At 72.0% G+C, this 57,671-nt stretch carries 48 protein-coding genes (1 of these 48 running past the window's edge); 20 read left to right on the top strand and 28 right to left on the bottom strand.

Going from position 1 to position 57,671, the window contains the following annotated elements:
- On the bottom strand, positions 1–575 hold a 575-nt coding region (locus BMW88_RS39215; RefSeq protein ID WP_143116486.1), incomplete at its 3' end, for a fasciclin domain-containing protein.
- Positions 576–761: 186 nt separating this feature from the next.
- Here BMW88_RS39215 and BMW88_RS39220 point away from each other — a divergent pair.
- Positions 762–2,255, top strand: a complete 1,494-nt coding sequence (locus BMW88_RS39220) for an amidohydrolase family protein (protein ID WP_089961935.1) — start codon at positions 762–764, stop codon at positions 2,253–2,255.
- 109 nt (positions 2,256–2,364) lie between these two features.
- On the opposite strand, the gene BMW88_RS39225 is transcribed toward BMW88_RS39220, so the two are convergent.
- Entirely contained in the window at positions 2,365–3,510 is a 1,146-nt protein-coding gene (locus BMW88_RS39225; protein ID WP_089961798.1) for a chymotrypsin family serine protease, read from the bottom strand.
- Positions 3,511–4,082: 572 nt separating this feature from the next.
- Between BMW88_RS39225 and BMW88_RS39230 the strand changes: the two genes are divergently transcribed.
- Together BMW88_RS39230 and BMW88_RS39235 are read left to right on the top strand one after the other, a co-directional pair.
- Positions 4,083–4,673 (top strand): TetR/AcrR family transcriptional regulator, encoded by a 591-nt coding sequence (locus tag BMW88_RS39230; protein WP_089961800.1) that lies wholly within the window; start codon positions 4,083–4,085, stop codon positions 4,671–4,673.
- Entirely contained in the window at positions 4,670–6,631 is a 1,962-nt protein-coding gene (locus tag BMW88_RS39235) for an ABC transporter ATP-binding protein (RefSeq protein WP_089961801.1), read from the top strand. Before BMW88_RS39230 ends, BMW88_RS39235 begins: the two co-directional genes overlap by 4 nt.
- Before the next feature lie 87 nt (positions 6,632–6,718).
- Here the strand turns inward: BMW88_RS39235 and BMW88_RS39240 are convergent, their stop codons facing one another.
- Positions 6,719–6,982: a UBP-type zinc finger domain-containing protein gene (locus BMW88_RS39240; protein ID WP_177221652.1), complete on the bottom strand. Its 264-nt coding sequence runs from the start codon at positions 6,980–6,982 to the stop codon at positions 6,719–6,721.
- A gap of 56 nt (positions 6,983–7,038) precedes the next feature.
- Here BMW88_RS39240 and BMW88_RS39245 point away from each other — a divergent pair, with 56 nt between their 5' ends.
- From BMW88_RS39245 to BMW88_RS39255, 3 genes are all read left to right on the top strand, one after another.
- Positions 7,039–8,706 carry an NAD(P)/FAD-dependent oxidoreductase gene (locus BMW88_RS39245; RefSeq protein WP_089961808.1) on the top strand — a complete coding sequence of 556 codons (1,668 nt, stop codon included), beginning with the start codon at positions 7,039–7,041 and terminating at the stop codon, positions 8,704–8,706.
- On the top strand, positions 8,706–10,118 hold the full coding sequence (locus tag BMW88_RS39250) for an ATP-binding protein (RefSeq protein WP_089961812.1): 1,413 nt from the start codon (positions 8,706–8,708) through the stop codon (positions 10,116–10,118). Before BMW88_RS39245 ends, BMW88_RS39250 begins: the two co-directional genes overlap by 1 nt.
- Before the next feature lie 111 nt (positions 10,119–10,229).
- Positions 10,230–10,706 carry a GNAT family N-acetyltransferase gene (locus BMW88_RS39255; protein WP_245778371.1) on the top strand — a complete coding sequence of 159 codons (477 nt, stop codon included), beginning with the start codon at positions 10,230–10,232 and terminating at the stop codon, positions 10,704–10,706.
- Here BMW88_RS39255 and BMW88_RS39260 read toward each other — a convergent pair.
- Positions 10,699–11,538, bottom strand: a complete 840-nt coding sequence (locus tag BMW88_RS39260) for a helix-turn-helix transcriptional regulator (protein WP_089961815.1) — start codon at positions 11,536–11,538, stop codon at positions 10,699–10,701. The two genes, BMW88_RS39255 and BMW88_RS39260, sit on opposite strands and share 8 nt — an antisense overlap.
- Positions 11,539–11,637: 99 nt before the next feature.
- On the opposite strand from BMW88_RS39260, the gene BMW88_RS39265 reads away from it, so the two are divergent.
- The gene (locus tag BMW88_RS39265; RefSeq protein ID WP_089961819.1) at positions 11,638–12,393 is read left to right on the top strand and encodes an SDR family oxidoreductase; all 756 of its coding nucleotides are present in this window, start codon (positions 11,638–11,640) and stop codon (positions 12,391–12,393) included.
- Here the strand turns inward: BMW88_RS39265 and BMW88_RS39270 are convergent.
- The gene (locus tag BMW88_RS39270) at positions 12,371–13,546 is read right to left on the bottom strand and encodes a PP2C family protein-serine/threonine phosphatase (RefSeq protein WP_089961822.1); all 1,176 of its coding nucleotides are present in this window, start codon (positions 13,544–13,546) and stop codon (positions 12,371–12,373) included. The two genes, BMW88_RS39265 and BMW88_RS39270, sit on opposite strands and share 23 nt — an antisense overlap.
- Positions 13,543–14,352: an alpha/beta fold hydrolase gene (locus BMW88_RS39275; RefSeq protein ID WP_089961826.1), complete on the bottom strand. Its 810-nt coding sequence runs from the start codon at positions 14,350–14,352 to the stop codon at positions 13,543–13,545. The genes BMW88_RS39270 and BMW88_RS39275 overlap by 4 nt, the downstream gene beginning before the upstream one ends.
- Before the next feature lie 75 nt (positions 14,353–14,427).
- Here BMW88_RS39275 and BMW88_RS39280 point away from each other — a divergent pair, with 75 nt between their 5' ends.
- The 3 genes from BMW88_RS39280 to BMW88_RS39290 all read left to right on the top strand — a co-directional run bounded on the left by BMW88_RS39280 (position 14,428) and on the right by BMW88_RS39290 (position 18,028).
- Entirely contained in the window at positions 14,428–14,811 is a 384-nt protein-coding gene (locus BMW88_RS39280) for a hypothetical protein (RefSeq protein WP_089961828.1), read from the top strand.
- A gap of 78 nt (positions 14,812–14,889) precedes the next feature.
- Complete coding sequence (locus BMW88_RS39285; protein WP_089961831.1) at positions 14,890–15,561, top strand: GNAT family N-acetyltransferase; 672 nt, start codon at positions 14,890–14,892, stop codon at positions 15,559–15,561.
- Positions 15,562–15,637: 76 nt separating this feature from the next.
- Positions 15,638–18,028, top strand: a complete 2,391-nt coding sequence (locus BMW88_RS39290; RefSeq protein WP_089961844.1) for a type 2 lanthipeptide synthetase LanM family protein — start codon at positions 15,638–15,640, stop codon at positions 18,026–18,028.
- Positions 18,029–18,260: 232 nt separating this feature from the next.
- On the opposite strand, the gene BMW88_RS42570 is transcribed toward BMW88_RS39290, so the two are convergent.
- Both BMW88_RS42570 and BMW88_RS39295 read right to left on the bottom strand, forming a co-directional pair.
- Positions 18,261–18,404, bottom strand: coding sequence for a hypothetical protein (locus BMW88_RS42570; protein ID WP_177221653.1), 144 nt, complete (start codon positions 18,402–18,404; stop codon positions 18,261–18,263).
- A gap of 207 nt (positions 18,405–18,611) precedes the next feature.
- Positions 18,612–21,560, bottom strand: coding sequence for an AfsR/SARP family transcriptional regulator (locus BMW88_RS39295; protein WP_143116487.1), 2,949 nt, complete (start codon positions 21,558–21,560; stop codon positions 18,612–18,614).
- Positions 21,561–21,829: 269 nt separating this feature from the next.
- On the opposite strand from BMW88_RS39295, the gene BMW88_RS39300 reads away from it, so the two are divergent.
- Both BMW88_RS39300 and BMW88_RS39305 read left to right on the top strand, forming a co-directional pair.
- Positions 21,830–23,062: a nucleotide sugar dehydrogenase gene (locus tag BMW88_RS39300; protein WP_177221654.1), complete on the top strand. Its 1,233-nt coding sequence runs from the start codon at positions 21,830–21,832 to the stop codon at positions 23,060–23,062.
- Entirely contained in the window at positions 23,062–24,156 is a 1,095-nt protein-coding gene (locus BMW88_RS39305; protein WP_089961854.1) for a hypothetical protein, read from the top strand. Before BMW88_RS39300 ends, BMW88_RS39305 begins: the two co-directional genes overlap by 1 nt.
- 100 nt (positions 24,157–24,256) lie before the next feature.
- On the opposite strand, the gene BMW88_RS39310 is transcribed toward BMW88_RS39305, so the two are convergent.
- Positions 24,257–26,278: an ATP-binding protein gene (locus BMW88_RS39310; RefSeq protein ID WP_089961857.1), complete on the bottom strand. Its 2,022-nt coding sequence runs from the start codon at positions 26,276–26,278 to the stop codon at positions 24,257–24,259.
- A gap of 162 nt (positions 26,279–26,440) precedes the next feature.
- Between BMW88_RS39310 and BMW88_RS39315 the strand changes: the two genes are divergently transcribed.
- On the top strand, positions 26,441–26,980 hold the full coding sequence (locus tag BMW88_RS39315; protein WP_218148392.1) for an SMI1/KNR4 family protein: 540 nt from the start codon (positions 26,441–26,443) through the stop codon (positions 26,978–26,980).
- A gap of 178 nt (positions 26,981–27,158) precedes the next feature.
- Here the strand turns inward: BMW88_RS39315 and BMW88_RS39320 are convergent, their stop codons facing one another.
- Positions 27,159–29,687 (bottom strand): CHAT domain-containing protein, encoded by a 2,529-nt coding sequence (locus BMW88_RS39320; protein WP_143116488.1) that lies wholly within the window; start codon positions 29,685–29,687, stop codon positions 27,159–27,161.
- Between the two features lie 93 nt (positions 29,688–29,780).
- On the opposite strand from BMW88_RS39320, the gene BMW88_RS39325 reads away from it, so the two are divergent.
- Positions 29,781–30,959 (top strand): S8/S53 family peptidase, encoded by a 1,179-nt coding sequence (locus BMW88_RS39325; protein WP_089961866.1) that lies wholly within the window; start codon positions 29,781–29,783, stop codon positions 30,957–30,959.
- On the opposite strand, the gene BMW88_RS39330 is transcribed toward BMW88_RS39325, so the two are convergent.
- The 4 genes from BMW88_RS39330 to BMW88_RS39345 all read right to left on the bottom strand — a co-directional run bounded on the left by BMW88_RS39330 (position 30,940) and on the right by BMW88_RS39345 (position 35,413).
- The gene (locus tag BMW88_RS39330) at positions 30,940–32,052 is read right to left on the bottom strand and encodes a glycosyltransferase 87 family protein (protein WP_177221655.1); all 1,113 of its coding nucleotides are present in this window, start codon (positions 32,050–32,052) and stop codon (positions 30,940–30,942) included. The two genes, BMW88_RS39325 and BMW88_RS39330, sit on opposite strands and share 20 nt — an antisense overlap.
- 410 nt (positions 32,053–32,462) lie before the next feature.
- The gene (locus BMW88_RS39335) at positions 32,463–33,089 is read right to left on the bottom strand and encodes a response regulator (protein ID WP_089961873.1); all 627 of its coding nucleotides are present in this window, start codon (positions 33,087–33,089) and stop codon (positions 32,463–32,465) included.
- On the bottom strand, positions 33,086–34,114 hold the full coding sequence (locus BMW88_RS39340) for a sensor histidine kinase (protein WP_089961876.1): 1,029 nt from the start codon (positions 34,112–34,114) through the stop codon (positions 33,086–33,088). The genes BMW88_RS39335 and BMW88_RS39340 overlap by 4 nt, the downstream gene beginning before the upstream one ends.
- A gap of 69 nt (positions 34,115–34,183) precedes the next feature.
- Positions 34,184–35,413, bottom strand: coding sequence for an aspartate aminotransferase family protein (locus BMW88_RS39345; protein WP_089961878.1), 1,230 nt, complete (start codon positions 35,411–35,413; stop codon positions 34,184–34,186).
- 76 nt (positions 35,414–35,489) lie between these two features.
- On the opposite strand from BMW88_RS39345, the gene BMW88_RS39350 reads away from it, so the two are divergent.
- Genes BMW88_RS39350 through BMW88_RS39365 form a run of 4 tightly spaced genes read left to right on the top strand, consistent with a single transcriptional unit; the run spans position 35,490 to position 41,384 of the window.
- Positions 35,490–36,401, top strand: a complete 912-nt coding sequence (locus tag BMW88_RS39350; RefSeq protein WP_425434734.1) for a LysR family transcriptional regulator — start codon at positions 35,490–35,492, stop codon at positions 36,399–36,401.
- A gap of 41 nt (positions 36,402–36,442) precedes the next feature.
- The gene (locus BMW88_RS39355; protein ID WP_089961881.1) at positions 36,443–37,447 is read left to right on the top strand and encodes an LLM class flavin-dependent oxidoreductase; all 1,005 of its coding nucleotides are present in this window, start codon (positions 36,443–36,445) and stop codon (positions 37,445–37,447) included.
- Between the two features lie 16 nt (positions 37,448–37,463).
- On the top strand, positions 37,464–38,318 hold the full coding sequence (locus tag BMW88_RS39360) for an aminoglycoside phosphotransferase family protein (protein ID WP_089961883.1): 855 nt from the start codon (positions 37,464–37,466) through the stop codon (positions 38,316–38,318).
- Positions 38,319–38,348: 30 nt separating this feature from the next.
- A complete protein-coding gene (locus tag BMW88_RS39365; RefSeq protein ID WP_089961886.1) occupies positions 38,349–41,384 on the top strand; it encodes an AfsR/SARP family transcriptional regulator in 3,036 nt (1,011 codons plus the stop codon).
- A gap of 62 nt (positions 41,385–41,446) precedes the next feature.
- Here the strand turns inward: BMW88_RS39365 and BMW88_RS39370 are convergent, their stop codons facing one another.
- The 11 genes from BMW88_RS39370 to BMW88_RS39420 form a co-directional block, all read right to left on the bottom strand.
- The gene (locus tag BMW88_RS39370; protein ID WP_089961890.1) at positions 41,447–42,220 is read right to left on the bottom strand and encodes an ABC transporter permease; all 774 of its coding nucleotides are present in this window, start codon (positions 42,218–42,220) and stop codon (positions 41,447–41,449) included.
- A complete protein-coding gene (locus tag BMW88_RS39375) occupies positions 42,217–43,167 on the bottom strand; it encodes an ATP-binding cassette domain-containing protein (protein ID WP_089961894.1) in 951 nt (316 codons plus the stop codon). The genes BMW88_RS39370 and BMW88_RS39375 overlap by 4 nt, the downstream gene beginning before the upstream one ends.
- A 106-nt stretch (positions 43,168–43,273) precedes the next feature.
- The gene (locus tag BMW88_RS39380) at positions 43,274–43,726 is read right to left on the bottom strand and encodes a winged helix-turn-helix transcriptional regulator (protein WP_089961897.1); all 453 of its coding nucleotides are present in this window, start codon (positions 43,724–43,726) and stop codon (positions 43,274–43,276) included.
- Positions 43,723–44,649: an LLM class F420-dependent oxidoreductase gene (locus BMW88_RS39385; RefSeq protein WP_089961901.1), complete on the bottom strand. Its 927-nt coding sequence runs from the start codon at positions 44,647–44,649 to the stop codon at positions 43,723–43,725. The genes BMW88_RS39380 and BMW88_RS39385 overlap by 4 nt, the downstream gene beginning before the upstream one ends.
- Positions 44,646–45,752, bottom strand: coding sequence for an acyl-CoA dehydrogenase family protein (locus tag BMW88_RS39390; protein WP_089961903.1), 1,107 nt, complete (start codon positions 45,750–45,752; stop codon positions 44,646–44,648). Before BMW88_RS39390 ends, BMW88_RS39385 begins: the two co-directional genes overlap by 4 nt.
- 132 nt (positions 45,753–45,884) lie before the next feature.
- Positions 45,885–47,366 (bottom strand): alpha/beta hydrolase, encoded by a 1,482-nt coding sequence (locus BMW88_RS39395; RefSeq protein ID WP_089961906.1) that lies wholly within the window; start codon positions 47,364–47,366, stop codon positions 45,885–45,887.
- A 79-nt stretch (positions 47,367–47,445) separates the two neighbouring features.
- The gene (locus BMW88_RS39400; protein WP_089961909.1) at positions 47,446–48,195 is read right to left on the bottom strand and encodes a glucose 1-dehydrogenase; all 750 of its coding nucleotides are present in this window, start codon (positions 48,193–48,195) and stop codon (positions 47,446–47,448) included.
- Positions 48,196–49,701 (bottom strand): aldehyde dehydrogenase family protein, encoded by a 1,506-nt coding sequence (locus BMW88_RS39405; protein ID WP_089961912.1) that lies wholly within the window; start codon positions 49,699–49,701, stop codon positions 48,196–48,198.
- An 8-nt stretch (positions 49,702–49,709) separates the two neighbouring features.
- Positions 49,710–50,558 (bottom strand): SDR family NAD(P)-dependent oxidoreductase, encoded by an 849-nt coding sequence (locus BMW88_RS39410; RefSeq protein WP_089961914.1) that lies wholly within the window; start codon positions 50,556–50,558, stop codon positions 49,710–49,712.
- A gap of 23 nt (positions 50,559–50,581) precedes the next feature.
- On the bottom strand, positions 50,582–51,667 hold the full coding sequence (locus BMW88_RS39415; RefSeq protein WP_089961917.1) for an alcohol dehydrogenase catalytic domain-containing protein: 1,086 nt from the start codon (positions 51,665–51,667) through the stop codon (positions 50,582–50,584).
- Positions 51,668–51,745: 78 nt separating this feature from the next.
- Positions 51,746–51,937 (bottom strand): ferredoxin, encoded by a 192-nt coding sequence (locus BMW88_RS39420; protein ID WP_089961919.1) that lies wholly within the window; start codon positions 51,935–51,937, stop codon positions 51,746–51,748.
- Between the two features lie 45 nt (positions 51,938–51,982).
- Between BMW88_RS39420 and BMW88_RS39425 the strand changes: the two genes are divergently transcribed.
- Positions 51,983–53,143 (top strand): acyl-CoA dehydrogenase family protein, encoded by a 1,161-nt coding sequence (locus tag BMW88_RS39425; RefSeq protein WP_089961920.1) that lies wholly within the window; start codon positions 51,983–51,985, stop codon positions 53,141–53,143.
- 9 nt (positions 53,144–53,152) lie between these two features.
- Positions 53,153–54,064 carry an acyl-CoA dehydrogenase family protein gene (locus BMW88_RS39430; protein ID WP_089961923.1) on the top strand — a complete coding sequence of 304 codons (912 nt, stop codon included), beginning with the start codon at positions 53,153–53,155 and terminating at the stop codon, positions 54,062–54,064.
- Here the strand turns inward: BMW88_RS39430 and BMW88_RS39435 are convergent, their stop codons facing one another.
- The 3 genes in view from BMW88_RS39435 to BMW88_RS39445 are tightly spaced (at most 45 nt apart) and all read right to left on the bottom strand, a layout consistent with a single transcriptional unit that may run on beyond the window.
- Positions 54,065–55,033, bottom strand: coding sequence for a hypothetical protein (locus tag BMW88_RS39435; protein WP_143116489.1), 969 nt, complete (start codon positions 55,031–55,033; stop codon positions 54,065–54,067).
- A 45-nt stretch (positions 55,034–55,078) separates the two neighbouring features.
- Entirely contained in the window at positions 55,079–56,167 is a 1,089-nt protein-coding gene (locus BMW88_RS39440; RefSeq protein WP_089961928.1) for an NAD(P)H-dependent flavin oxidoreductase, read from the bottom strand.
- A protein-coding gene (locus BMW88_RS39445) for an acyl-CoA synthetase (RefSeq protein WP_089961945.1) crosses the window boundary here: on the bottom strand, positions 56,148–57,671 show its 3' portion. Its footprint extends 63 nt past the window's final position; 1,524 of the gene's 1,587 nt are visible here — the last part of the coding sequence; the start codon falls outside the window, past its right edge; its stop codon occupies positions 56,148–56,150. Before BMW88_RS39445 ends, BMW88_RS39440 begins: the two co-directional genes overlap by 20 nt.

A 57,671-nucleotide genomic window follows, 5' to 3' on the forward strand; every position in this document is an offset into this window, starting at 1 on the left:
AGCGCGTCGCCGGAGCCGGAGACCTTCACGGTGCCGGTCTGCACGGTCTTCTGGTCACCGGCGATCTTGTCCGGGGCGATCTGGCCGGGCACGACGTGGTAGGTCAGGATCTTGGTCAGCAGCGCGTCGTCGGTCTTGAGCTTCTCGATCGTCGCGGCGTCGATCTTCGCGAACGCCGAGTCGACCGGCGCGAAGACCGTGAACTCGGCACCGTTGAGGGTCGAGACCAGGTTCACCTTCGGGTTCAGCTTCCCGGACACGGCACTGACCAGCGTCGTGAGCAGCGGGTTGTTGCTCGCGGCCACGGCCACCGGGTCGGCGGCCATGCCCGACACCGACCCCGCACCGGACGGAACCTGCTTGGCGTAGTCGGCACAGCCGGGGCCGACGAGGGCACCGGCCGGACCGGCCATCGACGACGACGACGGCGCCATCGACGACGCCGACATGGGCGCGGCGGGCGCGGTGCTCGAACTGCCACTGCCGGCCATGTCACCCGAACCGCACGCCGCGCCGAACAGGGCGAGCGAGACGGCGCCGGTGGCGAGAACGGTGTTGCGGACGGTCTTGTTCATGACGAGACATCTCCCAGGAGTGGACGAGCAGTTGTTGCCCGTGATTCGTCACCCCCCGGGGAACGGACGGGTCTGGTTACCAACCCGTTACCCAAGACCCCGCGAACAGTCGGGTCAGCCCTACTGCTCCGGTCCTCGCGGATCTCTACGGTGGCTTCCAGGGGACTTCGAGGGAAGGGTGGCGTGGTGGGGGATGTGGCGCGCCGGGACGTGTTGTCCTGGCTGGGGAAAGGTGCGCTCGGGGCGGTCGCGCTGGGAGCCGCGGGACATCCCGCCGCTGCCGCGGGAGGTGGCGTGACGGTGCTGCGAGGGGCGACTCTCATCGACGGCACCGGTCGCCCGCCCGTGCGCGACGCGACCATCGTGCTGGCCGGAGACCGCGTCCTGGCCGCCGGCGGACATCGTGACGTGCCGCGCGGCGTGCGGGTGCTCGACCTCACCGGGAAGTACGTCATTCCGGGACTGTGGGACCTGCACACCCATTCGACGTTCTACGAGAACACGATCGCGCCGCTGCACGTCGTCCAGGGCGTCACCGGTGTCCGCGAGATGTGGGGCATGCCCGAGACGCACGCCACGCGCCGGCGCATCGAGTCCGGCGAGGTGCTCGGCCCGCGCATGGTCATCGCGAGCGCGATCGTCGACGGCCCCGGCTCCGTCTGGCCCGGCACGGACGTCGTGCGCACCCCGGCGGAGGCTCGTGCCGCGGTCCGCCGCGCGAAGGACGGTGGAGCGGACTTCGTGAAGGTCTACTCGTTCCTGTCCCCGGAGTGCCACGCCGCCATCGCCGACGAGGCACGCCGGTTGCGGATCCGGTTCGCGGGCCACGTGCCCGCCCGCGTACCGGTGCAGGACGCGCTCGCCCAGCACACGCACGAACACCTCTACAACCTGTTCACGTCCACTTCGGACAACGCCGACGCGCTCTACGCCCGGCTGCGCGCCCTGCCCGACGACCCGGCGGACCCGGACTGGTGGGCCCGGCAGGCCGGCAGGATCGAACGAGCCGCCGTCGCCACCCACTCCCCTGCTCGCGCTCAAGCGCTGTTCGCGGAGATGAAGCGGCACGGCACGTGGCAGTCCCCGACGCTGTTCGTCGAACGCAACATGTCCCGCTCTCCCGAGAGCATCGTGAGCGACCCGACGGCGCTGGAACGGTTGCGCTACATCCCGACGGGCCTGCACGCGCAATGGCAGACGATCATGTCCGGCCGTCCGAGCCGCACACCCGAGGAAGTGGCCGAGCTGCGCAGGTTCGGCGACGCGCGGATGCGGTTGCTCCGCACGATGCACGAGGCCGGTGTCGGTGTCGTCGCCGGCACGGACGCGGGCTTCGCCTACGTCTTCCCCGGTTTCTCGCTGCACGACGAGCTGGCATTGCTCGTGCAGGCCGGTCTCCCGCCGATGGCGGCGCTGCGGGCGGCGACCGGTGAAGCCGCCCGCTGCCTCGGGCTCGAGCGCGACACGGGCACGGTCACCCCCGGCAAGCAGGCGGACCTGGTGGTGCTGAACGGGAACCCGTTGGCGGACATCACGAACGTCGGCCGCATCCACGCCGTGGTGAGCCGTGGCCGCTACCTCGGTCCGGCGGAGCGGACGCGGGTGCTGGCGGAGATCGAGGCCGCCGCGCGAGAGCCGATGGAGGCACCGGTGACACCGCTGGGGTGCTGCGTGCACTGACGTGTGGAGGCCGCCACGGCCGCACGGGTGAGGTCTCCTGGTCGAGCCAGGCAGCCGACGGGGAGTGGGTCGGCACGAGTGCGCCGGCCCACTCCCTCGAACTCCGGCGTCAGGGAATGGTGACGCCGAAGTCGCGGCTGGCGGTGGCGAAGTCCTGGAAGCCCAGCCGTGCCCCACCGGCGCGCGTCACCGTGCCGTTCGCGACGACCCCGCCCGGCGCGCTGGAGTAGACCGAACCGCCGCTGTCGCCGCCGCGCGCGGCGGTCTGCCCCTGGACCTGCTCGGCCTCGACCAGGTCCTCGCGGTCCTGCCAGAAGAAGATGACCTTCAGGTTGCACACCGGACCGCCGGTCTCCGCGGCGCTGGTGACGCCGGACTGGCACAGGTACTGGCCGACGAACACGTGACCCCAGCCGACCACGGCGGCCCCGGTGTTGCTGTCCCCGCCGCCGGTGTACATCCGGTTCTCGCTGTTGGCCGGGATCAGGCCGATGTCGTGGTCGTCGTGGCCCGCGCTCACGGAGCCGATGAACTCGCCCTTGCCGTCGGCGATGCGGTGACCCACCTGCCCGCAGTGCTCGGCGGTGAGCAGGTACCGCCGGTTGGCCGCATCCCGCATGCCGAACCCCGAGGTGCACAGGGTGCTCGCGGTCTGGTTCCAGGTCCGCGCACCGCCCCACCACGGCGCGGAATCGTCCTGCCGCGACACCTCCCGCATCGGTTCCTCGTGGCGGACGCTGAGCTGGACGTCCACCTGGCCGGTCAGAGCGGTCAGCGACGCGCTCGCCCTGACCCCGGCAGTGGGATGCGCGGCGAGGACGAGACCGCTGCCGTCGCCAGGGCTCTTGACGCCGTGGAACCCGCTGTCCGGGTTGGCGTCCAGCCAAGCCTCGATCCTCGCCGCCGCGGCGGCGAGCTCGGCCTGCGAGTGCGCGGCGGCAGCCACCTCGACCGGCACCCGGCGGGACTGGCGGTCGACGACCGCGGCGACCGCCTTCGGCACGGCTCCCTTCCACCACACCGTCACCCGGTGTTCGCCCAGCACGATGCCGGCGTAGCCAGGGCTGGCGGTCTTCTCCACCTCGGCGCGGATCGCTTCCGCGGCCTCCACCAACGGCCGCTGGGCGCGGGACCGGTCGACCGCCGCCGACGCGCCGGACTCCGCGTGGGCCCCCGGCCCCACGGGTGCGATGACGACTGCCGCGGCGCACAGCACCGCAGCGGTCAATGACGTTGTTCGCCTGGTCTTCTTCACGGTGTCTCTCCTGCAGGGTGGGAGTCGGCTGCCGCGGCAGCACTGCGAAACCGGGAACCAGGTGCGGAGCGGGGTCAGGCCGCAGCCGCACCTGGCGTTGGCAACGTTGTCATCCGGCCATGCCGCCTCCTCGCGAACGTCGGGGACCGACCGCCGGGGCACGTCCGGTTCGGCGGATGAGAGCGCTCACACGGAAACGGGATGAGTACTGGTTCAGACCATCTCAACCGCGTTCGCGTGCGTCAACCGCGCTTCTGCCCAGCCGAGCCGCAGCCGAAAGGAGTAGCTACAACGTTGTCACGCCCGCGCCCGGTGGTCGTCCGTCACTTCGCCGCGGGCTTGTCGCCGGCTCGGCCGACAACGGCAGAGTCCACCGCCGTGAAGGAGATCTCGGTACCGGCGGGAAGGGCCTTGCCAGGCGTCCGTGCCGCGAACTGCGGTTGATCACGGTCATCACACACGTACTCAGCGCTGACACAGGTCACGTTCACGCCCGATTGACGGAGTGAGCACTCACTCCGCAGTATGGGCCCATGACACCGGCATCCGGAACACGGCGACGAGCGCCGGGCATGAGCGCCGAGGACCGGCGCGCCATGATCGTGCACGCGGTGCTGCCGCTCCTGGTGGAGCACGGCACCACCGTGACGAGCAGCCAGATCGCCCGCGCCGCCGGCATCGGCGAGGGCACCGTCTTCCGCGCGTTCAAGGACAAGGACGAGCTGTTCGACGCCTGCACGGCCGAGGCGCTGAAGCCCGATCACGTGCTGGACGCGATCGCCGGGATCCCCGCCGACCTGCCTCTGGCAGACCGGCTCGTCGAGGCCGCCGACGCGCTCGGCGCGCACCTCGAGCGGATGGGCGCCCTGATGAGCGCGCTGCACGCGTCCGGCCGGGCCGGGCACCACGACACCGGGCACCGCCTCCAGAACCAGAGCCGCACCCGGAAGGGCGGGCGCCGCGAGTCGATGGCCGCCATCCGAGCGGCAGTGGTCGAGCTGTTCAGGCCGGACGAGGATCGCCTGCGGCTGCCGCCCGAGCAGCTCGCCGCCCTCTTCGTGACCCTGTTGGTCGGCGGCCGCCGGCTGGCGCCGGATGTCGAGACGCCCACCACGCGCCAGGTGGTCGACTTCTTCCTGCACGGCGCCGTGGAGGCCGGATGATCCCGGGCGACGGGGAGTTCGTGCCGGGCCGGCGCGGCCGCCGGCGGCGCCCCACGACGGTGCCGGACAGCGGGCTCACCGGCCCCGTCGACATCCCCGAACCGGAGCAGGAAGACCAGCCGAAGGACCTGCGCTCCCGGCTGAGGCGGGCGAGGACGTCCGTGGCGGGCACCGTCCGCGGCCTGCCGAAGGTCGCGAAGCTGACGTGGCAGGCCAGCCCGGTGCTGACCGTCCTCCTGGTGCTGATCACGCTTCTGTCGGGTCTCCTGCCGACGGCGACCGCGTACATCGCGAAGCTGCTGCTGGACTCCGTCGTCGCGGCGATCCAGCGCACGGGCACCACGGCCGACATCGTGAACGTCGCGTTCCTCCAGTTCGGCGTGCTCGCCGCGACCGCGATCAGCAGCGCGCTGACGTCGATCGCGCAGTCGCTGCTGCAGGAACGCATGACGCTGACGATCCGCCACCGGGTGATGGCGCACGCCAGCGAACTGCACCTCGCGTACTTCGAGGGCTCGGCGTCGTACGACGTGCTGCGCCAGGCCGCGCAGGAAGCGCCGACGCGGCCGCTGTCGATGATGAGCTCCGCGCTGGGGCTCCTGCGGACGCTGATCACGTTCGGCAGCATGGTCGCGCTGCTCGTGTCGATCAGCCCGCTGCTGGCCCTCGTCGCCCTGGTGGCGCCGATCCCGGCGTTCATCTCGCAGTCGAGGTACGGCTCGCGCGCGTTCTGGCTGACCTTCATGATGTCGCCGATCAAGCGGCGGATGGACTACCTGTCCTCCCTGGTCACCACGGACACCTACGCCAAGGAGACGAAGCTGTTCGGGCTCGGCCCGTACTTCGTCGACCGGTTCCGCCGGCTCGGCACCGTCTCCTACGAGCGGCAGCGGAAGCTGACGATCAACCGCAACGTCAGCTCGACGTCCTGGGGGCTGTTCAGCACGCTCGCGGGGTCGGCGATCACGTTGTACATCGCGTTGGAAGCGGTCGGCGGCCGGCTCACGCTGGGCGACCTGGCGCTGTACACGGCCGCGGCGGCGTCCGTGCAGACGTCGGTGTCCGGGTTGTTCACGGCGTTCTCGGGGATGTACGAGAACAACCTCTACCTCGACACGCTCTACCGGTTCCTGGACACGAAGCCGGAGATCACGGCGCCGGCGTCCCCGCGGCCGATGCCGTCCACCGTGGAGGGGCACATCGAGTTCGACTCGGTGACCTTCCAGTACCCCGGCGCCGCGGAGCCCGCACTGGACGACGTGAGCTTCGAGATCCGGCCCGGCGAGACGGTGGCGGTGGTGGGCCGCAACGGCGCGGGCAAGTCCACGTTGTTCAAGCTGCTCTGCCGGCTCTACGACCCGACCGGCGGCCGCATCCTGCTCGACGGCGTCGACATCCGCGAGTACGACCCCGTCGCGCTGCGCACGCGGATCAGCGCGATGTTCCAGGACTACGTGACGTACCAGGGCACAGCCGCGGAGAACATCGGCCTCGGCGACCTGACGCGGCTCGAGGACCGGCCGCACGTCGAGGCGTCGGCACGCCGCGCCGGCGCGGACGAGCGGATCGAGCGGCTGCCCCGCGGTTACGACAGCCCGCTCGGCCGCTGGTTCGACCAGGGCGTCAGCCTCTCGGGCGGCGAGTGGCAGAAGATCGCGCTGGCCAGGGCGTTCCACCGGGAGGCACCGATCCTGGTGCTCGACGAACCGACGTCGGCACTGGACGCGCGGGCCGAGCACGACCTGTTCGCACGGCTGCGGGAGCTGTCGCAAGGCCGGACGACGCTCTACATCTCGCACCGGTTCTCGACCGTGCGGCAGGCGGAGCGGATCCTGCTGCTGGAGCACGGGAGGGTCGCCGAGTACGGGACGCACGAGGAGCTGATGGCGGCCAAGGCCGGGTACGCCGAACTGTTCACGCTGCAGGCTCAGGCGTACCTGGACGAGGTGCCCGGCTGAGCCGGTCAGCCTGACGTGGCGCCGGCCGGTGTCCGATGAGGACCGGTCCGCGGAGCTCCCGCCGGCACCGGCCCGCGCACTCGAAGATCACACGAGCGTGTTGTCCACGAAGCACCAGCGCCAGGTCTCCCCCGGCTCGAACGAGCGGACGATCGGGTGCCCCTCGTCGGCGAAGTGCTTCGAGGCGTGCCTGGCGGGCGACGAGTCGCAGCAGGCGACCTTGCCGCACCCCAGGCACAGGCGCAGGTGCACCCACCTGCTGCCGGTGGCGAGGCAGTCCTCGCACCCCTCGAGCGTGCTCGGCTGGGGTTCGGCGCCCAGTTCGGTGACATGTGCACAGGTGGTGGTCACGGCCAGACGGTACCTCGCTCGTCAGCGGTGAGAAGTCCGGGTGTTTGACTAGGCCCATGACGACTGGCGACCGCGTCGCGCGGCCTTCCATTCTCACGGTGGACGACGACCCCGCCGTGTCGCGGGCGGTGGCGCGCGACCTGCGCCGGATGTACGGCGAGCAGTACCGCATCGTGCGGGCGGAGTCCGGGGCGCAGGCGCTCGAAGCCCTGCACGAGATCAAGCTGCGCGGCGAGGAGGTCGCGGCACTGCTCGCCGACCACCGGATGCCGCAGATGAACGGCATCGAGTTCCTCGAACAGGCCATGGACGTGTTCCCCCAGGCGCGCCGGGTGCTGCTCACCGCCTACGCCGACACCGACGCCGCGATCCAGGCGATCAACGTCGTGGACCTCGACCACTACCTGCTCAAGCCGTGGGACCCGCCGGAGCAGAACCTCTACCCGGTGCTCGACGAGCAGCTGCGCGCCTGGGCCGTGAGCGACCGACAGCCGCCGCAACGGGTGCGGGTGGTCGGGCACCGCTGGTCGCCGCGGTCCTACGAGGTGCGCGACTTCCTGGCGCGCAACAGCGTTCCGTTCCGCTGGCACGCGCTCGACGAGCCGGAGGCGCGCTGCCTGCTCACCGCGGCGCACCAGGACGGGACGACCCTGCCCGTCGTGATCACGGCCGAGGGCAAGGCGCTCGTCGACCCGTCCGACACCGAGCTCGCCGCCGAGGTGGGCCTGAGCACGCAGCCGTCGGCCGACTTCTACGACCTGATCGTCGTGGGTGGCGGGCCCGCCGGACTCGGCGCCGCGGTGTACGGCGGCTCGGAGGGGCTGCGGACCGTCCTGGTCGAACGGATCGCGACGGGCGGCCAGGCGGGGACCAGCAGCCGCATCGAGAACTACCTGGGCTTCCCCGACGGGGTGTCCGGCGGGCAGCTGACCGAGCGCGCCAGGAGGCAGGCGGTCAAGTTCGGGGTGGAACTGCTCACCACCCGCGACGTCGTCGCCCTGGAACGCCGGGGTGCCGCGCGCGTCGTGCGGTTCGGCGACGGCACCGAGCTCGCCGCCCACACCGTCATCCTCGCCACCGGCGTGTCGTACCGGCTGCTCGACGCGCCAGGACTCAGCGAGCTGACCGGGCGGGGCGTGTACTACGGCGCTTCGACCACCGAGGGCCCGAACTGCGCCGGCCAGGACGTCTACGTGGTCGGCGGCGCGAACTCCGCCGGCCAGGCGGCGGTCTACTTCTCCGGGCACGCGCGCAGGGTGGTGGTCCTGGTGCGGGGTGACTCGCTGGAGCAGTCGATGTCCCGGTACCTCGTCGACCAGCTCGCGGCGATCCCGAACGTGGAGGTGCGCACGCGCACCGAGGTCCGCGGCGGCACGGGCGAGGACCACCTCGAGACCTTGACGTTGCTGAACAACGAGACCGGCGAGACGACGACCGTTCAGGCGAGCTGGTTGTTCGCGTTCATCGGCGCCGCCCCGCGCACGGACTGGCTGGACGGCACGCTGGAAAGGGACGGGCACGGGTTCCTCGTCACCGGGCCCGACCTCGGCGGCTCGCCTGCGGGGTGGGACCTCGAACGGGCGCCGTACCACCTGGAGACGAACGTGCCCGGGGTGTTCGTCGCGGGTGACGTCCGAGCGGAGTCGGTGAAGCGAGTCGCGTCCGCGGTCGGTGAGGGCGCGATGGCGGTCACGCTGGTCCACCGCTACCTGGCGAGGTCGTGATGCGCAGGCTCACCGCGGCCGAGCTGCGCGAGCTGTTCCTGTTCGAGAAGCTCGACCAGGAGCAGCTCGACTGGCTGGCCGAGCACGGCCACGTCGAGACCCGCGAGGCGGACACGGCCGTGCTCACCGAAGGCGAGCCGGCGACGTGCTTCTTCGTGCTGCTCGAAGGAACTGTCGCCCTGTGCCGCAACATCGGCGGCCGGCGCGTCGAGGTGAGCCGCAGCAGCCTGCGCGGCTCCTACTTCGGCGCCACCCAGGCCTACCTGGAGCTCGACCAGCCGACCTACCGGATGACCGTCGAGTCGATCACCGCCACGTCGATGCTGCAGTTCGACGCCGACGAGTTCGGCCCGATGGTCCGCGCGTGGTTCCCGATGGCGATGCACCTGCTGGAAGGCCTGTTCTGGGGCATGCACAACACCCAGGCGGCGGTGGGCCAGCACGAGCGGCTCACCGCGCTCGGCGCACTGTCCGCGGGTCTCACCCACGAGCTCAACAACCCCGCGGCGGCCGCCGTGCGGGCGACCGCGACGCTGCGCGAGCGGGTCGCGGGAATGCGGCACAAGCTCTCCCTGCTGGCGCAGGGGACGATCGACCCGGCCGTGCTGCCGGCTCTGGTCGAACTCCAGGAGAAGGCGGTCGACCGGGTCGCCAGGGCACCGAAGCTCAGCCCATTGGAGACCAGCGACGCGGAGGACGACGTCGCCGGCTGGCTCGACGACCACGGAGTCGAGGGCGGCTGGGACGTCGCACCCGTGCTGGTGGCGGCCGGGCTGGACGTCGAGTGGCTGGAGAGCTCGCTCGCGTCGTGCCCGGGAGCGGTCACGGGCCCCGCCGTGCACTGGCTCAGGTACTCGGTCGAGACCGAGATGCTGATGGACGAGATCGAGGACGCCGTCACCAGGGTGTCCGGCCTGGTCGGTGCGGCCAAGCAGTACTCGCAGATGGACCGCGCGCCGTTCCAGGTGGTCGACGTGCACGAGCTGCTCGACTCCACCTTGGTCATGCTCGGCGGGAAGCTCGCGGACGTGCGGGTGGTCAGGGACTACGACCGGATGCTGCCCGGCATCCCCGCCTACGCCGGTGAGCTCAACCAGGTGTGGATGAACATGATCGACAACGCGCTGGCCGCGATGGGCGGGTCGGGCACGTTGACCGTGCGGACCTCCAGGCAGGACAAGCACCTCGTGGTGGAGATCGGCGACACCGGCCACGGGATCCCGGCGGAGGTGCGGAGCCGGATCTTCGAGCCGTTCTTCACGACCAAGCCGGTGGGCGAGGGCACCGGGCTCGGGCTGGAGATCTCGTGGCGGATCGTGGTCAACAAGCACCACGGCGCCATCCGGGTGGAGTCGATGCCGGGTGACACGCGGTTCCAGGTCTTCCTGCCGTTGGAGCCAGCAGGACCGTGAGAGGCCTCGCGCTCGTGGTGCGGACGGATCTCGCTGTTCGGCGCCAGCGGTGAGGGAGGATCGGCTAGCGTTGGCGGTTCTCACCGGGCGGTGGGCGGAAGGGCTGGCGCGATGATCCGCGAAGTGGCTCTGCGAGGCGTCGAGGACGCCGACCTCGACACGGTGTTCGAGTTCATGCGCGACCCGGAGTCGGTGTGGATGGCCGCGTTCACCGCGGAGGACCCCGGCGACCGCGAGGCGTTCGACGCGCACATGCGCCGGGTGCGGTCCAACCCCGAGGTCATCAACCTGGTGATCCTCGGCGACGGCCGGGTGGTGGGCAGCATCGCGAGGTTCGTCGTGGACGGCGACACCGAGATCACCTACTGGGTCGACCGCGCGGTCTGGGGCCAGGGCGTGGCCGGGCGTGCGGTGGCGCTGCTGCTCGAGCTCGTTCCCGAACGGCCCGTGCACGCCCGCGTCGCCGCCGACAACGCGGCCTCGGCGCGCGTGCTGACCAGGGCGGGCTTCCAGGTTGTCGGGACCGAGGTCTCCTACGCCGCGGCGCGCGGCACCGAGATCGAGGAGACCGTCCTGCTGCTCAGCTGACGAACTTCTCGGTGCCCAGCACGCCGAGCAGCTGCAGCTTCTCGAACGCCTCCGTGCGCGGCGGTGCGGTCAGCACGAGCAGCGCCTGCGACTGGTCCTCGGTGAACAGCGCCTGGCAGTCGACCTCGATCTCGCCGAGCTGCGGGTGGACGAGCACCTTGTGGTCCTCGTACCGCTTCGCGACCTCGTGCCGTTCCCACAGCTCGGCGAACTCGGCGCTCTCCCGCCGCAGCACGCGGACCAGCTCCCCGGCCCGCGAACGCGGACCCATCGCGGCGTAGGCGGCGCGCAGGTTCGCCACCTGGGCGCGGCTTTGCCGTTCGCGGTCGCGCTCGCGGTAGACGAGCCGTTCGCCGGGGTCGGTGAACCAGCGGTAGATGCCGCTGCGCGCGAGGCCCGTGAAGTGCGAGCTGTCGCCGTAGAGGGCCTCGGCGTACCTGTTCTGCACGAGCACCTCGCCGAGGCTGGACAGGATCAGCGCGGGCGTGTCGGCGAGCCGGTCCAGCACCCGCTGCAACGCGGGCGCGACGTGCGTGCCGGTGGCCCGCGGCGACGGGGCGTTGCGGCCGGCCACGCGGAACAGGTAGTCCCGCTCGTCGTCGTTCAACCGCAACGCGCGGGCGAGCGAGGTCAGCATCTGCTCGCTGGGCTGCGGGCCGCGTCGCTGTTCCAGCCGCGTGTAGTAGTCCGTGGACATCGCCGCGAGCGACGCGACCTCCTCGCGCCGCAAGCCCGGCGCCCGCCGGCGCGCGCCCGCGGGCAGGCCGACGTCCTCCGGCCGCAGCTCCTCCCGGCGGCGGCGCAGGAAGGCCGCGAGCTCCACCCGATCCATGAGCCCAGTATGCGGCGCGGACCGGGGTGAACCAGGGATTGCCGATCCCCCGACAACGGCTCTCTGCCGCGGTTCGAGGCGCCGGTGGAAGCTGGGTGCATGGACATCACCGGAAACACCGTCTTCATCCCCGGCGCCACCAGCGGCATCGGCCTGGCGCTCGCCCTCGCTCTGCGGGAGCGCGGCAACACCGTGGTCATCGGCGGCCGGCGCACCGACCTGCTCGAGAAGATCGCCGCCGAGCACCCCGGTGTCGGGACCGTCCGGATCGACACCGCCGACGCCGGCAGCATCCAGGCCGCGGCCGCGGACGTGCTCGCCCGCTTCCCCGAGCTGAACGTGCTGATCACCATGGCCGGGATCATGCGCACGGAGGACTGGCACAGCCCCGCGTTCCTCGAGTCGGCCGAGGACACCATCACCACCAACGTCCTCGGCCCGATCCGGCTGATCGCCGCGTTCGTGGAGCACCTCAGGACCCGGCCGGACGCCACGATCATGACGGTCTCCTCCGGTCTGGCCTTCGCGCCGCTGAAGGTGACGCCGAGCTACAACGCCTCCAAGGCCGCCATCCACATGCTCAGCGAGACGCTGCGGCTGCAGCTCGCGGACACGTCCGTGCGGGTCGTCGAGCTGGAGCCGCCGTCGGTGCAGACCGATCTGCTGCCCGGCCAGGCCGACAACGAGCACGCCATGCCGCTCGACGAGTACGTCGCCGAGGTCATGGGCATCATCGAGGCCCGGCCCGACGTCGCCGAGATCCAGGTCGAGCGCGTGAAGTTCCTGCGCTACGCCGAGGCGCGCGGCGACTACGAGAAGGTGGTGGCGGTGCTCAACGCGAGCGACCCGCACTGACCGGGATGCCGAGCGCGAGCAGGGCGGTGTCGTCCTCGACCCCGGCGCCCAGCCTGGTCAGCAACCGCGTCACCGCCTCGATCACGGCCGGCGCGCCGGCCGGGGCCAAGCCGCTCAGCTCGTCGCACAGGGCCTCTTCGCTGTAGCGGGTGTTCCCGTCGATCCGCGCCTCCGTGACACCGTCGGTGTACAGCAGCAGCGTGTCCCCCGGTTCCAGGTGCACCTCGGCGGCGGAGAAGCGGGCGTTCGGCAGCATCCCGACCAGTTGCCCGTCCGGCAGGTGCAGCAGCGAGGCGGTGCCGTCGGCGCGGATCAGCACCGGCGGGGTGTGCCCGCCGTTGGCCAGCACGACCGAGGCGCCCTCGGCCGTGGGCCTGATGCGGCCGCACAGGACGGTGAGGAACCGGGGACTGGTGCCGGTCAGCACGGTGTTGAGGTGGTTCAGCACGCCGACCGGCTCCGTCTCGTGCACCGCCGCCGCGCGCAGGGTGTACCGGGCGAGCGACGTGACCACCGCCGCGTCCGCGCCCTTGCCCGAGACGTCGCCGAGGAAGAAGCCCCACGCCCCGCCGCTGAGCGGGAACAGGTCGTAGAAGTCGCCACCGACCTGGTCGAGCGAGGCCGGGTGGTAGTACGCGTCAACCTCCACCCCCGGCACCTCCGCGAGCGTCGGCGGCAGCAGCGTCCGCTGCAACGTCCTCGCCAGCTCCTGAGCCCTGTCGCGTTCCCGCTCGGCCTTCTGGCGGGCGCGCAGCAGCTCCTCCTCGTACGCGCGGCGGTCGCTCGCGTCGAACACCGTCGTGCGGATGAGCCGCACGTCGGGGCCGGTCTTCACCACCGAGGTGAGCAGCACCGGCAGCCTCGTGCCGTCCGCCGCCCTCAGCTCCAGGGCGACCCCGCCGAGCGAGCCCTGCATGTGCAGCAACGGCGCGAAGTGCGTCTCGTAGTACACCCGGCCGCCGACCGTCAGCAGATCGGGGAACCGGCGGCGGCCGACCAGCTCCTCGTCGTCGTACCCGAGCCAGCCGCGCAGCGTCGCGTTGATCTTCACGATCGTGCCGTCGAGCAACGTCGACACGTAGCCGCACGGAGCGTTGTCGTAGAGGTCCTCGGCGTTGGACTCCAGCAGCGCCGCGAACGCCGCCTCCGTCATAGCTCCCGCACGAAGTCCAGGATCGCCGCCGCGGTGGCCTCCGGAGCGCTGAGCTGCGGGCAGTGCCCGATCGCGTCCAGGGTGACCAGCCGGCTGCCGGCGATGCGCTCGTGCGTGAACCGGCCGACCTCGGGCGGCGCGATGGCGTCGACGGCGCACTGGACCACCAGCGTCGGCACGGTCACCTTGCCGAGGTCCTCCCGGTTGTCCGAGAGGAACGTCGCTCTGGCGAACACCCGCGCGATCTCCGGGTCGGTGCGGCAGAAGCTGTTCCGCAGCTCCTCGGCCAGCTCCGGCCGGTCGGGGTTGTCGACGATGACCGGCGCCATCACCGCCGACCAGCCCAGGTAGTTGGACTCGAGCGCGACGAGCAGCTCGTCGATGTCCTCGCGGCTGAACCCGCCGCGGTAGCCGTCGTCGTCCACGTAGCACGGCGACGGCGTGAGCAGCACCAGCCCGGCGAACCGGTCCGGTTCCTCCGCGGCCGCCAGCACCGCCACCATCGCGCTCACCGAGTGGCCGACCAGCACGACGTCCCGCAGGCCGAGCTCCCGGCAGATGTCGAGGACGTCGCCCGCGTAGGCGTCGAGCGTGCTGTAGCGCTCGGCGGACCAGGCGGAGACGTCCGAGCGCCCGCAGCCGGTGTGGTCGAACAGCACCACCCGGCACTGCTCGGCCAGCGCGGGGACGACGCCGCGCCACAGGTTCTGGTCGCAGCCGAAGCCGTGCGCGAGCACCACGGCCGGTCCGGTCTCGTTCCCGGTCAGGACCACGTTGTTCCTGCGCACCACGTCCACTGGACACATGCTAGGCGGTTGCGGTGTGATCGGCCCCCGGTGCGGGTACCTGAGCCGCAGCTTCTCAGTGGAAGGAACACCGCCATGCTGCGTCGTCTGACCGTGCTCCCCCTCGTGCTGCTGACCACCGCGGCCGGACTCGACGCCCTGCACCTGCTCACCGGCAACGCGAGCGCCGCGACGGCCGCGTGGCACCTCATCGCCGCGGGCCTGCTCCTGGGCGTCGCGGTGGCGGCCGCCGAGTGGCTCGACCGGATCTTCGGCGAACCGGTGGGCACCACGGGCCGCGACCTCGGCGTCGCGTTCGTCCTCGTGCTCTTCGGGGTCAGCTGGGCGCTGCGGCTCGGCCAGACGGGCTGGGAACCGACCTGGGCGGCGGTGCTCGCGGGATGGGCCGGGGTGGCCGGTGTCGGCGCGGCCCGCTTCGCCGGACGCCGGCGCCGCGTCGTGAGCCCCGCACGCGCCTGACCCCCCGTCCCCAGCGGCGAGTCCACGGCCACCAAGCCGGGATGGTCCGCCACTGGACCCGCTGGCGAAGATGGACGCGTGACGCCACACCCGCTCGACTCCCCCATCCGTTCCGCGCTGACCGGACCGCACGCGCACCTGGCCGAACGCAGGGGCGACACCCTCCGCTACCCGCCGGACATGTCACCGTTCACGGCGCTGCCGGACGACCCGCGCGACTCCGACTGGGCGGACCTCGCCGCGCTCACCCGGCTGGCCACGGTGACCGGCGACCTGCGGCCACCGGTCGGCTGGCAGGTCGCCGCACGGCTCGGCCTGCTGCAGTTCGTGGACGACGGCATCGCCGCCGCGCCGGACGAGGAGGCCGTCGTGCTCACCGCGGCCGACGTGCCGGACATGCTCGCCCTGACCGCGCTCACCGAGCCGGGACCGTTCCTGCCGCGCACCATCGAGATGGGCACCTACCTGGGCATCCGGCGCGGCGGCAGGCTGGTGGCGATGGCCGGGGAACGGCTGCGGGTGCCGGGCCACACCGAGGTCAGCGCCGTCTGCACGCACCCGGACGCCCGCGGCGAGGGCCTGGGCACGCGGCTGCTGCTGGCTGTCGCGCACGGGATCCGCGAGCGCGGCGAGACGACGTTCCTGCACGTGCTCGCATCCAACACCGGGGCCGTCCGGCTGTACGAGAAGCTGGGCTTCCGGCTGCGGCTGAGCACCGATCTCCAGGTCCTGACGCCGCCGGAGGCGTGAGCACCCGGAACAGGTGTTCTCAGGCCGTGACGTTCCACACCTGACCCGCCGGTAACATCCTGGCACGCTGCATGTCATGGAGTACGCCTGCCGCGTCACGCCCGCTCACGCGGACGTGTTCGCGCACGTCGTCATCCCGTGGGCCGACGAGGCCGGCGCGCGTCTGCGCGTCACGCTGGCCCCACTGCCCGGAGCGGCCGTCGACCCGTCCGCGCTGATCGCCTCCGCCGCCGCCCACCTCACCCGGCGCCTCACCCGCCTCGTGACACCGGTGCTCGTGCACGAGCTCTCCCGGGCCACCGGGCTGCGGGGCTCCGACGAGCACGAACGCTTCGCGGACTTCCTCACCCGCCGCCACTTCCGGGACTACCCCGTGCTCGTCCGGGAGCTGGACCGCGAACGCGACACCGCGGTCGAGTCCGTGACCGAGATCGCCACCCGCTACGCGGCCGACCGGGACCGCCTCACCGGCACGCTGCTCACCGGCACCGCCCCGCTCGTCGCGGTCGTGTCCGGCGACCGGCACCGGGGCGGGCGCGCCACCACGGTCCTGGGGCTGGCCGACGGCCAACGCGTGGTGCACAAGCCCCGCGGCGTCGCCGGCCACCAGGCGCTGGCTCGCCTGGTCGAGCGGGTCAACGGTCTGGCGGACCTCGGGCTCGCGACCGTGAAGGCGGTGCCGGGCAACGGCTACGGCTGGACCGAGCACATCGAGCCCGCGCCGCTGCCCGCCGGTGCCGCCCACGCGTACTTCCTGCGGCTGGGTGGCCTGCTCGCGGTGCTGCACCTGCTGCGCGCCACCGACATGAACCACCGCAACGTGATCGCCCGGGCCGCACAGCCGCTGCTGGCCGACGTGGAAACCCTGTTCCAGCCACACCTCCAGGGCGACGGGTCCGACCCCGCCGCCGAGGCGCTCGGCCGTTCCGTCGCGCGCACCGGCATCCTCCCCGCCGGCGCCGGCCGCCACGGCCTCGTCGACATCTCCGCCGCCGGTGGCGACGCCGGCCAGGAAACCACGGACACCACCAGGGAATGGCTCGACGCGGGCACCGACGGCATGCGCGCCGTCCTGAGGCCCGAGACGATCCCCCACACCGCCCACCGCCCGACCTGGCGGGGCCGGCCGGTCGAGGCCGCCGACCACGCGGACGCGGTGCTGTCCGGCTTCCGGCGCGCCTACGACGCGATCTCCCGCCACAAAGCCGAGTTCGCCGACGCGCTCACCGCGTGCGCCTCGATGCCCGTGCGGGTGAAGCCCCGGCCGACAGCCCGGTACGTCCAGCTCCTCGACACCGCGAGCCGGCACGGGTTCGTGCACGACGCCGAGACCCGGCTCCACGCCCTCGAAGCGGCGTGCGCCCCCGACGCCCTGCCCGGTCTGGCCGCCCTCGAAGCCGCCGAGCTGGACACGAGTGACGTCCCGTTGTTCACCGCCCGCGCCGACGGCCACGACCTCTTGTCCGCCAAGGGAAATCTTTCCGGCGTGTTCGCCACGTCAGGACTCGGCGACGCGCTCACGTGCCTCGCCGCCTTCGACGAGGCGGACCGCGCCGCCCAGGAATGGGTGATCGCCGCCTCGCTGGCGACCCGCCGGCTGACCGCCCGCGACCCCGGCCAAACCCGGCAGCACGCCGTCGACACCGCCGGGATGTTGTCCGCCGCACGCGCGGTCGCCGACCGGATCGTCGCGAGCGGGTACGGCACCGAGCGGGTCAACTGGATCGGCCTCGAACCGGTCGAGGACACCCGGTGGCTGGTACTGCCGATGAGCGCAGGACTGGCGCACGGCTACACCGGCGTAGCGCTGTTCCTCGCACAGATAGGCCACATCAGCGAGGAGCACCGCTACACCGACGTGGCGCGACGAACGCTGACCGCGGTGCCGGAACTGTTGGCGGCACTGCGCCACAACGAGGACTTGATCGCCGAGGTCGGCTCCGGCGGCCTGACCGGGTTCGCCGGAATCGGCTACGCCCTCGCCAGGACCGCCACGCTGCTCGACGACCCGGAGATCGCCCGCTGGGCCCGCACGACCGTCCGGCTGGCAGCGGAGGCGGCGGAGTTCGCGCCCGAACACGGCCTGGCCCCGGCGATGCGCGCCATCGACGCGGAGGTCGGCTGCGAGGAGGCCCTGGACCTGGCCGAGCGCCACCCGTCCGGACCGACCGGCCCCGCGCGGTGGTGCCGGCACGGCGTCTCCTCCTGGACCGACGACTTGTCCCTGTGCCACGGCGAGCTCGGCCGTGCGGACGTGTCGGTGTCCGGGTGGTCCGCCGCCGCGAGGCAGCGCTGTGCGGGCGCGGTGCTGACCATGTTGCGGCGCGACGGGCCGCGCTGCGTCACGCCGGACTCGGTGCCGACGCCGGGGCTGCTCACCGGGCTCGCCGGGATCGGCCTCGGTCTGCTGCGGCTGGGGTTCCCGGAGCGCACACCGTCCGTCCTGCTCTTCGAGCCGTCAGCCTGATCCTCGTGGGACGCCGGAGGGCTGGGGACAACTGTTCAACTGACGATCTCGCCTTTTCGGTGCGATAGAACTTCTTAATAGCCAAGGTTCCCCCGATCCAGGTAAATCTCGGCGAAACACCGTTACGCAGCGGCACCGGCTCGTAACATAAAAGTCCCCCGGCCCGATGAACGGAGCCGGGGGGATGGAGCGGGTCGTCCCAGCCGCCGCGGTGAGGCGGCGGCCAGGAGCATCACCCGAACTTCATGGACCAGAGGCTGAGAACGAGTCCGACAACGTCATAGCCCAAGGTCGGCTGTTCGGCGGCTGCGGCCAGTGCCGCAGCCGCCAACAGGCTGTACGTCGCCGCGTACGCGGCGACCTGAATATTTTTCATTTACCTTCCTGTTGCGGTCTGCCCCGACGCCAAGATCCTTTCACAAGCTGAGAGGCATCCGAAGTCAGGTCACCCTAAGCAACGACGGCGCACCTGTGAAATCGATTAACCAGGTCACGCACGGACAGGCGGTGACGACATGCGATTACTTTGCCCATTTTCGACACAATCACCACCACTTCGAATGACACTCAAGTCAGTGAGTGGTCATTCCAAGTCGCGAAGTATTTCGCTGCGCTCCTGACTACCGGTCTTGTATTCAGGACGCGACTGCGGCACGGCTGGTTGCCCGAAACTGCCGAGTTCATCCAAGTGGGCGGCGATCGCGTCTGCTCTGTCATCTCCGATGTCGCGGAAGGCCGCGAAAGCCATCTCCCACTGCTCGACGGCCACGTCGAGCTCCCCCGCCTTCCATTCGACCTGCCCGAGCAGGTCGTGCGCCTCGCCTTCACGCCGGCGGTCACCGCGAGCCAACTCGATCGCACGAGTCGCGTAGTGCCTGGCGGTGTCGAGATCGCCGCGATCCCTGGTGACCGCCCCGAGGAGCGTCAGAGCAGAAGCCTCACCTGGGCGGTAGTGCGCTTGCTGGAACAGGCCCGCCGCCAGGTGCGCGCTACCTGATGCGCTTAACGAGTCACCCAGGTCGTAGGCGAGCTGCGCGAGCGCCAAGCGACTGTCGCCCTGCCCCTTGGTGTCGGCGAGCTTTTCCCTGACGTGCAGCCCTTCGTAGAGGTACGCGGCCGCCTCGTCGAGCCGGCCGCCACGACCGCACACCTCGCCGAGCCGGTGCAGAATTCCGGCTCTGGTGTCGTCCGTGACCGCCAAGGCAAGGGCCTGTTCGTAGAGTTCCACCGCGCGCGGCACGTTGTGCGCTCCGCGCAGGCATGACGCCTCGTTGCGCAAGAGCACGGCGAGCGTCTCCGGGTCGTCACGATCGCCGAAGATCTCCCTCGCTTCCCGGATGCAGCGCTCGGCCGTCTGATGGTCGTACCGCGCGTTCAAATGGACAAAACCCAAATTTTGTAAAGTGTCGACCAGCTCACTGATCTCACCGCACATCCGCGCGGCGGCGGCGCCCGCCTCCATCACGGCGATCACGGAGTCCGTACGCGAGTACCGCAACAGCAGCTCGCCCACCGCGTTCGCCAGCCGCCAGACGTGCTCCGGACCGGCAACGTGCTGGATGACCGCCACGAGTGCGTTCTCTTCCTCCAGGCACCACCGCGCCACGTCGTCCTCGTCGACGAAATCGCGCGGACGCACCCCGGGAGGCAGCGGCAACATCGGCACTTCTTCACGGAAGCCGACCACTCGCCGATCCGCGTTGTGAACGGTACCCATGTACCAGCTGATCAGCCGGTGCACCGCGGACGCGCGCTCCGCCGGTCCTTCGTCGCGCTCGGCGCACTCAGCGGCGTACTGGCGCAACAGGTCGTGCATTCGATAGCGGTCGCCATCCGTGGCGTCGACCAACCTGGTCCACACCAGCGAGTCGACGAGTTGACGCGCTTCCTCGCGCTCGACTCCGGCAAGCGCCGCGACGATGTCCAACGACACTTCGCGCACCGGGTGCAGGCCCAGCAAGCGGAACAACCTCTTCTGCTCAGCGCTCAGGTTCCGGTACGACAGCTCGAACGCCGTACGGATACTGCACGATGACCCATCTCCCAGCGACAGCAGCGCACGGCCCGACGCCAGCACCCGGACGACGTCGTCGATCGAGCGACCCGGTTGCGCCGCCACCTGCTCACCGATCAACGCCATGGCGAGAGGCATGCCGCCGGCCAGCTCCGCGAGCCGGCCCACCACAGCCGGATCGGCGCGCCGGCCGAGCCGATGCCCCAGCCAGGCGACGGTGTCGTCTCGGCCGAGAGGTTCCACGGTCAGGCAGCGAGCGCGGTGGCGGACCGCGAGCTCGCTCAGCCGGGTCCGACTCGTCATCAGCACAACGCAGTTCGACAGCGCCGGCAACAACGAGCGCACATGGTCCGTGTCTTCGACATTGTCCAGAACCACGAGCATTCGGCGGTTCGCGAGCAGCTCACGCAGCCGGGCCGTGCGGGCTTCCAGCGACGGGATCGCGTCGGCCGCGACACCGAACTCGGCCAGGAGGTCCTTCACCACCTGGGCCGCCTCGACCCGTGGACCGTGTGCCACACCGTCGAGCGAGGCGAACCAATAGCCATCCGGGAACCGTTCTCGCACCGACGACGCCCAATGCACGGCCAGTGTCGTTTTGCCCACGCCCGGCGGCCCATCCAGCGAGATCAGCTTGGGTGATGGGTGCGGCAGGACGAGATTGCTCAGTTCCGCCAACAGGTCTGTGTGCCCGGTGAACGCGTCGACGCTGTGCGGCAGGTACTGCGGACGCGGGCCCGGCTGCACTGACACCGCGCGTTGAGCGTGTTGCTGGCGCAGCTCTTCGTGAAGCGTCCAGAGCTCCTTCTCGGAGCCGTCGGCGAGCTCGGCTTGGATCCGGCGCCGGACGTCCACGTAGTAGCTCACGGCCTCGACACGCTTGCGCAGGCCGTAGAGCGCCACAAGGCGGTGTCTGGCCAGCATCACGTCGAGGTCGTGTTCCGGCTGGATCTCGTTGAGGTGGGCCAGCATCTCCTCGTAGCGGTGCAGTTTGCCCAGGCTGTACAACAGCCCGTTCATCACCGGGAGGTAGTGGTCACGGACCACGACCCGGCGCCGGTCGCATGCGAGATCGCTCTCAAGATCAGCGAGCGGTTCACCGATCCACAAGCTGATCGCTTCTTCGTACAGCGCGCACGCCTGTTCGACGTCCGGCGATGCTTGAAGTGCCGCGCTTTTCGCTTTCCTGGCCAGTTCGGAGGAAGCAAAAAAGTCGATCAGCGAGCGGTCCACCTCCAGCCGGTATTCACGTTCCACATTGGTGATCACGCCCGGGAGACCGGCGTCGTGCAGCGCCGACCTGATCCTCGCGATGTGCGTCTGCAAGGTCGACTGCGGATTGCTCGGGCCCTCGTCGGACCACACCCAGTTCACGAGTGTGCGCACCGACACCGGCCTGCCGGCGTGGAACAGCAGAACGGCGAGAACCGCACGCTCCTTCGGCTTCCCCCAGTTCACGACGAAGCCGTCCGCCGTCCTCAGGCTCGTGCGCCCGAGAATCCTGAATGCGATCTCCACCCGCGCCACCCCTCGCCAGGTGCATCTCTCCCGCGAGCAGTCTCCTCCCAACCCGGCGGGCTTTCCAGCGATGTTGCGAATTCGAGGCCCGATCGGACTACTGAAAGGCCGCTGAAACCGGAATCAGTCCAGCACGCTTGGAAAGCGGTTCCCCGATTTCGGCACCTCGCCTCCTCACCTGCGCGTTCAGCGAAGTTCGGCGACACGGAAAGGGATTCGAGCAGAGTCGCACCGCACCTTGGTGTCCACAAACCAAACGGAGGTGCGTTGTGGACATCGTTGTTGTCGGACTCGGCTTCACCGGACTTCCCACGGCCGTTGCGGCGGCGCGGGCGGGGATGGCCGTTCTCGGGGTCGACGCCAGTGCGGAGCGGGTGCGGGAGATCGCCGGGCGACGGCCTGGGTGCGGGCTCGGGACGGTCGCGGAGCAGGAGCTGGACGCGGCCATCGCCAGTGCGCGCCTTTCGTTGCGGCACAACGCCGACGGCATCCCGCACGCCGGCGTTTACGTGTTGTGCGTGCCGACGCCTGCGGACCGCCACGGCAGGCTGGACGTGTCGCTGCTGACGCGGGCGGCGGACGACGTGGCGAAGGCGATGCGGCCCGGTGCGTTGGTCGTCGTGCAGAGCACGTGCTCGCCGGGGACGGTTGAAGAGGTGCTCCTGCCGCGCATCTCGGCGGTGTCGGGGCTGTGCGCGGGGCTGGACTTCCACCTCGCGCACTCACCGGTGCGCACGGATCCCGGCAACGTCGCCGTTGACACCGTGCCGCGGGTGGTCGCGGGGTACACGCCGCGGTGCACCGAGCTGGCGGTGCGGTTCGTGAGCCGGGTGGCGCACCGGGTGGTGGCCGTCAGCTCACCGAGGGCCGCCGAGCTGGTGAAGATCTTCGAGAACACGTTCCGGATGGTGAACATCTCGCTCGCCAACGAGCTCGCGGCGTTGTGCCGGGCTCAGCGGGTCGACGTCGGCGAGGTGCTGGAGGCAGCGGGCAGCAAGCCGTACGGGTTCCTGCGGCACCGGCCCGGTCCCGGCGCGGGCGGTGACTGCATCCCCGTGTCGGCCGGGTTCTTCACGGCCAGCGCGCGCCGGCACGGGTTGCACTCGCCGGTGGTCGAGGCGGCGATCGCGGTCAACAACGCGATGCCCGCGCACACCGTGCACCGGGTCCGGGAGGCGCTCGCCGCGCGCGGGCTGCCGCCGTTGCGGCGCAGCAGAGTGCTCGTCGCAGGTGTGACCTACAAGCCGGACACGGCGAACGTCCGGCAGTCCGCCGCGGTGCGGGTGATCAACGAGCTGGCCGCTGAGGCGGACGTGGCCTACCACGACCCGTACGTGCCGACCCTGGTGCTCGACGACGGCAGCACGCTCACCTCCCAGCCGGTTGGGGCACCCGCCGACATCGTGCTGGTCATGACGAAGCACGCGGCGCACGAGCCGGTGCGACGCGACGACGTGCCGGTCTTCGACTGCTCGTCGGGTGACCCGGTCGAGGTCGTGTGATGTGGGAGCCGTTCGGGCTCGGCGCCGCGAGGCGGGTCACCGTGCCGGAATGCCGCCAGGTGCTGGTGCCGGTGCCGCACCTGGTGGCGGGCACTCGTCTCATGGACGTGCTGCCCCTGCTGGCGGGAGATCCGCGGGTGCAGGTCGTCGGCACGGTGCCGCCGGAGTCCCCGCCCGGCACCGAGGAGTTCTTGCAGGCCCAAGGTGTTCGGGTGATCGCCTGGGCGTACGCGCTGCGGCACCGGTTCGACCTGGTGCTCGCCGCGAGCAGGCAGGGCATCGACCTGCTCCACGGTCCCATCATGGTGCTGCCGCACGGGGCGAGCGCGGCGAAGTCCAGGAGGCTGCACGGGCACGGTCTCGACCGGGCGTCGCTCACCCGTGCCGGACGGGTCGTGCCGGACGCGATCGTCCTGGCCCACGAGGACGAGCTCGCGCTGCTGGCCGACGCGTGTCCCGAAGCCGTTCCGAACGCGGTGCTCGCCGGTGACGTCTGCCTCGACCGGCTCCGCGCGAGCCTGCCGTTCCGCGCCCGCTACCGAGCCGCCGCGGGCATCGACCCGGGCGACACGCTCGTGACGATCAGCTCGACCTGGTCGCCGGGGTCCACGTTCGGCAGCCGGATCTCCCTGTACCGCACGCTGTCCCGCGCGGGCCGGACCGCGGCGGTCCTCCACCCGAACATCTGGCAGGTGCACGGCGTGTGGCAGGTCCGCGCGTGGCTCGCCGACTGCCCTGGACTGATCATCGTGCCACCGCAGGAAGGCTGGCGTGCGGTGGTGGTCGCGAGCGACGCCGTCGTGGGCGACCACGGCTCGGTCACCCAGTACGCGGGGGCTCTCGGCATCCCGGTCGTCCTCGCCGGCACGCCGCCCGTCCGGCCCGGCAGCTTCGCGGACCGGCTGGCGCGGCAAGCTCCGCGGCTCGACATCAGCGCACCCGTCGCGGCACAGGCGCGGCAGGTCTCGCTGACGATCAGCTCCCGGCAGGGCGAGGCGGCCGCCGTGTTGCGCAGGACGATGTACCGGCTGCTCGACCTGCCCGAGCCCGCACGGGACTGCCGCGCCGAACCGGTTCCGGTGCACCATGTCTGACGGCGTCACGCGCGTGGCCGGCCTCTTGGTGGTGGAGATCAGCCGCGCGGCAAGGAGGTGGCGCAACCTCGCGGACGTGCTGGTGTGCCCGCCAGCGCCGTCAGCCGGGGTCGCGGTGGTGTTCGCCGGTCGTCTGCTCCGGGATCACGTCGGCTGCGGCGCTGTGCTCGTGCCGGTCCAGCAACCGCCTGATGCGGACGGCCGACGGATCGGCGGGGTCGCGGTAACACGCCAGCGCGGACCGGTAGTGGTCGCGGGCCTCCTCGTCGTCCTCCGCGATCCCGGCCAGCACGACGAAGGCGTCCGCGCGGTGGAACGGTGAGGTGCGCAGATCGCGGATCGCCGAGTCGAGCAACGACCTGGCGCGGTCGAGCCGGCCCGCCCCGGCGCACGCGCGGGCGAGGAAGGTCCTGACCCTCGCCCGCTCGACCGGGTCCGCGAGCTGGGCCTCCGCCCGTTCCAGCTCCCCGATCGCCTCGGCGCACCGGCCCAGCTCGATCAGCGCCTCGCCGATGCGCCGGCGGGCCATCCCGGCACCGCGCTCACGTCCGCGTTGGACCCGCACCTCCAGCACCTGCCGGTAGCAGCGGAGCGCGGCTTCCGGCTCACCGCGGCCGAGGTGCACCCGGCCGAGCATCGACAGCGCGGTCGTCTCGCTCACCGGATCGTCCAGCCCGGCCGCCAGGACGGCGTCCAGCACCGCGACGGCCTCGTCGTAGCGGTGCAGGTTGACGTACGCCATCGCGAGCCGGTTGCCCAGCCTGGCCGCGGCCAGGGGCTCACCGCACTCGTGAGCCGCGTTGATCGCGAGAACGTGCGTCTCGATCCAGTCCGAGTAGTAGTGGCGGTGCAGGAACAACGCCCACAACGGCTCGCACAGCTGCCAGACCAGTTCCGGCCAGCCGTGCCCGTGCGCGGAGTGCACCGCCGCGATGAGGTTCGGCCGTTCGAGCTCCAGCCACTCCAACGGCTCTCCGGCCATTGGACCGGTGTCCTGATAGCGGGGCCCGACGCGTTGATGACCCGGCTTCGCGGCCAGATCCGCGGACACGGCGGCGGCGACGTACCACTCGATCGCCCGCCTCAGTCCCTCTTCGCGGGTGGCGTCCGCTTTGCTCCGCGCGTGCGTCCGCAGCATGTCGTGGTAGCGGAAGCGGTCGTCGGCCAGCTCGCTCAGCAGGTTCTTCTCGACGAGGTCCTCCAGGGCCCCGCCCACCTCGTCCACCGGCTCACCCGCCACGGCGGCGGCGGCCTCCACGCCGAAGCTGGTGCCGGGCAGCCAGGCGCACAACCGGTACAGCCGCGCCTGCGGGTCCGGAAGGTCCACATAGGACAGGTCGAGCACGCTCGCGACCGACGCGTCCGCGTCCAGCTCCGGCAGGCGTTCGGCGCGCAGCTCGCTCAGCTCACGCCCCAGCGACCGGCGCGGTCGCGCCGACAACCGGGCGCCCACCACCGCCAACGCGACCGGCAGCCCGCCGCACAACCGGGCGAGCTCCCCCGCCGCGTCCGGTTCCGCCCCCATCCGGTCGTCCTGGACGATGTTCTCGAGCAGCCTCACGGAGTCCACCAGCCCCAGCGGCTCCACCTCGACGAACCGCGCTCCGTCGGTGCCCAGCGGGCTCAGCCGCCACCGGCTCGTCACCACTACGGTGCCCGACGCGGGCAGCAGCGGCCGGACCTGGGCGGACGACACGGCGTTGTCGAGCAGTACCGCGAAGGCGAGCCCGGCCGTGACGGACCGGAACATCGCTTGCCGCGCCGCCAACGACGCCGGGACGTCCTTCAACCCGAACGCGTGCAGGAACCACTCCAGCACGTCTTCCGGGGCGACCGGCCCGTCCGGCGCGTGCGCGCCCAGATCGACGTAGAGCTGCCCGCCGGGGAACCGGTCGCGCCGGTCGTGCAGCCACCGCAACGCGAGCGAGGTCTTGCCCACCCCGCCCGGCCCGCTGATCACCAGCAGCGGCCAGCCCTCCATCGCCGCCAGCTCGTCGCGCCTGCTGACGAAGCACCGCGGCGCGGGCGGTAGCTGGAACGGCACCGGCGTCGGCTCGTCGTTGTGCAGGTGCACGACGCCGATCGACGACGCCTGCACCACCCGTCCCGCTCTGCCCGACATCACATTCCGCACTGGTCCGCCTCCCCGCCTGACCACGCTAAAGCTTGGAGGCCTGCTGTTCAGCCATCACACGGGTGTCAGCCGGGTCATTTCGTCACGATGCCCGCCCACAGGCCTGCCCGGCCGTGACGCGCGCAGGACACCGGTCTGTACCGTGCGCTCGTGGAGATCACCGACGACCGCGCCTTCCCCGCCGCCCTGGCCGCGTTGAGCGGCATCGAGTTCCCCTGGCACCACGACGAGCAGGCCGACGAGGCGACGCCGACCAGCATCGACTACGAGCCCTACGACGAGTTCCAGTGCGCCGGGGAGACGGCGGAGTGGATCAGGGCCTGGACGGGCAACGAGGAGCTCGACGGCGCCGAGTTCCGGGTGTTCGGCCAGGACGGCACGGGTGGGCTGGCGGCGTTGTGGCTGGTGCGACCGGGACCGTTGACCGCGCAGCCGGTGGTCTTCTTCGGGTCGGAGGGCGCGGTCGGCGTCGTCGCGACGAACCTGGCCGAGTTCCTGTGGCTGCTCGCGGGTGGCGTCGGGCCGCAGGAGGCCGTGGAGTTCGGGTCGGACAGCGGCGTGCCGCACGGAGAGCTGCGCGCGGTCGCCGAGAAGTACGCCGGCGAGCCGCGCACGCCCGCCGAGGTGCTGGCGGCGGCACGGGCCGAGTTCCCTGGCTTCGCCGAGGAGGTCGAGTCCTGGTGCCGTTGAGCGGCAGCGCGGATGCCGTCGTGCGTCAGACGCGGGGGAAGTAGGCGGCGACTTCGGCGATGGCGTTGAGCGTGTCGTCATCCTTGCGCGCTCGCAGTTGTGCCGGCGACGACCGCGCCCCCTCCCCCGGCATCGAAATGTCACCCGGACGTGTGGCTCGCCCGTGCAGCATCGCTGGTCAGGCGCCGACGCACACGAACCCGTTCGGCTGGTCCAGCTCCTCCTGCGCCTCGGCGAGCGCCCGCGCCGCCGGCAGCCCTGAACGCAACCGGCGGTGCACGGCGATCATCAGGTCCTTGGTCGCGGCGTCCGGGACCGGCACGACGGACGCGATCAGCTGCGAGGCGCCGCGGTCGAGGAACGTCGCGGCGAGCCCGAGGAGCTCGTTGCCGGACACGACGACCGAGCGGCCGACGTCGCAGGCCGCCATGACCACGGTCTCCGGCACCTGGTCGAGGCGTTGCACGTCGTAGACCACCAGTGGGCCGTCGTGCAGGGACAGCGCGGAGAACAGCGGGTTGTCCGGGTTGAGCCGGCCGTGGGCCGCGAGGTGCACGGTGGTGGCCGTGGCGAGCGCTTTCAGGACGTCGTCCACGGTGGCGTCACGGGGGTTCGGCACGCGGTGGAGGTCGGCCACGGCCTGCGCCTCCTCCTCCGCGCCGGGCAGGCCGGGGCCGCTGGCCACGGCGAAGGTCCTCTCCCGTGGCGGGCGGGTGGCGGCGGCGTGCCACAGCGTCGCCGACGGTGAGACCACGACCGGTTTCCCGCGGCACGAGGGCAAGGTGGACCACGGGACGTCGTGCAGCACGCCGGTCGGCACGACTACCAGCGGCCGGTCGCAGCGCGGCAGGAGCAGCTCGTCCAGTTCGCCCGCCGTGGTGCGCAGCAGGGCGCCGATCTCCGGGCGGGGCCGCTTCGCCAGGTGCCGCAACGCGAACGGTACGCGCGCCAGCAGGTCCGCCACCTCGCGGACCGGGGCCACCGGCCGCAGGTCCAGCCGGCCGTCGGTGAGGGTCAGCGCCAGCAACGCGCCGTCGAGCTCGATGAACTGGACCAGCACGCGGTCGCCGAGGTCCAGTTCGGACGCCCGGACGGGGTCGAGCACCCCGCCGGCGGAGCCGCGGAGCAGGCGGCTGCGGTTCCTGATCCGCCGCTCCAGCTCGACCTGGCGGTGCTCGAGCTTCGCGGCGGGCAGGTTCGCGAGCCTGGCCCGGTCGAGCTCGGCGACGGTCGAACGCAGCTGCGGCAGCAGCGCGGCGAGCTCGGGGTCGTCGGGCGGGCGGACCTCGTGGTGCCGCAGCCGGCTCGCCCGGCCGCGCTCCGCCCACTCGAAGACGTCGGCGGGTCTGCCGCCGGTCAGGGCCGTGCGCAGGCCCAGCGACGCCAGGTCGGCGCGGTGCCTGGCCGAGTGCGCGCGGAGATCGCCCGCGCCCAGGGCGGCGTGGTGCTCGTCGAGGATCCGCAGGCCTCGTCTGGCCGCGGCGGCCGCGCGGCGCGGGTCGGCGCGTTCGAGCAGCAGCGCTTCCGCGTACCAGCCGCGGGCCCGCAGCGTGGCCGGGCCGCTCGACCGGGCACGGCCGGCGGCGGCCAGGTGCGCGCCGGCGCGGGCGGTCTGCCTGCGCCGCACGGCGAGGCGCGCCAGGTCCAGGTGCGCCTGCACGAGGGCGGACGGGCGGCCCCGCAACGCCGTGACCATGGCGTCGAGGTCGGGGTCGGTGAGGCGGCAGGGCCTTCCCGCGTTCACCGCGGCACGCAGCACCACGGCCTTCGCCAGCGCGGCGTGGTGCTGCCGGTCCTGCCTGCCGAACTGGGCGAGCGCGGCGCGGGCGTGCCGTCCGGCGGCGGCCCAGTCCTCGGCGTGCAGCGCGATGTCGGCCAGCAGGAGCCTGGCCTCGGCGACCGAGAGCCTGCGGCCGTCGCGGCGGAAGGCCGCCACGGCCTTCGAGGCGTGCTCGAAGGCCTCGCCGACCAGGCCGACGGACAGCAGCAGCTCCGCGCGGTCCCGCAGCACGGGCGCGAGCTGGCCGCCGTGCCGCCCGATGATCTCCTCCGCCCGGTCCAGGTGCGCCAGCGCGGCCGGGACGTCACCGCGCTGGCTCTCCACGAAGCCCAGGTTCTCGGCGATGATGCCGACCACGAGGTCGCGCCCCAGCTCACGAGCGAGGCGGTCGGCCTCCAGCAGGTCCCTGGTCGCCGTGGCGAAGTTGTGGCGCTCGGCCTGCAGGACGCCCCGGTTCATCAGGACCCGCTGCAACGCGAGCCGGTCGGTGCCGCGGCGCAGCGCCCGTTCGGCGGACCGGTAGTCGGCGAGCGCCTCGTCGCGCCGGCCCAGGTGGTAGAGGATCACGGCGCGCTGGGCCCGCGCGCGGGCGCCGAGAACACCGACCGCCAGGTCCACCTCGCGCAGGGCCGCCGCCGCGCGGCCCCGGTGCACCAACGCGAAGGCGAGCTTCATCCGGCTCTCGGCCGCCGCCTCGCCGACGCCCAGGCGGACCGCGCGGCGCAGGTGTGCGACGGCCTCGTCGACCTGGCCGCACTGGGCCAGCGCGTGCCCCCACGCCTGCTCGGCGAGTGCCTCGGCGGGCGCGTCGCCGCCGGAGCGGGCGTGCCGTGCCACGACCGCGGCGGCCGGGATCGCCCTGGCCGGGTCGACGTCGGCGAGCCGCATCGCGTCCCGCGCCGCCTGTAACACCGATCCCGCGACCATGATGACCAATGTGCACGGCGACGACGTCCGCGCCAAGTATCAACGCCGGGCGCCGCGGCATCGGTCCACTGGAGACCCGACCCGGAGGCTGACATGACCACAGACGACGAGCTCTACTGCCCCACCACTGCCGAGCACGGCAGTCTCGTCGTGGACAGCACGCAGATCGACGTCGTGGAGCAGGCGCTGGCCCAGCTCCAGATCACCGTCGTCAAGACCGACCCCGTTCCCGCGTTCGACCTCGCGCTGCTGACGCTCGCTCACAACGACATGAAGGGGACGCCGGTCGCCGACGTCGGCCCGGTGCTGGGCGAGCTGCGCGCCCGGTTCGCGGGGCGGTGTGGCGGCTGGACCCCGTTCCTGGGCAAGAACCGCAACATGGGGAGCCAGTTCGGCGCCTACCCGCAGACCCAGAGCATGGGCTACTGGGACCCGCAACGCGTCGCACAGGACGCCTCGCTGTTCACCGGTGACGCGGGCCGCGGGGTGCGCGTCGGACTGCTCGACACCAAGATCTACGCCCATCCGCACCTCGAGGGCCACGACGTCCGCACACCGGACCACGAGAAGTTCACCGAGCCGGACGACGGGAAGCAGTTCACCGTCGAGGAGGGGCACGGCGTGTTCGCCGCCGGCCTCGTGCTGAGGCAGGCTCCGGGCGCCACGCTCGTCGCACGGCACGCGCTGGACGCCAGGGGCAAGGCCACCGCCTGGAACGTCGTCAAGAAGCTCGCCGAGTTCCTCGCCGACGAGGACCGCGTCAGCGTTCTCGTCCTGGCGAGCGGCTGCCGCACGCACGACGGTCAGGCGCCGCTGATCCTGCGCAGGGCGATCGAACGGCTCAGCCGGCACATCATGGTCGTCGCCGCGGCGGGCAACCACGGCGAAGTGGCCGGCATGTCACCGGACGTCCAGATCACCAGGAACTCGGCGACGTGGCCCGCCGCACTGCCGGGGGTCGTCGCGGTCGGCGTGGCCGGGGAGCTCTACAGCCCCGACCTGCCGTGGGTGAGCTGCACGATCGACGACAAGGACCCGGACGTCTTCGTCAGCACCTACCTCAAGGCGTGCGACGTCAAGCTGCACGAGGAGTTCCTGGAAGGCGACTACCCCGAGGGGTACGCGCGGTGGCGTGGCACGTCCTGCGCCGCGGCGGTCGTCGGCGGCCGGGTCGCGGCCAGGATGGCGGCCGGCGGGCGGACGGCCTCCGAAGCGCTCGCCGACCTGCGCGCCGCGGGCACGGTGGCGGACTTCACCTGGCAGCTCGCGTGACGACCCCCGGCCGCGAGACGCTCGCGAAGCGGCCCGGCCCGGCCACCCGGACCAGGCACCAGCCGAGGAACGCGAGGCCCAGCCACACGTAGCCGTTGCCGGCCAGGTGCTGCCACCAGGTCCACGCCAGCTCGCGGTCGCCCGCCGTCGGCAGCAGCCAGTGCGGGCCGACGGCGAACACCGCGGCCGCCGCGACCCGCACCCGGCCCCGCAGGAGCACCAGGGCGGGCGCGATCCACACCCAGTGGTGCGACCACGACACCGGCGAGATCAGCAGCCCCGCCGCGGCGACCGCGACGAGAGCCGTGAGGTCGTCGCGCAGGCGCACGGCCAGGAAAGCCGTCACCGCCAGAACGAGCAGTGCCGAGACGAGCCACGCGGAGTCGGGCGCGCCGAGCCGGAACAGCAGGCCGCGCAACGACTGGTTGGCGCTGTAGGCGAGGCCGCCGACGCGGTGCGGGTCGAGCACCGCGTCGAACCAGAACTGCCGCGACTGGCCGGGAGCGAGGGCCCAGCCGGCCAGGCCGCACGCCGTGAACGACGCCACGGCGGTCAGTGCGGGCCGCCACCGCCCGCGGCACAGGAAGAACAGCACGAACACCGCCGGGGTCAGCTTGATCGCGGCGGCGATCCCGACGAGCGTCCCCCGCGGCCACGGCGTGCGCGGCAGCAGGCAGTCGGCCGCGACCAGCCCGATCAGCACCATGTTGACCTGCCCGAGGTCCAGGCCTCCGCGCAGGGGTTCGAGCAGCAGGCACACCGCCGCCAGACCAGGTGCCGCCCGCGGGTCCGGCGCCGCCAGGTGGCAGGCGGCCGTGAAGAGCCCGATGCCGGCCGCGGTGAAGAGCACGGCGGCGAGCGGCACCGGCACCGCGGTCAGCGCGCTGAACAGGACTGCGGCGAACGGCGGGTAGGTGAACGGGAGCCCCTTGGGGGCGGTGAAGGCCGCGGTGTAGAGGTCGGCGCCGGACCACCACGCCTCGCCGCCCGCGAGGTAGACCCGCAGGTCCAGCACACCGGAACCGAAGCTGCGCACGAGGACCCACAGGACCAGGGCGGCCGCGACGAGCGCCCAGATCCGCCGGAGCGTCACCACACCCGCTGTGCGAGCGGCCGCCACCGCGAGGGACCCTGTGGCATGAACAGCAAGGCGCGCAACAGTTCCACGGAGTCGCGCGGAGAAGAACCGTTGCGGTGGCAGAACCGCCGGCCCGGACGGGGCCGGCCCCCGCCGCCACTTCCGGGCCGTGTACCACGCACCCGCGCCCAGCGGGACGGCACCGGCCACCACGCCACCCGCGACGAGCGGGTCCGGCAGCACCCCCGGCACCGTCGCGAACGCCCACCACACCTCGTCCAGCACAGGTCAGAACCCTTCGTCCACACCGAAATCCGATGTGGACGAGCCTCCTGCCGGACGGGGTGCCGCCGGATCGGCCCGAGGGTCCGAAGATCATGGCCGTGGGGACGGCCGGACGGCCGCAGGTGGCCGGGCGGCCATGGTCAGTCGGCCACCACGTGCGCGCGGAACGCCCACGCCACGATCTCGACGCGGTTGCGCGCTCCCACTTTGGCCTGCACCGACGCGAGGTAGGCCTTGACCGACGACACCGAGACCCCCACCGCCGCGGCGATCTCGCCGTTGCTCAGCCCCCGCGACACGAGCCGCACGACGTCCAACTCGCGCGCGGTCAGCACGTCGGCGTCGGCGCGGGCGACCGGCGGCACCGAGCGCCGCAGGACCCGCAGGACCACCTGGGGCGACACCAGGACGTCGCCGCGGGCCGCCGACCTGACCGCCTCGACCAGCAGGCCCGGGCTCGCGTCCTTCGTGAGGAACCCGCAGGCGCCGAGGTCCAGCGCCTCGTCCAGCACCTCGTCGCTGTCGAACGTCGTCACCACCACGACCCGCGTGTGCGGTGCGAGCTGCCGGGTGACCTCCAGGCCGTCGAGCCCCGGCATCCGCACGTCGACCAGGCACACCTGCGGGCGCAGCTCGCGGGCGCGCTCGACCGCGCTGAGCCCGTCGGCGACGTCGGCGACCACGGTGACGTCCGGCTGCGCCTCCAGGATCAGCCGGAAGCCGGCGCGCACCATGTCCTGGTCCTCGGCGATGAGCACGGAGATCACGCGCGCACCTCCCTCGGCAGCTCGGCCGTGACGAGCCAGCCGTCGCCCGTCGCACCCGCGAAGAACCGGCCGCCCAGCTCGTGCACCCGCTCCCGCATGCCCACGAGCCCGAACCCGCCGGAGTCCGCGGGACGCGAGGTGCCGTCGTCCGCGACGGACAGCAGCACCGCGGAAGCCGTCAGCCGCACGTCGACCTCGACGCTCCTCACGTCGTGGGCGTGCTTGCGCACGTTGGTCAGCGCCTCCTGCACCAGGCGCAGCACCGACCGCCCCAGCTCCTGCCGCACGTCCCCGGTCAGCTCGATGGTCGCCCGCACCGGCAGGCCCGACTTCTCCACGAGCCGGTGCAGATCGGCGGTGAGGTCGCCGGTGGCGGTGGCGGCCCCGTTGTCGCGCAACGTCCGGACCATGGCCCGCATCGCCCCCAGCGCGTCCGTGCCGCCGTCGACGATGCCGGGCAGCATGGAGCAGGCCTGGTCCTTGTCCTGCTCCGCCACCACGAGCGCGGCCTGCGCCTGCACCAGCATGCCCGTGACGTGGTGGGCCACGACGTCGTGCAGCTCGCGGGCCATGTCCAGCCGTTCGTCGCGCCGCACCCGCTCCGCCGCCGCCGCCGCGAGCAGCGCCCGCGACCGTTCCCGCATGCGCAGCAGCACTCCGGCCACGACCGTGATGCCGCTCAGGATCAGCAGCAGCTGGACCGCGTCCGCGCGGTACAGGAAGGCGTGGTGACGGACCCATGCCGCGTGCTCGCCGACGACCAGCAACGCCGCAACGGACAGTGCCGCGACGAGCACCGGCGCCTTCCACACGAGCAGGAACGCCAGCACCATCCCCCCGGCGATCTCGATGATGACGGCCACCGGGTTGTCGAGCCAGACGTTGCCGCGCACGCCGGGACCGTCCATCAGCAACGCCCGCTGGAAGCCGATGAGCGCGCCGGTCTTCAGGAAGATCACGGCACAGGCCACCACCGTCGCGACTACCAGCCTCCGGACCTGCGGTGCGTTGCGCGTCTCCCCCACGGCGGCGATCGTACGAGCCCCGGCGGGGGATCCGCCTCGCTCCTCCGGCCGAGGCGGCTGGCCGAAAGGTCAGCCGGCGGACCCGATCGCCTCGTCCAGGATCTCCAGCCCCAGCGCCAGTTCCTCCTCCGTCGCGGTCAGCGGCGGCGCGATCCGGAACACCCCGCCCATCCCGGGCACCTGCACGATGTTCATGTGCAGCCCGGAGGCGAGGCACCGCTGGGTGATCGGCGCGCTCAGCGCCTCGTCCGCGATCTCCAGCCCCACCAGCAGCCCGCGGCCGCGGACGTCGGTCACGAGCGGGTGCCGCGACGCGATGCCGTCCAGCCCGGCGCGCAGGAACCCCCCGAGCTCGGCGGCGCGCTCGTCCAGGCGTTCCTCGGTCAGCACGTCCAGCACGGTGTTGCCGACGGCGGCGACGAGCGGGTCCGACACGTGCGTGGTGAAGAACAGGTAGCCGCGGGCGTGCGCCTCCTCCTCGATCTCCGCCGAGGTGATCACGGCCGCCAGCGGCAGGCCGGCGCCCAGGGTCTTCGACAACGTGAGGATGTCCGGCACCACGCCGTCGCGCTCGAACGCGTACCACGTGCCGGTGCGGCACAGGCCGGTCTGCGCCTCGTCCAGGACGAGCAGCATGCCGCGTTCACGGCACTTCCGCGCCAGAGCGGCGAAGTAGCCCGCCGGCGGTTCGAGGATCCCGCCGGAGCTGAGGACCGGCTCGACGATGCACGCCGCCAGCGACCCGACCGACTGCGCGTCGACGAGCTCGAACGCGAGGTCGAGCTGGGTCTGCCAGTCACCGGACGGCGCCGGGATCGCGAAGTTGCCGGGGATGGCCGGGCCGTAGCCCCTGCGGCCCGCGCTGTAGGTCGCGGCGGCCGCGGCGGCGGTCATGCCGTGCCACGAGCGGGCGAACGAGACGACCTCGTGCTTGCCGGTCACGAGCTTGGCCATGCGCAGCGCGGCCTCGTTGGACTCGGCGCCCGTGGTCAGCAGCTGCACCTTGGACAGCGACGCGGGCAGCGTCCCGGCGAGCCGGCGGGCCAGGTCGACCACCGGGCGGCTGAGCATGCCGCTGAACAGGTGGTCGAGGTTCGCGATCTGCCGCCGGACGGTCTCGACGACGCGCGGGTGCGAGTGGCCGAGGATCGCGCTCATCTGGCCCGACGTGAAGTCCAGGATCCGGCGCCCGTCCTCGGTGAACAGGAAGCTCCCGGAGGCGCTGTCGATGATCTCGCGCGTGAACGTGCCGCCGTAGCGGACCAGGTGGCGGTCGACGTCGTCCCAGAAGGTGTCCATGCGGGAAAGCTACGAGCGGGTGAGCATCAGGTCCATCTCACAATCCCACGCTCGCTGTTCGGGAATGATGAACAGCGTGACGCTCAACCCGTGGCGCCTGCGCCTGCTCAGCCAGCTCGACGCGCTGGGCACCGTGCGGGCCGTGGCGCAGGCCGCGAACCTGAGTCCTTCGAGCGTGTCGCAGCAGCTCGCCGTGCTCGAGACCGAGACGCGCACGCAGCTCCTCGAACGCACAGGGCGGCGGGTGCGGCTCACGTCGGCCGGGCTGATCCTCGCGCGGCGGGCGCGCTCGATCCTCGACCAGATGGACGCCGTCGAGGCCGAGCTGCGCGGCCTGAGCCAGGAGCCGTCGGGCCTCGTCCGGCTGGGCGCGTTCCAGAGCTCGGTGCACACGCTGGCGGTGCCCGCGATCCAGGGGCTCGGCCACCCGCACCTGCACGTGGAGGTCGTCGAGCTGGAACCGCACGCCAGCATGCCCGCGCTGCTGGCCGGCGAGGTGGACGTGATCATCACGACCACGGACTTCGTCGAGCTGCCGGTGCCGCCCGACATCGACGTCGTGCCCCTCGGGCAGGACCCGATCGTGCTGGTGACGCCACCCGGCCAGCCCAAGGGCGACCTGGCGGCCTGCGGGGACGAGCCGTGGGCGTTCGACGTCCCCGGCTCCTACATGGCGAACCTCGCGACGCGGCTGTGCCGGCAGGCGGGGTTCGAGCCGCGCGTGGTCGGCCGGTTCGCCAACTACATGCTGACCCTGCGGCACGTCGAGGCGGGCCTGGCGGTCGCGGTGCTGCCCGCCCTGGCCGTCGACCGGCGGTTCGACGTCGTCACCAGGGAGCTGCCGGTGACCAGGAGGATCACCGCCGCCGTGCGCCGCGGTTCACGCGCCGCGATCACCGTCGTGCTCGACGCCCTGCTGGACGCCGCCAAGGACCACGCCCGCACGGCGGCGTCCCCGCCCGCGTTCCAGCATCTGGACGTGCTCTGACACACGCCTACCCTCGGCACCAGGGTGATCGAGGAGGAGCCGTGCCGCGGAAGTCGGAACCGTTGCGGAAGCTGGGTTTTCTCACCATCGGGCTGTTCGACGAGCACGACCCGGCACGTGGCCACCGGTCCACGCTGGACGTCATCGCGCTGGGCGAGGAGCTGGGGTTCGACAGCGCGTGGGTGCGGCACCGGCACCTGCAGTTCGGGATCTCCTCGCCGGTCGCGGTCCTGGCCGCGGCCTCGCAGCGGACCAGCCGGATCAGCCTCGGCACCGCCGTCATCCCGCTGGGCTGGGAGAACCCGCTGCGCCTGGCCGAGGACCTCGCCACGGTCGACGTCCTGTCCGGCGGCCGGCTCAACCCCGGCGTCAGCGTCGGACCGCCGATGCACTACGACGACGTGAAGCACGCGCTCTACCCGGAGACCGCGGACGCCGAGAACTTCGGCTACGACCGCGTGCGGCGGTTGCTGGATTTCGTCGGCGGCGAGAAGGTCACGGACTTCAGCGGTACCGAGGGCATCGAGGTCTGGTCGGACCGGGTGCAGCCGCACTCGCCGGGTCTGCGGGACCGGATGTGGTACGGCGGCGGCAGCCTGCGGTCGGCGGCGTGGGCGGGCGAGCACGGCATGAACCTGCTCACCAGCAACGTGGTCCAGGCCGAGGAGTCCGAGGACTTCGCCGAGACCCAGCTCTCGCACGTCCGGACGTTCCGCGAGCACGGCGGCGGGCGCGTCTCGCAGGGCCTGGTGGTGATCCCGACCGACTCCGCCACGCCGGAGCAGCGCGCGAAGTACCGGGACTACGTCGACCGGCGCACGCCGCGGACCGCCGCCCCGGCCGGGGCGCGCCGGATGATGTTCGCCCGCGACCTGGTCGGCACCTCCGCCGAGATCGCCGCGCAGCTCCACGCGCACCTCGCGTTCCAGGAGGTCGACGAGGTCGCGTTCGCCCTGCCGTTCAGCTTCGACCACGCGGACTACGTGCAGATCCTCACGGACGTCGCGACGAAGCTGGGACCGGAGCTGGGCTGGCAGCCCTCCTGATCACTACCGTGGCGAGGTGATCGCAGAGCGCGTCCTGGCCGACGCCGGGCTCACCGGGGTCCGCACCAGCCCGCTGGGCGGCGGCACCTACAACTCGGTGTGGCGGGTGTCGGCCCGCGAGGGCGAGTTCGTGCTGAAGCTGGCACCCGGCGGCCGGCCGGGCCTGACCTACGAGCGCGGGCTGATGCGGACCGAGGCGCTGTTCTGCGCGCTGGGCTCCGCCGTCGCGCCCGTGCCGGAGGTCGTGCTCACCGACCACGCGAGCTTCCTGCTCACCACCTGCCTGCCGGGTGAGCCCCTCTCCGGGCGGTCCGACGTCGACCGCCCGGAGGTCCGCCGCCGGCTCGGGGCGGCCGTCCGGTCGGTGCACGAGATCACCGGGCCCGGCTTCGGCTACCCCCAGCTCGGCCTGCACCCGACCTGGACCGGGGCGTTCTTCTCGATGGTCGACGCCGTCCGCGCCGACGCCGTCCGCCACGGCGTGGCGTTGCCGTCCCCGGACCTGCGCAAGCACGCGGCGGCCTTCGACGAGGTGCGGCGACCGGCGCTGGTGCACTTCGACCTGTGGGACGGCAACGTCCTGGTGCGGGACGGTCTCACCGGGCTGGTCGACGGCGAACGGGCGTTCTGGGGCGATCCGGTGGCCGAGTTCGTCTCGCTCGCGCTCTTCGGCACGATCGAGGACGACCGGGACCTCCTGGCGGGCTACGGCTTCGAGCTCACCGACTCCGCCCGGCTGCGGCTCGCCGCCTACCAGGTGTACCTGTACTCGATCATGCTCACCGAACGGGTGCCGCGCGGCACCACCGGCGACGCGGCGGAGAGCGCGATCACCGGCGCGCTGAACCGCGCGCTCGGCGTTCTCGCCTGACCGCGGCGGGTGATCTGGGAAGCTGGACCCGTGCGCGTGGCATTGCTGGGGCCGACCACCGTGGCGGCCGAGGACGGCACACCGGTCGACATCGGTGGTGCCCGCGTCCGCATGCTCCTCGCCCGCCTCGCGCTCGACCCCGGCCGACCGGTGCCGGCGACCACCCTGATCGACGACCTGTGGGGCGAGCGGCCGCCGGCCGACGCGGTGAACGCCCTGCAGTCGCTGGTCTCCCGGCTGCGCAAGATCTGCCCGGTCGCGCTCGAACCGGGCGGGTACCGGCTGGGCGTCGCGACCGAGGACGTCGACGTCTTCCGGTTCGACCGCCTGCGTGCCGCCGGGCGGCTCGACGAGGCGCTCGGCCTGTGGCGCGGCGAGGCGCTCGCCGACGTGCGGGAGGCGCCGTTCGCGCAGGTCGTGGCGACGCGGTTGGACGAGGCGCGGCTCGCGGCCGAGGAGGACAGGTTCCGGAACGGCGAACCCGACGTCGCCGCGCTGACCGCGATGTACGAGCGGCACCCGTTGCGGGAACGGCTGGCGGGCCTGCTGATGCGGGCGTTGTGCGCGCAGGGCAGGCAATCCGACGCGTTGCGCGTCTACGCCGAGGTGCGCGCCAGGCTCGCCGACGAGCTGGGCGTCGACCCGTCGCAGGAGCTGCGGGACGTCCACCTCGCGGCGTTGCGCGGCGAGCTGGGACCGCGGCCGGTGGCCGACCGGTTGCCGGTGCGGCTCACGAGCTTCGTCGGGCGGGACGACGAGCTCACCGCGATCTCCCGCCTGCTCGCCGAGTCCCGGCTCGTGACGCTGGTCGGGCCCGGCGGTGCGGGCAAGACGCGGCTCGCCACCGAGGTCGCGGCCCGGCACCCGCTGCACGGCAGGGGACGCGTGTGGTTCGCGGCGCTCGCCGGTGTGCGGGCGGCCGAGGACCTGGCCGGCGCGGTGCTCGGCGCGTTCGACCTGCGGGTCGGCGGAGATCCGATGCGCAGGACCGCCGAGGGCATGGACCGGATCGCCGAGGTGCTCGGCGCCGGGGAGTCGTTGCTGGTGCTGGACAACTGCGAGCACCTGATCGGCGCGGCGGCCGGGTTCGCCGACGAGCTGGTGCGCCGGGTTCCGCAGCTCCGCGTGCTCGCGACGAGCAGGGAGCCGCTCGCGATCGACGGCGAGTCGCTGTGCCCCATCGGTCCGCTCGCCGTGCCGAACGGGCAGGCCGGCGTCGAGGCGTTCGGCGCGGTGCGGCTGTTCCTGGACCGGGCCCGCGCGGTGAGACCGGGCTTCCGGCTGGACGAGACCACCGCGGAGGACGTGCGGCAGATCTGCCGCAGGCTCGACGGCATGCCGCTGGCGCTGGAGCTGGCCGCCGCGCGGCTGCGGTCGATGACGGTCCGGCAGATCACCCAGCGCCTCGACGACCGGTTCCGGCTGCTCACCTCGGGCAGCCGCACGGCGCTGCCCCGCCAGCGCACGCTGCGCGCGGTCGTCGAGTGGAGCTGGGACCTGCTGACCGAGGAGGAGCTGCTGCTCGCCCGCAGGCTCGCGGTGTTCCCCGGCGGCGCCGACCTCGCCGCGATCGAGGAGGTCTGCCTGCCGGACGCGCTGTACGTGCTCACGTCACTGGTCGACAAGTCCATCGTGGACGTCGTCGAGCAGGACGCGGAGCCGCGGTACCGGATGCTGGAGACGATCCGGGTGTACGCGGCGGAGAGGCTGGAGGCGTCCGGCGAGAAGCACGAGGTCGTGCGGCGGTTCCGGCGGTACTACCTGGAGCTGACGCGGCGGTGGGAGCCGCTCACCCGCTCCGCGAGGCAGCTCGAGGCGATCGGCGTCTACGAGGCCGAGCAGGACAACGTCGTGGCGGCGCTGCGCGGCGCCGTGGACGACCAGGAGGTCGAGCTCGCGGGCGGCCTGCTCGGCGGCGTGTTCTGGTACTGGCTCGTCAAGGGCGACAACGAGCGCGCGGAGACGTTCCTGCGCGAGGTGCTCGCGCTCGACGGCCTGCCCGACGACGTCAACGCCACGTTCCGGGCCATGCGGCTGCTCATGGCGGCGGTGCCCGCCCTGCCGGACACCGCCGAGGCCGCGCAGGTCGTCGACGACTGCGTGCGCACCGGCGCCACCGGCAAGTGGCCGTCGCTCGCGATCGCGTTGCCGATGCTCGCCTTCCTCAGCCAGAACCCGGACCTGGCGCGCCGCGAGGTGGCGCGGGCGGCGCGCAGCGAGGACCCCTGGGCGCGGGCGGGGGCGAACTGGGCGCTGAGCTTCGTCCTGGCCGACGAGGGCGACCTCGACGGCGCCGAAGCCGCCCGCGACCGCGCCTACGAGCAGTTCCTGGCGGTGGGCGACCGCTGGGGCTCGGCGATGACGCTGGGCATGAAGGCCGCGTTCGTCTCCCAGACCGGCGACAACCAGGCGGCCATCGAGCTGTACCGGAAGGGCCTCGCCGTGGCGCTGGAGCTGCGGTCGTGGGACGACGCCGTGCAACAGCGATGGCATCTCGCGGTCGAGTACGCGCGCATGGGCGACCACGCCGCAGCCGAGCGCGAGGTGGCCGAGGCGGAGAGGTACGTGCGGGAGACCGGCAACGACCAGATGTCCGTCTTGGTCGACTACGCGAAGGCCGACGTGGTGCTGCGCTCCGGCCGGGTCGCGCAGGCCCGCGACCTGAGCACCCGCTTCCGGGAGACGGCGGCCACGTCGGCGTGGCTCGGCTCGTTCGTCACGGAGTGGACGGCCGTGCTCGACGCGCGCATCGCGATCGCCGACGGCCGGCTCGGCGAGGCGGAGGCCTGCGTCGCGGTGGCGGTCAGGACGACGTCGGAGCGCAGCGACATGCCGGACCTCTCGGCGGTCACCGAGCTGCTGGCCCTCGTCCGGCACGCGCAGGGCCGCGACGACGTGGCCGCCCGGCTGCTCGCGCTCGCCCGCGTCATCCGCGGACGCCTCGACCTCGGTGACCCCGACGTGCGGGGACTGGTCGCCGTGCTGGGCGAGCCGGAGCCGGCGGAGGTCTCCCGGACCGAGGCGTTGCGGCGGGTCCGGGAGGAAGCGGGCGTCAGCGACGACTGACCGCGTGGTCAGAGCGCCACCAGGGGCGGGCACCGGTCGACGACCGGCACCCGCCCCGCAGGTCACACCCTGCGGCGGTAGGCCCACATCGCCAGCGGGAAGAACACCGCGACCGCCGCCACCATCCAGACCAGCGAACCGGTGAGCGGAGCGGCGATGGCGCCGCCGTTGAGCAGCCCGCGCAGCGCGTCCGACAGCAGGCTCACCGGGCTGATGTCCGCCCACGCCTTCAGCCAGCCCGGCATCGTCGAGGTGCCGACGAAGACGTTGCTGCCGAACGTCAGCGGCATGATCAGCACGATCATGATGCCCTGCACCGCCTGCGGGGTCTTGAGCAGCATGCCCACGAACACCGACGCCCAGCAGAAGCACAGCCCGAACACGATCGCGAGCCCCGCCGCGATCAACAGCTCCACCGGGCCCGTCTGCACCCGGAAGCCCATGACCGTGGCGATGATCAGCAGCACCACCACGCTCACGACGTACCGCACGACGTCCGCCAGCACGGCGCCGACCAGCGGTGCCGACCTCGCGATCGGCATCGCGCGGAACCTGTCGAAGACGCCCTTGGAGACGTCCGTGTTGAGCTGGACGCCCGCGGTCATGCTGGCCTGCAGGATGTTCATCACCAGGATGCCCGGCACGAGCATCTGCAGGTAGCTGTCGATGCTGCCCGCCAGCGCGCCGCCGAAGAGGTACGTGAACATCACCAGCAGGATGATGGGCGCGATCGTCACGTCCACGAGCTGCTCGGGGTTCTTGCGGATCTTCAGGACTCCGCGCCACGCCAGCGCGAGCCCGTGGCGCACGCCCCTGTCCAGTGCGATGGTGCTCATGCGAGGCTCCCCTCGGTCTGCTTGCCGGTGAGCGCGAGGAAGACCTCGTCGAGCGACGGCAGGCGCAGGGCCAGCTCGTCCGCGGTGATGCCGGCCTCGTCGAGCTTGCGGACCAGCGTGGACAGCAGCACCGGGTCGCTCACCGGCGCCGTCAGCAGACCCGTGTCGTCGTCGCGGGCGGGCCGGACGCCGGTGAGGTCGCCGAGGATCCGCTGCACCACGTCGAGATCGCGTGCCGACGTCGGCCGCACCTGCAGGGTCTGGCTCCCGACGCGCCGTTTCAGCTCGTCGGGCCGGCCCTGCGCCACGACGCGGCCGTGGTCGAACACCGTGATCGTGTCCGCGAGCTGGTCGGCCTCCTCCAGGTACTGCGTGGTGAGCAGGACCGTCACGCCGTCGGCGACGAGCTTGCGCACCACCGCCCACACCTCGTTGCGGGCGTGCGGGTCGAGGCCGGTGGTCGGCTCGTCCAGGTAGAGCACGGACGGGTTGCCGACCAGGCTGGCCGCGAGGTCGAGCCGGCGGCGCATGCCTCCCGAGTACGTCTTGGCGGCCCGGCCCGCCGCGTCGGTGAGCTCGAACCGCTCCAGCAGCTCGCTCGCCCTCGCCCTGGCCCCCGCCCGCGAGAAGTCCAGCAACCGTGCGAGCAGCACGAGGTTCTCCGTGCCCGACAGGTCCTCGTCCACCGACGCGTACTGCCCGGTCAGGCCGATCAGCGACCGGACCGCCCTCGGGTCCTTCACCACGTCGTGGCCACCGACGGTGGCGTGTCCCGCGTCCGGGCGCAGCAACGTGGCCAGCACCCGCACCGCCGTGGTCTTGCCCGCGCCGTTCGGCCCGAGCACCCCCACGACCTTCCCCTCCGGCACCTCCAGGTCCACCCCGTCGAGGGCCTTGGTCTCCCCGTAGTGCTTGACCAGGCCTTCTGCCCTGATCGCCAGTGACATCGTTCGTTCCTCCCTGTGTCGGGAGGACTGTGCGCCCACGCGCTGGCAGCGCGCGCACAGCGGACTGTCAGCGGTTGACGGCGGTTGACAGCGGCCGCCGTCCGGGTCACGCCCCCGGTCCGGGACGTGCCTCGACGTTGTGAGCGGTGATCTCCTCTCCGCAGCACCGGCACACGAGCCGCGCGTCGGCCTCCTGCCCGCACGTGCTGTGCTCCAGCACGAACGGCGGGCCGCCGGGGTCCGGCAGGTGGCTGTCGCCCCACTTCATGAGGATCACGATCGCGGGGAACAGCTCGAGCCCCGCCCGCGTCAGCCGGTACTCGTCGCGGTCCTCGGCGTACGGCACGCGTTGCAGCAGCCCGGCGTCGACGAGCGTCTTCAGCCGCGCGGACAGGGTCGGCCGCGGGATGGCGAGGTTGCGGGCGAACTGGCCGTAGCGCCTCACCCCGAAGAACGCCTCGCGCAGGACCAGCAACGTCCAGCGCTCCCCCACGAGGTCCAGTGCCCGTGCGACGGACTCACCGCGGAACCGGCGGCCGTGGGCGTCGGGGCCGGTCATCGGTGTCGCGTCGGCAGCAGTGGCGCGAGCGTGCCGAGCAGGCGCCGGCCCGCCGGGTCCTCCGCCGTCGCCGGCACCAGGCCGACGTGGTCCGCGCCCGCGGCGAAGTACTCGCCGACGCGGCGCGCGACGTCGTCCGCCGAGCCGATCGCGCCGACGGCCTCGACCAGGCCGGTCGGGATGTCCGCGGCCAGCTCGGCCCGCGGCCGTCCGGCGCGGGCCTGGTCGACGAGTGAGCCGTGGCCGAGGGCGGTGAACATCTCGCCGTAGCCGGGCGGGGCGAGGTAGACGGCGAGCTGCGACCGCAGTTGCCGCAGGGTGTCCGGCCCTGGGTCGAGTGCGGCGGGGACCCAGACGGCGAGCGGCAGTTCTCCTGCGCGCCGGCGGACGTCGGCGACGTGGGCGGCGCTGACCAGGTTCAGCACCACCTCGTCGCCCTCCTGCACGGCCACGCGCGTCATCGCCGGTCCGAACGCCGCCACCGAGATCGGCGTGCCCGCGAGCGGGTGCCGCAGGCGGAACCCGGCCACCCGCTCGCCGTTGAGGATCGCCCGCGTGTCGCGGACGGTCTGCCGCATCCTGCGCACGGGTTCCCACGGCTGCCCGTGCCACTGCGTCACGATCCGCGGGCTGGACGCACCCAGTGCCAGCGAGCACGACCGCCCGGTCGTCTCGGCCACTGTGGACAGTCCGAGCGCCAGGGCGACCGGGCTGCGCACACCGGCCGCGAGCGGCCCGATCCTCAGTGGGATCCGCGACGTCCGCAGGCCCGCGGCCGTCGCGAGCGCGAACGCGTCGAACGTCGCCATCTCGCCGATCCACAGCGCGCCGAACCCGGTCTCGTCCGCCGCGACGGCGATGTCGAGCGCCTCCCCCGGCGGCCGGTCGAGCCAGAACGGCGTCACCACACCGACCGAGGTCACAACATTTCCGTCCGGGCGGGCACGCCGAGCAGCACCTTGCCGGGCAGCTCGTAGGACGCCTCGTTGACCTGGAAGTGCGCGGAAGCCGTGTGCGCGTCGCGGAACCGCCGCTGCAACGGCGCTCCGTCGTAGATCGCGCCACCACCCGCCAGGTCGTAGAGGGCCGACACGACTTCCCGAGCGGTGCGCGTCGCGTGCGTCGCCGCCAGCCGCAACGCCGACCGCGTTCCCACGGGCACCGCTTCGGTTCCCCGCGCCGCCTGCCAGGCCTCCTCGACGGCCTCGTGGAAGAACGCCCGCGCCGCCCTCAGCGACGCCTCGGCCTTCGCCACCGCAACGTGGGTCGACGACCGTTCCGCGAGCGTGCGGCTGGAGCCGAGGGTTCTGCGGTCACCCGCCAGAGCGACGAAGTCGTCCAGGGCGCCGAAGGCGTTCCCCATCGCGGCCGCGGCCACGGACGCGGCGAAGAACCCGAACACCGGGAACCGGTACAGGGCGCCGTCCCGCACCGGTCCGTCCAGAACGGACAGGATCCGGTGCTCGGGCACGAACACGTCCCGTGCCACCGAGTCGTGGCTGCCGGTGCCGCGCAACCCGGTGGTGTGCCACGTGTCGAGCACCTCCAGCGAGGCGCGGGGCAACGCGGCCACCTTCAGCGCGCCCGAGGAGTCCACGAACCCGGCGAACAGCCAGCCGGCGTGCTGGATGCCCGAGCAGAACGGCCACCGCCCCGACACCACGACACCGCCGTCGGCCTCGACGCCGCGGCCTTTCGGCGCCCACACCCCGGCCGCGATCACACCCGGATCGGCGAAGACCTCGGCGGCGCCCTCCTCGGGCAGGTAGGCGGCGAGCAGGCTGCTCGTCGCCGCGATCGACACGCACCACCCGGCCGAGGCGTCGCCGCGGGCGATCGTCTCGGCGGCGGCCAGCGTCCGCGCCGGTGGGAGTTCCGCACCGCCCAGCGACTCCGGGACACCCGCCCGGAACAGGCCCGTGGCCCCGATCGCGGTCAGCAGCTCCGGCGGGAGGGCGCGGGCGGCCTCCGTCCTGGGCGCGACCTCGCGGGCCAGGTCGGCGACTGTCCGGACGGCAGTGAGCACGGGATCTCCCCAGGTCGGTTCCACAACAGTTCAGTTTTCTTACCGGTTCAGTTTGCTTACCGTAGCCACGGAAGAGCGGACACAGCAAGAGGGGCCCCACCCGCAGGTGGAGCCCCTCTGCGCCAGCAATTTCTAGGCGAACGGCGACTTGTCGATCCCGCACGTCTTCTGCGTGGGCAGCACACCGGTGAAGAGGTACTCCCGCTTCACCTTCTCCGCGCACGTGCTGCGCACGTACATGGAGGTGTGGCCGTAGCCCTCGACCGTGAGGAACCCGGTGCGGGCCATCTCCGCGGCACCGTCACGGGCGCCGTGCAGCGGCGTGGCCGGGTCGAACCTGCTGTTGACGAACAGGACCGGTGCCGACGTCCAGCGGCTCCACGGACCGGTGTAGCGGTCGTCGTCACGCCCTTGCCAGAACGCGCAGGCCATCATGTCGAACACCACCGCACGGCCCCAGTACGGCACGCGCTCGTCCTCGCTCTTGCCGTACCTCGAGTACACCGCCGGGTCGCGCGGGAAGTCGCTGTCCGAGCACTGGATCGCGTTGAACGCCTCGAACCGGTTGGTGACGTAGTCGGCCGAGGTGGTCAGCGCGGCCGGTGCCTCCCAGACACCCTGGAGGACCCGGGCGGTGTCCTGCCAGGTGTCCGGCTGCGCGAGCGCGTCCCACACGGTGCTGATCAGCGACACGCGGTCGAACCGGCCGTCCGGCGTGGTGACGGGCGCAGCCGTCACCTTGGCGACGAGGGCGGCCCACTTCTGCCTCAGGTCGCCACCCGCGAACGCGCACTTGGCGCCCGGAGCCGCGCACAGCTCGAGGAACTGCTCGAACGTCTCGGCCACTCCCCGCGGCACGTCCTGGCGCGTGTCCAGCGGCACGGTCGTGCCCTGGTTCCCGTGCCCCGTCGCGTTGCCGATGAAGTCGAGCGCTCCGTCGAAGGCGAGCGCCCGGACCTTGTCCGGGAACAGGTTCGCGTAGATCGCGCCGAGGTGCGTGCCGTACGAGATGCCGTGGTAGGTGAGCTTCCTGTCGCCCACGGCCTTGCGCAGCAGGTCCAGGTCCCGTGCGGTGTTCGCGGACGAGACGTGGTCCAGCAGGTCGCCGGACCTCTCCTCGCACCGGCGGACGAACTCCCGGTAGGAGTCGTAGAACGCGGGCTCCTGCGCCGCGGTGTCCGGGTAGACGGGAACGCCGTTGAGGAACCGCTGCTGCTCCTCGACGCTGTCGAAGCAGCGCACGGTCGCCGAACGGCCGATGCCGCGCGGGTCCCAGGACACCACGTCGAACCGCGCCCGCAGCTCCGGCGAGAACAGCCAGTCCCACTTGCCCCGCGCCCGCAACCGGTCCACCCCGGACGAACCGGGGCCGCCGAAGTTCACGAACAGCGAGCCGATCCGCTTCGCGGGATCCGTCGCGGGCATCCTGATCAGCGCGAGGTCGATCTTCGCGCCGGAGGGCCGGTCGTGGTCGAGCGGCACCCTCGCGGTCGAGCACTCGAACCCGTCCTGGCAGTCCTGCCAGCTCAGGACGGGTGTCTGCGCTTCTTCCGCGGCGACGGCGGTCGGCGCCAGGCCGATCAGCAGCGCGGCCGTCAGCAGAATCGATCTCATCGAACTCCCCGGTTCCAGAACCTCTCGATCCTGCAGACGCCCGGGGAACCCGTGGGGTTGCACGTCGTTCGACCCCGCATCACCCGTTCAGCGCGTGCGTCGCCGTCGCACCTCCGTCGACGGCGAACTCGCCGCCCGTGCAGTACGCGCTGTCCTCGCTGGCCAGGAACAGCACGACGTTCGCGACGTCCTCCGGCCGGCCGATCCGGCGCAGCGCCAGCTTCCGGCCGATCGGCGAGACGTCGACCGGCCGTCCCAGCGCCTCGCTGACCATCGGGGTGTCGATCGCGCCGGGGTGGACCGAGTTGACCCGGATCCCGTGCGGGCCCAGCTCCATCGCGGCGACCTTCGTCATGCCGCGGATCGCGAACTTCGACGCCGTGTAGGCGACCAGGTAGGGCATGCCGGCCAGGCCTTCGACGGACGACACGTTCACGATCGAGCCGCCGCCCGCCCGCTTCATCGGCTCGGCGACCGCGCGCATGCCGAGGAACGTGCCGACCTGGTTGACCTCGACCACGCGCCGGTAGTCGGCGAGCGCGGTGTCGGCGAGCGCGGAGAAGTGCAGGATCCCGGCGTTGTTGACGAGGACGGTGATGTCGCCGAACGCCCGCGCCGTGAACGCGACGGCCTCGGCCCACCCGTCCTCGGACGAGACGTCCAGGTGGCAGTACCGCGCGCCCAGTTCGGCGGCGAGCTCTTCACCCTGGTCGTCGAGGACGTCGGTGAGCACCACCCGCGCGCCCTCGGCGGCGAACCGGCGGGCCGCGGCCGCGCCCTGTCCCCGCGCCGCGCCGGTGATCAGGGCGACCTTCCCGGACAGCCGCATCTACATCATCTCGTCGGTGAGCGGCATCATCACGGTCTTGAGCTCGGTGTAGGCCTCGTAGGCGCTCTGGCCGCCCTCGCGCCCCAGCCCGGACTGCTTGTAGCCACCGAACGGCACGTGCGGTTCGAGCTGGAACCCGTTGATGCCCACCATCCCGACGCGCAACGCCTTGGAGACGCGGAACGCGCGGCGGACGTCGTTGGTGTAGACGCCGGCGCCCAGGCCGTACTCGGTGTCGTTCGCCATGCGGATGGCCTCTTCTTCGCCGTCGAACGGCACGACGGTGAGGACGGGTCCGAAGATCTCCTCTCGCGCGATGGCCATGTCGTTGCCGGCGTCGGCGAAGATGGTCGGTGCGACGAAGTTCCCGGACGCGAGGTCGCCTTCGAGCCGGGTGCCGCCGGTGACCAGGCGGGCGCCGTCCTCCTGGCCGCGTTCGACGTAGCCGAGCACCCGCTCGAGCTGCTTCCGGTTGATCAACGGGCCGGCGAGCACACCGGGGTCGAACGGGTCGCCGAACGTCACCGCGCCCGCGAGCATCTGCGCGGTGGCGACGAACTCGTCCTGTATCTCGCGCGCGACCAGCGCACGCGTGTGGGCGACGCACGCCTGACCGGACAGACCCATCGTCACCATGCCCATGCAGGTCATCGCGGCGAGACCGACGTTCGGCGCGTCCGGGAACACGATCGCCGGCGACTTGCCACCCAGTTCGAGGGACACGCGCTTCATCGTCCCGGCGGAGGCCTCGACGATGCGCCGGCCGACGCCGCGGCTGCCGGTGAAGCTGATCTTGTCGACCAGCGGGTGCGTGATCAGCGCTTCGCCGGTCGAGGAGCCGGGGCCGGTGACGAGGTTGACAACGCCCTCGGGAAGGCCGGCCTCGACCAGCAGCTCGACCATGCGGATCACGCAGAACGAGGCGTACTCCGACGGCTTGACCACGACCGTGCAGCCCGCCGCCAGCGCGGGGGCGAGCTTCTGGGCGAAGAGCACGAACGGCGCGTTCCACGGCAGGATCGCCGCGACGACGCCGACCGGTTCGCGGAAGGTCATCGCCAGGTGGTCGCCGCCCTGGTACGGGGGCAGGGTCTGCCCGCCGACCTTGTCGATCCAGCCGGCGTGGTGGTCGAAGATGTCGGCCGCGATGCCGACGGAGGTGGCGTAGATCTGGCCGAACGACAGCGGCACGCCGTTGTCCAGCGCCTGCAGGCCGCGCAGCTCGTCGGAGTGCTCCCGCAGCAGGTCGCCGTACCGGCGCAGGACCTTGATGCGCTCGCCGGCCTTGGACCGCCCCCACGGCCCCTCGTCGAACGCCTTGCGGGCGGCGCGCACCGCGGCGTCGACGTCGGCGGCCGACGCGACGGCGAAGCGCCCGACCTCCTCCGCCGTCGCGGGGTGGTGGTGGGTCCAGGTCTCGTCCGCGTCGCGGAACTCGCCCCCGATGAGGAGCCGGCCGTCCTCGAGGCCCAGCGCTTCGCGGTGCGGTTGGACGGTGAGCGGCACAGCTCCTCCTACAGGGCCAGCGTTTCCGTACAGGCGAACATCCTCTGTGGATCGCGACCGGCGAAGTGGCCGTCGAGATCGCTGAGCGCGTGGAACTCCTGCTCGACAGTCGGCGGCGCCATCAGCGCGACCTTGCCGCCGTGCACGACGAAGACCTGACCGTTGACCTTCTCGCCGGACGGCCCCGCCAGGTGTGCCACGAACCTCGCGACGTGCTCGGGCGCCAGCGGGTCGTCGCCCTCCGGCGCCTCGCCGAACACGTGGGCGGTCATCCCCGTGCGGGCCCGTGGGCAGATCGCGTTGGCCCGGACGCCGTAGCGGCTCGCCCCACGGGCGGTCGCGACGGTGAGCGCGACGATCCCCGCCTTGGCCGCCGCGTAGTTCGCCTGGCCAGGGGGGCCGAGCAGGAACGCCTCCGAGGAGGTGTTCACGATCCGGCCGCAGACCGGGCCGCCCGCCGTCTTCGACTGCTGCCTCCACAGCGCGACCGCGTTGCGCGACAACAGGAAGTGGCCGCGCAGGTGCACCCGCGCCACCAGGTCCCACTCGTCGTCGGACATGGTGAACAGCATCCGGTCGCGCAGCACCCCGGCGTTGTTCACGACGACGTGCAACCCGCCGAACTGCTCGACGGCGGCGGCCACCAGGGCGTCGGCGGTGCTCCGCTCCCCCACGTCCCCCTCGACCACCACACACTTCGCCCCCAGCTCGCCGATCTCGGCCGCGGCGGCCTCGGCCGAGCCGGGCAGGTCGTTGAGGACGAGGCAGGCACCGGCCCTCGCCAGCTCCAGCGCCTCCGCGCGGCCGAGCCCCGCTCCCGCGCCGGTGACGACGGCGACCTTCCCCGCAAGGTCCACAAGAGACTCCCGAAGCAGACGTGTCAGTCGAACAGGATGACCTGGCGGATCAACGATCCCCCGCCGCGCAGGGCCTGCAGGCCCTCGTTGACGTCCTCCAGGCGGATCCGCTTGCTGATCATGCCTTCGAGGTCGAGCCGGCCCTGCCGCCACAGCGCGATCATGCGCGGCACGTCGCGGCGGAAGTTCGCCGTCCCGTAGAACGACCCGTGCAGGGTCTTGTCGTGCAGGAAGAGCTCCTGGGCGCTGAAGGAGACCATCGCGTCCGCCCGGCCGGCGCCGACGACGACCGTGTGGCCACCGCGACGGGTCAGGTCCCACGCCTGGCGGATCGTGGCCGGCAGGCCGACGACGTCGAACACGTAGTCGAAGCCCATGCCGGAGTTGAGCTGGTTGTTCAGGTCGGCGATGCCATCGGGCGTGGTCGCGTGCGTCGCGCCGAACCGCTGCGCCACCTCGTGCTTCTCGGTGACGGGGTCGACGGCGACGATGCGCGCCGCCGCGGCGAGCCGGGCGCCCTGGACCACCGCGACACCGACGCCACCGCAGCCGATCACGGCGACGCTGGAGCCAGGTTCGACCTTCGCGGTGTTGAGCACGGCGCCGACGCCGGTCAGGATGCCGCAGGACAGCAGCGCCGCGATCTCCCACGGCACGTCGTCGTCCACCTTCATCGCGGCGTCCGCGGGCACGACCATCTCCTCGGCGAAGGCGCCCAGCCCCGCGTACCCGAAGGCCGGGTTGCCGCCGACGACGAACCGCGGCGAGGTGAAGGCCGAGATGGTGTGCGCGAGGCACAGGTGCGACTGGCCCGTCGCGCATTGGGCGCACTTGCCGCACGGCGGCACGAAGGTGATCGCCACGTGGTCGCCGACCGCGAGCGAGGTCACGGCACCACCGATCTCGACGACCTCACCGGCGCCCTCGTGGCCGATGACACCGGGAGCCAGCGCCGGCAGGGTTCCGTCCATCGCGGACAGGTCGCTGTGGCACACGCCGCACGCCTTGAGCCGGATGCGGACCTCCTGGGGCCCCACAGCGGTGGTCGTCACGTCGTCGCGGAGCTCGAGCTTGTCGTCGCCGACCTGGTTGAGCACGGCAGCCTTCACCGGTATCACTCCTCGCTGAGCTCACGGCCGAGGTACCCGTCGCACACTAGAATCTGTTCCTGTTCGTGACAAGGTCCATCAGCGTGAGAGGTGCAGCGCGCCCTTCGGGCAGGCCGCGACGGCGCGCTCGGCCGCGGCTTCCTCGCCATCGGCCAGCTCACCGTCCCGGATCTGCAGAACCTCTTCGTCGTCAAGGTCAAACACCGTCGGCAGGATTGACACGCACGCGCCGTGCGCCTCGCAGAGCGAATGGTCGACGCCGACCTTCATCGCGGCCTCCTGACATCAAGTAGAACTTGTTCTAGAGTAGCCGTCATGCGCATCGGTTTCACGCCCGAGCAGGAGCAGTTGCGCCAGGAGGCGCGGGCGTACTTCGCCGCGCTCATGACGCCGGAACGCCGGGCCGCGCTCGCCGGAGGCGGCGACTACGGCGACGCCGAGGCGTACAAGGAGACCGTGCGCCGGATGGGGCTCGACGGCTGGCTTACCCTCGGCTGGCCGGAGGAGTACGGCGGGCGCGCCCGGCCGATGATCGAGCAGCTCATCTTCCTCGACGAGGCGTCCGCGGCCGGTGCGCCCGTGCCGTTCCTGACGCTGAACTCGATCGGGCCGACCATCATGGCGTTCGGGACCCCCGAGCAGAAGGCGCACTACCTGCCGAAGATCGCCTCCGGGGAGATCCACTTCGCCATCGGCTACTCCGAGCCGGAGGCGGGCACCGACCTCGCCGGGCTGCGCACCCGCGCCGTCCGCGACGGCGACGACTACGTGGTCAACGGCCAGAAGATGTGGACCAGCCTCGTCCAGTACGCGGACTACGTGTGGCTGGCGTGCCGCACCGACCAGGAGGCGCGGCGGCACCGGGGGCTGAGCATCATCATCGTGCCGACCGGCGCTCCCGGCTTCTCCTGGACACCCGTGCCGACGATGTCCGGGCCGACCACCAGCGCCACCTTCTACGACGACGTGCGCGTGCCGGCGGCGAACCTCGTCGGCGAGGAGCACCGGGGCTGGCAGCTCATCACCAACCAGCTCAACCACGAGCGCGTCGCCCTGTGCTCCGCGGCGCCGCTGCAGACCGCCTTGAGCGAGGTCCGCCGGTGGGCGACCGACACCGGCGCCCTCGACCACGAGTGGGTGCGCCTGCACCTCGCCCGCGTGCACGCCAAGACCGAGTTCCTCAAGCTGATCAACTGGCGGATCGCCGCCGGTGGCGACGAGGCACCCTCCCCCGCCGAGGCCTCCGCCACCAAGGTGTTCGGCACCGAGTTCGCCACCGAGGGCTACCGGCTGCTGATGGAGGTGCTGGGCGCCAACGGGATCGTGCGCGCCGGATCGCCCGGCGCGCTGCTGCGGGGGCGGGTCGAGCGGATGCACCGCTCGTCGCTGATCCTCACGTTCGGCGGCGGCACCAACGAGATCCAGCGCGACATCATCGCCCGGGCGGGCCTCGGCCTGCCCGCCGTGCCTCGGTGAGGGGAACACATGGACTTCACGCTGACCGAGGCGCAGCGGGAGCTGGCCGCCCTGACCCGCAAGATCCTGGCCTCGTCGGACACCCCGTGGGCCGACCTGGTGAAGTCCGGGGTCGTACCGGAGACACCCGGCGAGTTCGGCGTCCTGGAGCAGTGCGCGGTGCTGGTCGAACTGGGCCGCGCGGCCGCTCCCGTGCCCTACCTGCCCACGATGGTCGCCTCGTCAGCACTGGCGTCGTTCGGCACGGCGGAGCACCGTTCGCGCTGGGCACCGGGAACCGTGCTGTCCGTGGCACTTTCGGAGTTCGACGGCGTGAAGACGACCGTGCCATTCGCGAACACCGCCGAGGCGTTCCTGGTACCGCACGGCGACGAGGTCTTCCTCACCGGCGCGGACGAGCTGGAGATCACGTCGCAGGAGCTGGTCGACGGCTCGGACGCGGGATCGTTCACGTTCTCCGGCGGCGGCTCGGCCGTTCCCGGGCTCACGGCGGACTGGCTGGTCACGCGGTACACGCTCGGACTGTGCGCTTTGCAGCTCGGCGTGACCGAACGCGCGCTGGAGCTGACGGCGGAGCACGCGCGCACCCGCGTGCAGTTCGACCGGCCGATCGGCAGTTTCCAAGCGGTGGCGCAACGGCTCGCCGACGCGTACATCGACGTGGCGGCGATCCGCCTGACGCTGTGGCAGGCGGCTTGGCGGCTTTCGGAAGGGCTTCCGGCTGACGCCGAGGTGGCGACGGCGAAGTTCTGGGCCGCCGACGCCGGGCACCGCGTGGCGCACACCGCCGTGCACGTCCACGGCGGCACCGGCATCGACATGAGCCACGACGTGCACCGCTACTTCACCGCGGCCAAGCGCAACGAGTTCGAGCTGGGCGGGGCGACCGCCCAGCTCCTGAAGCTCAGCGCGGCTCTCTGATCAGGCGCACCAGAACCAGCGCGCGGGGTGTGAACCGCCGGGGTCCTGGTAGGTGCCGATCAACGCGCCCTCGTCGCTGATGTCGCCGAAGTAGGCCTGGGCGAACACGGGCTGCTTCGCCGAGTCGACGGCGTACCGGACACCCCACTGCCACAACGTCGCGGTGCCGTTGACAGCGCCGAACACCACGTGGCCGCTGGACGTCCTGCCGAAGGGTGCCGTGCCGCCCGCCCAGGTGCCGACGAGCTGACCGTCGAGATCTCTCTCCTCGATGCCGGCCGGGCTCGGGTACAGAACCCTGTCGTTGTCCAGGACCACCGAGGTCCGGGCACCCGGCAACCCGGTCTGCTGCCCGGTCCCGATGTCGGTCACGGACCCCGACGACGTGCCGGCCAGCACGATCCTGCGGTCGTCGCTGATGCCGACGGCCGGTCCGCTCGTGGGGAAGGTCCGCACAGCTCCGCTGCCTGGCCACACCACTGCCTGCCGCACGTTCGGCGTCGCGCTCCGCCACGTCTCACCGAGCACGTCACCGTGGTTGTTGACGGCTTTGGCCCGGGAGTTCTCACCGTCGGGGGTCTCGAGGAGCTCGTAGGCGCCGTCGCGATAGCGGAAGGCCACCGTGCGGTGCTGGTCGAGGATCTCCTGCCAGCCGACGACGACCCCGCCGTTGTTCACGTCCTTGGGCCGGATCGCCGTCAGCTCGGAGCCCGACGGGGCCATCAGGGTCAACGCTCCGTTGTCCCACAGCAGTCCGCTCTCGACGACCGCGCTCTCGCCGATCTGGGCTTCCCCGACGATGAACCGGTTGTCCTCGCTGCTGCCGCTCGTCCTGGCGAACGTCGACCCCTCCGGTACCGGCAGGTCGTGCGCGATCCACCGGCACGGTTCAGCCGCGGCCTGCGGCCCGGCCACCGTGGAGGCGAGCAGCAGCCCGCCCGACAGCGCGCCGAACGCACGTCTTCGCATCATGTTCCCCCAAGAGCTCATCCCCGAGTCGGCACACGATACGTCTCAACGATCCAGCCCGGCCAACCTCTCGACGGTCTCGCCGTACTCCCGCAGCAGGTCCGCCATCACCTCGGCCACCGGCCGGACCTCGGTCATCCGCCCGACCACCTGCCCCACCGGCATCGACACCACGGACGGGTCGCCGGACCGGGCGATGCGCTGGTGCGCCTCGCTCACCAGCAGGTTCTGCAACGGCATCGGCAACGGCTCCGGCGCGCCCGGCTCGGACCACGCCTCGGTCCACCGCGTCCTCAGCAACCGGGCGGGCTTGCCGGTGTAGATCCGCGTGCGGACCGTGTCGCTGGAACTCGCCGCCAGCAACGCCTGCTGGGTCAGCGGGCTCTGCGTGTACTCGGCGGTGGTGAGCCAGTACGAGCCCATCCACACGCCGGACGCGCCCAGCGCCATCGCGGCGGCGGCCTGCCGCCCGGAGCCGATCCCGCCCGCGGCGAGCACCGGCACGTCGACGGCGTCGACGATCTCCGGCACGAGCACCATCGTGGCCACCTCACCGGTGTGGCCGCCGGCTTCGTAACCCTGTGCCACCACGACGTCCACGCCGTTGGCGACGTGCCTGCGGGCGTGCTCCGCCTTGCCGGCGAGCGCGGCGACCGGCACCCCCGCCGCGTGCACGCGGTCGATGACGTCCGCCGGCGGTGAGCCCAGCGCGTTGGCGATGAGGCGGATCGGGTGCTCCAGCGCCACGTCGACGTGGGACCGGGCGACGCTGTGCAACCAGCCCAGCACCCCCTCGCCGCCTTCGCCTTCCGGCAGCGGCGGCACGCCGAGCTTCAGCAGCGTCTGCTGCACGAAGTCCTTGTGCGACTGCGGGATCAGCGAGGAGAGGTCGATCTGGGTGCCCTCCGCGGGCACGGTGGCGGGCATGACGACGTCGACGCCGTAGGGCTTGCCGTCGCAGTTCTCGTCCATCCACGCCAACGCGCGGTCGAGGTCCTCCGCCTCGTTGAACCGCACGCACCCGAGCACGCCGAGGCCGCCCGCCCTGCTGATCGCCGCCGCCACGTGCTCGGACGGCGTGAAGCCGAAGACGGGGTGCTCGATGCCGAGCTCGTCACACAGGCTGGTGCGCATGGTCCTCCACGTGGCGCTTCGCCCACTGGTAGTCGGGTTTGCCGCTCGGGGTGCGGCCGATCTCGTCGACGAGCCACAACGAGCGCGGCACCTTGTAGCCCGCGAGCGTCCCGCGCACGTGGGCGTCCAGTTCGGACAGTGTCGGGGTCGCGCCCCCGCGCGGCTGCACCAGCGCGCCGACCCGCTGGCCGAGCAGGTCGTCCGGCACCCCGATGACGAGCGCGTCGAACACGCCGGGGTGCGACTTCAGCGCCGCCTCGACCTCCTCGGGGAACACCTTCTCGCCGCCGGTGTTGACGCAGGTGTTGCCACGGCCGAGCAACGTGATGTCGCCGTCCTCCTCGAAGCGCGCGTAGTCGCCGGGCACGGTGAACCGCTTGCCGCCGACCTCGACGAACATCCGCGCGGTCTTCTCCGGGTCCTTGTAGTAGCCCAGCGGGATGTGACCGCCGCGCGCGAGCCTGCCGATGACGCCGGGCACCGGGTCGAGCTCGTTGCCGTCGTCGTCGATGACGATGGTGTCCTCGTTGAGCTTCACCTTGGTGCCGTCGGTCTTCACGATCTCCTTGGGCACCGCGCCGATGCCGGTGGACCCGGTCTCGCTCGACCCGATCGACTCCAGCAACGTCGTGTGCGGCAGGAGCTCCTGGAACTGCTTCTTCACCGGGTAGGAGAACAGGGCGGCGCTGCTGTTGACGACGAACAGCGACGAGCCGTCGTACCCGCCGCGCTGGAACTCCTCGATCAGCGGCCGTCCCATCGCGTCGCCGGTGATCACCGCGACCTGCACCTCCTCCCGCTCGATGACCTTCCAGACCTCGGCGGGGTCGAACTTCGGCACGAGCACCACCGTGCTGCCGCTGAACAACGCGCCGAGGACGGCCCACTGCGCGGCGCCGTGGATCAGCGGCGGCAGGCAGAGCCGGACCAGCCCGAAGTCCTTGCCCGACCTGGCCTGGTGCCACTCGTCGGTGAGCCGCTCGCCGGTCACGAAGTCGATGCCGCCGCCGAGCGTGCGCCACACGTCCTCGTGCCGCCACATCACGCCCTTGGGCATGCCGGTCGTGCCCCCGGTGAAGAGGATGTAGAGGTCGTCGGGGCTGCGCGGCCCGAAGTCGCGCCGGCCGGACTCCTCGCCGAGCGCCGTCTCGTAGTCGACGCCGGTGAAGGGTTCCCCGGTCTCGTCGTCGATCACCACGGCGTGGCCGGGCGCTCCCACCTCCGCCACGAGGGGCGAGTACCGCCGTTCGTGCACGAGCGCCTTCAGGTCGGCTTCGCCGAACAAGTACTGCAACTCGTTCTTGGTGTAGCGGTAGTTCACGTTGATGGCCACCGCGCGGAGTTTGTACACCGCGATCATGGCTTCGACCAGCTCGATCGAGTTGCGCGCGTACAGGCCCACGTGCACGCCCTGCGTCACGCCGTTCTTCGCCAAGTGGTGAGCCAGTTTGTTGGCCCGCACGTCGAGTTCGGCGTAGGTGGTCCTCTTGGCCCCGCAGATGAG

This window comes from Lentzea xinjiangensis, assembly GCF_900110955.1.
Taxonomy (GTDB): domain Bacteria; phylum Actinomycetota; class Actinomycetes; order Mycobacteriales; family Pseudonocardiaceae; genus Lentzea; species Lentzea xinjiangensis.

What these genes read in the sequence shown, in the direction of transcription:
- BMW88_RS39325 (WP_089961866.1), top strand. Translation starts at nt 29,781, where the DNA reads ATGACCACAGACGACGAGCTCTACTGCCCCACCACTGCCGAGCACGGC.
- BMW88_RS39420 (WP_089961919.1), bottom strand. Translation starts at nt 51,937, where the DNA reads ATGAAGGTCGGCGTCGACCATTCGCTCTGCGAGGCGCACGGCGCGTGC.
- BMW88_RS39440 (WP_089961928.1), bottom strand. Translation starts at nt 56,167, where the DNA reads ATGCGCACCAGCCTGTGTGACGAGCTCGGCATCGAGCACCCCGTCTTC.
- BMW88_RS39310 (WP_089961857.1), bottom strand. Translation starts at nt 26,278, where the DNA reads ATGTCGGGCAGAGCGGGACGGGTGGTGCAGGCGTCGTCGATCGGCGTC.
- BMW88_RS39400 (WP_089961909.1), bottom strand. Translation starts at nt 48,195, where the DNA reads ATGCGGCTGTCCGGGAAGGTCGCCCTGATCACCGGCGCGGCGCGGGGA.
- BMW88_RS39430 (WP_089961923.1), top strand. Translation starts at nt 53,153, where the DNA reads ATGGACTTCACGCTGACCGAGGCGCAGCGGGAGCTGGCCGCCCTGACC.
- BMW88_RS39270 (WP_089961822.1), bottom strand. Translation starts at nt 13,546, where the DNA reads ATGACGGAGGCGGCGTTCGCGGCGCTGCTGGAGTCCAACGCCGAGGAC.
- BMW88_RS39250 (WP_089961812.1), top strand. Translation starts at nt 8,706, where the DNA reads ATGCGCAGGCTCACCGCGGCCGAGCTGCGCGAGCTGTTCCTGTTCGAG.
- BMW88_RS39425 (WP_089961920.1), top strand. Translation starts at nt 51,983, where the DNA reads ATGCGCATCGGTTTCACGCCCGAGCAGGAGCAGTTGCGCCAGGAGGCG.
- BMW88_RS39320 (WP_143116488.1), bottom strand. Translation starts at nt 29,687, where the DNA reads ATGGTCGCGGGATCGGTGTTACAGGCGGCGCGGGACGCGATGCGGCTC.
- BMW88_RS39260 (WP_089961815.1), bottom strand. Translation starts at nt 11,538, where the DNA reads ATGGATCGGGTGGAGCTCGCGGCCTTCCTGCGCCGCCGCCGGGAGGAG.
- BMW88_RS39305 (WP_089961854.1), top strand. Translation starts at nt 23,062, where the DNA reads ATGTGGGAGCCGTTCGGGCTCGGCGCCGCGAGGCGGGTCACCGTGCCG.
- BMW88_RS39370 (WP_089961890.1), bottom strand. Translation starts at nt 42,220, where the DNA reads ATGAGCACCATCGCACTGGACAGGGGCGTGCGCCACGGGCTCGCGCTG.
- BMW88_RS39395 (WP_089961906.1), bottom strand. Translation starts at nt 47,366, where the DNA reads ATGAGATCGATTCTGCTGACGGCCGCGCTGCTGATCGGCCTGGCGCCG.
- BMW88_RS39380 (WP_089961897.1), bottom strand. Translation starts at nt 43,726, where the DNA reads ATGACCGGCCCCGACGCCCACGGCCGCCGGTTCCGCGGTGAGTCCGTC.
- BMW88_RS39245 (WP_089961808.1), top strand. Translation starts at nt 7,039, where the DNA reads ATGACGACTGGCGACCGCGTCGCGCGGCCTTCCATTCTCACGGTGGAC.
- BMW88_RS39280 (WP_089961828.1), top strand. Translation starts at nt 14,428, where the DNA reads ATGCTGCGTCGTCTGACCGTGCTCCCCCTCGTGCTGCTGACCACCGCG.
- BMW88_RS39290 (WP_089961844.1), top strand. Translation starts at nt 15,638, where the DNA reads ATGGAGTACGCCTGCCGCGTCACGCCCGCTCACGCGGACGTGTTCGCG.
- BMW88_RS39235 (WP_089961801.1), top strand. Translation starts at nt 4,670, where the DNA reads ATGATCCCGGGCGACGGGGAGTTCGTGCCGGGCCGGCGCGGCCGCCGG.
- BMW88_RS42570 (WP_177221653.1), bottom strand. Translation starts at nt 18,404, where the DNA reads ATGAAAAATATTCAGGTCGCCGCGTACGCGGCGACGTACAGCCTGTTG.
- BMW88_RS39435 (WP_143116489.1), bottom strand. Translation starts at nt 55,033, where the DNA reads ATGCGAAGACGTGCGTTCGGCGCGCTGTCGGGCGGGCTGCTGCTCGCC.
- BMW88_RS39375 (WP_089961894.1), bottom strand. Translation starts at nt 43,167, where the DNA reads ATGTCACTGGCGATCAGGGCAGAAGGCCTGGTCAAGCACTACGGGGAG.
- BMW88_RS39275 (WP_089961826.1), bottom strand. Translation starts at nt 14,352, where the DNA reads ATGTGTCCAGTGGACGTGGTGCGCAGGAACAACGTGGTCCTGACCGGG.
- BMW88_RS39255 (WP_245778371.1), top strand. Translation starts at nt 10,230, where the DNA reads ATGATCCGCGAAGTGGCTCTGCGAGGCGTCGAGGACGCCGACCTCGAC.
- BMW88_RS39265 (WP_089961819.1), top strand. Translation starts at nt 11,638, where the DNA reads ATGGACATCACCGGAAACACCGTCTTCATCCCCGGCGCCACCAGCGGC.
- BMW88_RS39345 (WP_089961878.1), bottom strand. Translation starts at nt 35,413, where the DNA reads ATGGACACCTTCTGGGACGACGTCGACCGCCACCTGGTCCGCTACGGC.
- BMW88_RS39230 (WP_089961800.1), top strand. Translation starts at nt 4,083, where the DNA reads ATGAGCGCCGAGGACCGGCGCGCCATGATCGTGCACGCGGTGCTGCCG.